The following is a 44,495-nucleotide window of genomic DNA, read 5'->3' on the forward strand; positions in this document are numbered from 1 at the left end:
GTCTTCGCCGTCAACGCGTACTGCCCGATCACCGACCTCGGCAACGCCGATGCGGCCTACGAGTGGCTGTACAACGTCCTCGCCACCCGCGACACCACCGGCTCGAACCCCTCGCCCGAGGACGCCACCGCGATAGCGGCCGGATTCCCGGAGTACGAGAAGAGCCTCGGACTGCGCAACCCCGACGGCACCCGGCTCACCGCCGCCACCCTGCTCGACACCATCAAGGAGGAGGTCGTCCGCTCCGCCGAGACCTACCTGAAGGCGGATCCCGCCCACACGATCCCGCCGCTGGGCGGCACCTTCGAGATCACCTCCGGCGGCCCCGGAGGCCCTCCCACCACCAAGTCGTACGTCAACGACTGGATCGACGTCGACGACGCCACCGACACGGTGCGCTCCGTCGACATGGTGAGGTACCTCGCCTTCGTCGCCACCCAGGCCACGCTCAAGACGACCCCCGCCTTCGACGCCGTGGGCGTCAACGGGAACACCACCAGCGGCACCGAGACCGACCTCTTCGGCCCCCCGACCCAGAAGTACATGAACTACACCGAGTACAGCTGGAACCACAACGACGTCGCCGGCGACGGCAGCGGCCTCGACGACACCGGGCTGACCTGGGACCAGTACACCAGCAGGAGGAGCACCACCGTCGACGACCAGGTCCACCTGATCAACCCGATGGACTTCGTCGGCACCAGCGCCGACACCGCGCCGAACTGGTACGTCCGCCACGGCACCCGCGACCGCGACACCGCGTTCACCGTCTCGGTCAACCTGGACCGGGCACTCGCCGCGGACAAGCAGGTCAAGGACCTGAACTACCAGCTCGCCTGGAACCAGCCGCACGCCGGCAACTACGACGTGCCCGAGGCCATGGCCTGGATCGCCAAGGTCGTCCGCAACGCCGGCGACCCGCTCGCCTCCGGCCGCCGCGGATAGCCGACGCCCTGGCACACCGTGGTGCCGGTGAGCCCGACCGCGCGGCCACGCACCTCCGGCAGACCGTGCACGACGCACCTGCCGTGGATGCGGGGCCCGCGGTCGCGTCCCGCACCGGCGGAGCCTCGTTCTCCGAAGAGAACCTCCGACAGCCGGACGAGGCACCGGACCGGTAAGGGCCGCGCACCTGCGGACGAAAGGTACCGCCGCGCCGTCCTCACCCTGGGAGCGGCAACACTGAAGAAACTCAGTGTCCCTCCTCCGCCCCCGTGGTGGCGCACGTACCGCGCCTGGCGTCGCCGGACACCCCGCCCGGCGCTTTCCCGTCGCGCGCCACCGCACCGGTGGGGGCGAAGACGGCGATGACGCCGCTTGGCGTCAAACGATCCCTTACCGGTGGCCATAAGAAGCTCACAGCCGTCGCGCCAAGTGATCTACAGTGCAAGGGACTTGACGATGATCAGGCCGGATCATGGCAACTGTTGTGCCGAGTCGCACGCCGGCCGCGGAAGGAGTCCCATGCCTCCCGTACGCCCCACGCGCCGATCACTCATGGCCGGTGGCCTCGGAGTCGTTGCTGCCGCCGCCGTTCCTCTCCCGGTGTCCGCGCCCGCCGCCGCGGCCGGCCTCCTCCCCATCCTGTTGGCCGGGCCGACCGGGCCCGCCCCGGTGGGCGCCGTGGAACTGCACCTGGTCGACCGGTCGCGGACCGAGTCCGCGTCGGGCACGAGCCGGCCGCGCGAGCTGATGGTGACCGTGCACTACCCGGCCGCCGACGTGCGCGGTCACGCGCTGCTGCCGTGGCTGCCGCCGGGGGCCGAGCGGGCGCTGAAGGCTCGCTTCCAGGGGGCCGTGGACGCGTACGCGATGCCGTGGACGCACAGCGCGCAGGGCGCGCCGGCCAGGCCGGGCCGCCGGCCGGTCCTGCTGTACTCGCCCGGCTACACCTCGGACCGCACGTTCAACAGCCTCGTCGTCGAGGACCTGGTGTCCTGGGGGTACGTCGTGGTCACGGTGGACCACCCGTACGACTCGGGCGAGGTCGAGTTCCCGGACGGCCGGGTCGTGACCCGGCCCGATCCCGACCCGGTCGACCGGCCGGCGGCGGTCGCGGTGCGCGCCGCCGACCTGCGGTTCGTCCTCGACCAGCTGGCGGTGCTGCATCGGGGCGACAACCCCGACGCGGGACGCCGCCCGCTTCCCCGCGGACTCCGCGGGACCCTGGACCTGGGACGGACCGGCGCCTTCGGGCACTCCCGGGGCGGCGCCGCGACGGCCGCCGTCATGGACCTGGACGAACGGGTACGGGCCGGCATCGACCTGGACGGCGCCCTGTACGGGCCGGTGGTCGAACGCGGTCTCGACCGGCCGTTCCTGCTGATGGACACGGCCGTCCACGACGGCCTCGGCCAGGACACCACCTGGCCGCCGTTCTGGGACAACCTGCGCGGCTGGCGCCGCTGCCTGCGGCTCGCGGACGCCGACCACAACGCGTACACCGACATCGTGGCCATCGCACCCCAGGTGCCCGAGCCGGTGAGACAGGGGCTGCAGGCCGGCACGATCCCCGCCGACCGCGCGGTGGCGGCCGTACGGGCCACGGTCCGGGCCTTCTTCGACCTCCAGCTGCGCGGGCGCCCCGACACCGGAGGCCTGTTGTGGGGGGCCTCCCCGCGCCACCCGGAGATCGGGTACATCGCCGGGTAGCGAATTCGGACGGGCTGCCAGCGGCCACGCCGTGCGGGTCACCCGCAGAGGCTGTCCACCGCGCCGACAGCGCGACATGCGGATGATGCGGAACCGTTCCTTGCGGGTGCTTCGGCCTGCTCACTTGGTCCTGTTGGTCCTGTTGGTCCTGTGGGCTTTCGTGCGGGCCGGGCGGTGGGACCCGGTGCCGGTCCCGACGAGGGGGGCGCTGAAGGTGAGCCGGTCCACGATCGCCGCGTGGAGCCGTGGGTCGGTGAAGGTCGTGGGCCGGCCCGTGAGCGAGATCGACACCGAGGTCGGATGCCGTCTGCTCCAGCACTTCGACCACGGCTGGTCAGCGGCTGTTCTCCGGGTGGTGGACGCTGAGGTCGCCGTAGGCCGACAGAACGCCGGCCAGGTCACCGGGTCGGTGCCGCAGGGTGGTGTCCAGGAAGGCGAGAGTGGTGGTGGCGACGACGTGCGGGCTCTCGGTGCGGCCCAGGGAGCCGACTGCCGAGGGCACAGGCGGCAGGTACAGGGGAGCGTCCATGAAGGTGAGGTGGGCGGCGCCGGGGATGGTGAGCCGGTAGCTCGTCGCGGTGCCGAGCCCGAGGGCCTCGGTGAGGCGGGGGAGGTAACGCGGGTCGGTTCCGGGGGTGATGGCCTGGGTGAGGGCGAGCGTCGGCTGGTGGAGGGAGGGGGAGGCGGGGCCGTGGGGGTAGCCGTCCAGATCGATGACGGCGTCGAACCGGCGGTCCTGCCGGGCTGCCTGCAGAGCGGCGGCACCCCCCATGGAGTGGCCGGCGACCGCGACCCGACCGGTGTCCAGGCGTCCGGTCAGCGGACCGGTGATCTCACCTCGGCCCGGACGGTCCAGCTGGGTGAGGACGAAGCTGAGGTCGGCGGCCCGGACAGCCGTCCAGCCGACCGCCAGCTCGTCGTCCTTGCCCCGGTCTCCGGTGGAGGCGATCCTGGTGTGGATCGTTCGGCCGTCGGCGAGGACGACGGCGGCGGAGTCGTACGGGTGGTCGAGGGCGGCGACCACGTAGCCGTGGCTGGCCAGTTCCTCCGCCCAGGCGGTGTTCTGGGTACGCACTCCGCCCGACCCGGGAGAGAACAGCACGACCGGGAACCGTCCGCCCCCACCGGCCACCGGGGCGTCGACGACCGAGCGGGTGCGGGCGCGCGGGACGCCGTCGACCAGGAAGCCGGGCAAGCCGGCCTCGCGGGCGAGGGCATCGCAAACGGTGCGCGCCTCGTGTTCCGTGCGCCCGAGGTACCGGGCCCGCGGCGCGCCTGCGGGACTCCTCTGCGCGGGATACCAGAGCTGCACCACGACCGTGCGCCGGTCGTGCGGATCCGCGGTGAAGCTCTCGGGGCGGCGCGGGTCGGTCCACTGCACCACGAGGGTGCCGACCGCGAAACGGCCCGACGGCTCGGGGAACACGGGGACGGGAAAGGCCCAGGCGGCCACCGGACCCGCGGCGATCAGGCCGACGCAGGCCACCGACCCCGGCAACGCCAGCCACCATCGGGCCCGCCGCGCCGGCCGGCCGGTACGGCGTCGCAGCAGGGGGGAGAGGGCGAACGGCAACGCGACGGCAGCGCCTGCCAGTACCGGCAGCATCTGCCAGCGGATCCCCACCCCGCTCAGCACGGTCGCGGACAGCACGAGAACCGCCCCCGCCGCGATCGTGACGCGTGGGCGGACAGCGGGGGGAAGCCAGCGCGCCACCACCAGAGCGACGGCACCCGACAACACCAGGAATTCCAGAGGGGACATGTACAGCCCCGCGATGATCTCGGTCACCCGGCCATCCTCGGGGCGGGGCACGCGATGCCGCATCGGTCCCGGATCGCCGTCGTGTGCACCCGGAGTCGCAATCGAGCACGCCGGGTGAACGGCCGCTCTGCGACCGTGGAAGGTAGCGGGACTCCTCCTGCGGTCGTACTTCGGCGTGGTGCCGTCAGACGGTGGACTCATGTGCTTCGCGGGTCCGCGGCCTACCGTGACAGGGCCGCGGTGCACACCGGGAGCGCGGGGTGCGGGTTCCTCGTGCCCGACCCGGTTCCGGCTGTCCGCGGTGGTGGCCCGGCCGGGGCCACCAGGATGCCGAACCGACAGGGACGTGCGATGACCGAGGCGGCCGCAGAGCCCGGCAGCGCCCACTCGGCGCGCCACCGGGACCGCGCGCGGCGGGCGAGGACAGCCGTGCGGCTGACGGGGTACGCCGGCCTGGCCTCCGTGCGAGCGGCGCGACCGGTGAGAGCCGCCCGGCGCTGGAGCCGCCGGCTGCCGCCCATGGTGGGGGACGCGCTGTTGCCGGTGCTGCTCCTGCTCAACATCATGACCACGCGCGCGCCGCGAGAGCTCCCGGTGGCCGTGGTGCTCACCGCCGCCCTCGCGCTGCCCCTGGTGTGGCGGCGCCGGGCCCCGCTCACGGTGTTCGGTGCCGTGGCAGCCGCGGCCTTCGTCCAGTGGCTGATGGACGTCCCCCTGCCGGCGGACGTCGCCTTGCTGGTGGCTCTCTACACGGCGGCCGCGAACTCGGGCCGGCGCGGCACGCTTGTCGCCGGTGCCGTCGTGGAGGGCGGGGCCTTGCTGGCCTGCCTGCGCTGGGCGACGGGAGGCGCGTTCCTGACCCCCTTCGTCGCGGTGACCGCGATGGTCGTCGCCGCCGCCGTCCTGGGTGTGAACGTGCGGACCACGCGCGCCTACCTCGCGGCCCTGGAGGAACGGGCCGCACGCCTGCAGCAACAACAGGACCAGCAGGCGCGACTGGCCGTCGCCGAGGAGAGGACACGGATCACCCGGGAGATGCACGACATCGTCACCCACAACCTGTCCGTCATGGTCGCGCTCGCCGACGCCGCCGTCTACGCGCAGCACCGGTCGCCCGACAAGGCCACCACCGCGATGCTCCAGATCTCGGAGACGGGCCGGCAGGCCCTGACCGACATGCGGCGCTCGTTGGGCATCCTGCGGACCGGCGAACCGGACGCGGAGCGCCACCCGTTGCCCGGCATCGCACAACTGCAGACCCTCGCCGACCAGATGTGCGCCGCGGGGCTGCCGACCCGTGTCGAAGTCCGAGGCGGCCACATCCACGTACCCGCCACTGCGCAACTGACCGTCTACCGCCTGGTACAGGAAGCCTTGACCAACACCCTCAAGCACACACCCGCCGGCACGCACGCGAAGGTCCGGATACGGTGCTCGACCGAGACCGTCACCGTGGACGTCACCGACAACGGCCCCTGCCCGCCACCGCCCGACGCCGCACCATCCGGCCACGGCATCCCCGGCATGCGCGAGCGCTCGGCCGCCTACGGGGGGAAGCTGCAGGCCGGACCGCTTCCGGGCGGTGGCTGGCGAGTCCGTACCCGCCTCTTCCTCGGCAGCAGCGGAGCGGCGTCCGCATGACGATCCGCATCCTGATCGCCGATGACGAAGCGCTGCTCCGCATGGCCTTCAGCACGGTCCTGGAGGCTCAGCCCGACATGGCACCGGTCGGTGAAGCCGCGGACGGCGTCCAGGCCGTACGCCTCGCCCGGGAGCTGCGTCCCGATGTCGTCCTCATGGACGTCCGGATGTCCGGGACGGACGGGATCGAGGCGACCCGGCAGGTCATCCGGATCTCCCCGCAGAGCAGAGTGCTGATCCTCACCACCTTCGACCTGGATGAATACGCCTTTGCCGGGCTCAGCGCCGGGGCCTCGGGCTTCCTGCTGAAAAACACCAGGCCCGAGGAATTGCTCACCGCGATACGCAGCGTGGCCGCGGGCGACGCGGTGGTCTCCCCGCGGATCACCCGCCGCCTGCTGGACAACCTCCGCCCGCACATCCCCGACGGCGACAGCGCCGGCCGCGACGAGCGGCTGGACCGGCTCAGCGCCCGTGAGCGCGAGGTGCTCATCCAGGTGGGCCGCGGCCTGTCCAACACCGAGATCGCGGCCACCCTGTACCTCGCGGAGGCGACCGTGAAGTCCCATCTGGGGCGCATCCTGCAGAAGCTCGAACTCCGCGACCGGACACAGGCCGTGATCTTCGCCTACGAAAGCCGCCTCATCCACCCGGCATGACGCCGCCACAGCGTCGGACCTCAGCCCTGACGGCCCCTCCCTCGAGGCCGGCCGCATGTCAGGTGCGGGTTCTGCCCGGGAACCAGACCGAGCGACTCCGGTGCCGCTCCGAGCGCTTGGTGAGAAGATCCAGACATCGTCCTCATGGTCTCCCCGGCTCGACGGCGGGCCTACCCGGTCACGGCCGCTTCATCGCCCCGCCCGGCCAGGCGCACCAGGCCCTTTGTAGGGTTCGTGCCATGGCAGTTTTCCGGTGAGGGCTCGTTCGGGAGCAGCGTGGTGAACCGACGGATCAACCTGGCACTCGTCCTGGCCCTGGGCGGCCTGCTGGGCGCCTGCGGCACGGCTCCGACACAGGCGCACCGCCCGGCGCCGGCCGGGGAGAAGCCCTTCTGGCAGGCCGAGTTCGACGGAGCTGCGGGAACCCGCCCGTCGGAGAGGTCCTGGAACACCGAGACCGGGAACCGGGGGGCCGAGGGGTGGGGCAACAACGAGTTGCAGTACTACACGGACGACGCGGCCAACTCCGCCCTCGACGGTGCGGGGCACCTCCGGATCTCGGTGCGTCCGGCTCCGCCAGGGGCCGAACTCCCGTGCTTCACCGAGGAGTCCTGCCCCTGGACGTCGGCCCGCCTGACCACGGAGGGAAAGGTCGCACTGACCCGCGGACGGGTGGAGGTCCGCGCGAAGATGCCCACGGGCACGGGGCTGCTGCCCGCGATCTGGATGCTGGGCGACAACGGGGTCGAATGGCCCGGGCAGGGTGAGATCGACATCTGCGAGGTGGTCGGCGGAGAACCGCGGACGGTGTACGGCACCGCCCACGGGCCGACCTACTACAACGAGAACGGGATCGGCGAAGCCGCCACCCTGACCGCCGACGCCTCGGCGGCCTTCCACACCTACGCCGTCGACAAGCAGGCGCACCGCATCACCTGGTCCGTCGACGGAAAGCCGTACTTCACCCTGACTCCGTCGAAGCTCCCCTCACCGCGCGACTGGGTCTTCGAACAGGACATGCACCTGCTGCTCGACGTCGCCGTCGGAGGCGACTGGCCGGGCCCGCCCGACGCCTCGACGCCGTTCCCCGCGACGATGACCGTCGACTACGTCCGTCTCTACGGCGAGGGCCACGCCTGAGAGGCCGGGGCCCGCAGTGCCGGATCGCGGGGAGCGCGCGGGTCCGCCGCAGGGCTCCGGTCAGGAGCCGGGGCCGTCACGAGACGACGGCGTCGTGGACCGTGTCCCTGATCTCCAGGAGCTGGTCGACTCCGCTGATCGCGCAGAGCCGCTGGACCTGCGGGGACGGCGCGACCAGGCGCAGCGTGCCCGCCTGGTGGGTGAGGATCAACAGATTCAGGAAGGTCGAGTCCGCGAAGGTGACGCCGGAGGCGTCCAGGACCACCTTGGGATGCTCTCTGGCCGCATCCTTCAGCGCGTCCGCCAAGGACGTGATCGAGTCCATGTCGTAGGCGCCGCGAGCAGTGATCACGCAGGCCCCGCGCCGTTCGTACTGCAGCACGTCGGTCGGCTGTGAGGCACGCCCGGTGGTCTGTTCCGGCGGCGGCGCTTCGCCGGTGTCGCTCATGAGGGTCGGCATGACGGCCTCGTCCCACGGCACCTTCGGGCTCCTCCCTGTGGCTCTCCCTCGCGGGAGAACGCGTCATCTGTTGCACGAAAAGTATGTCATGTAACCGGCTTCCGGCAACACTGGTCCTCTAAAATGCAGGACATGGTTGGAGTGCCGGAATCACACACGGGATGGACGTTCATCACCAGTCACGCGCGCGTCCTGGCGGCCATCGCCGACGACCCGAACGTCCGCATCCGTGACATCGCCGCCCACTGTCGGCTCACCGAGCGCGCCGTCGCGCGGATCATCTCCGATCTCGAGCAGGACGGTTACCTCTCCCGCACCCGCGAGGGGCGCACGAACACCTACCGCATCGAGCCGGGCAAGGTGCTGCGCCACCCGGCCGAAGCCGGCCTCCCCGTGGCCTCCCTGCTCTCCCTGCTCGTGCAGGACGAGACCGAACGCACCAGGACACCGGCCGCCCACCACTGACACGCGACAAGCATCGGCACGCAAGTGCGATGCGCCGGTTCGGTGTCAGTGGTGGGTTGCGCTCCGGCCCTGGCGCGCTCGACGCGCTGGAGAAGGCCACCGGCGCGGTGCCGGCCCGCGGGCTCAGGCGAGGGCGGCGACCAGCAGGGTGAAGGCGGCGATGATGACGGCGACGCGGACGTAGTGGTAGCGCTCCCAGCGGTGCAGCTGCTCCTTCCAGTCGGCGGGCCGGTTCTCCGGGGTCCAGGCCTTATTCCGGTTGTTGATCGGGACGAGCAACAGCATCGACATGACCACGCTGACGATCAGCAGTCCGGCGGCGGCGACGACGAGTCCGGCGCCGGGGTGCTGCCATCCGGCGACGGCCCAGACCGCGCTGAGGACGAGCGAGCCGATGTACCAGAACGGCATCAGGGCGCCGAGCATCCGGCCGCCGTGGGCGTGGCCGAGCTGGCCGCTGTCCTCGGGGAGCGCGTCCAGGATCCGGTTCATGAGGAAGGCGACGGAGAACTCCACCCCCACCATCAGGCCGACGACGACGGTGGTGACGACCTCGAGCGTGTTGAACATGGCGATCCCTCCGTGAACTAGCGTTGCTAGCAGATAAGGCAACGCTAGTACTGCTGCCGCTCGATTGTCTAGCAGTGCTAGGATCGATGCATGTCCGTACAGGAACGCAAGCAGCGCGAACGGGCGGAGCGCGAGCGCCTCATCGTGGCGACGGCCCGCGAACTCGCCGAGCAGCAGGGCTGGGACGCGGTCACCACCCGCCGGCTCGCCGAGCGCATCGAATACAGTCAGCCCGTCCTCTACAGCCACTTCCGCGGCAAGCGCGAGATCATCGGCGCCGTCGCCCTTCAGGGGGCCGCCGAACTGGCCACGGAGGTGCGGGCCGCGACCTCCGCCGCGGACGGCCCGCGCGCCCGGGTCGCCGCCCTGGCCCGCGCCTACCTCGACTTCGCCGCACGCAACCCGGCGGTCTACGACGCCTTGTTCCAGCTCGACGGCGGCCTGGCGTACGCGCGGGAGGACACCCCCGAGCCGCTGAAGGACGCCTTCGCCGCCCTGCTGGAGACTCTCGACGAGGTCGCCGGCGACGGCGTCCAGCCGGGGCTGTTCACCGAGGTGTTCTGGGCGGCCCTGCACGGTCTGGCGACCCTGACCCGCGCGGGCCGCCTGCTGCCCGAGGACGCCGAGCCGAGGGTGGAGCTGCTGGTGGACCGGCTCGCCGTGATCTGACACACCGTCCCGGCGGACGCGCGGCCGGGGTCTGCGAGCCCCGCTGCCTGCCTGCGGCATCGCTTCCGCGCCGGGCGAGCCGCTGCTGCAGCCGCGCGAGGGCCGCTGCCCGGATCCCGGGGAACGCGGCCGTCATGGCCGTGCCCTGCCCGGAGCGCGGAGGTATCCGTCCGTCCGCGTACACGGCGAGCTGAGCGCGGCAACCGTCGTTCCCCGGACTTCGCCGTGTCTCGTGAGACACGGCGGCGGGGAGGTGCCGGCTCGCTTCGGGGACGGACGGGACGGGCGTTCGTCGCCGTCCTCCTCGTCCGTCCAGCGGATGGTCCTGACGGCCCGCAGGTCGGCCGCGGAAGGGCCGTCAGCCGATCTGTTCGGCCAGGGCGAGGATGATGCCCGAGGGGCCGCGGAGGTAGCAGAGGCGGTAGATGTCCTTGTACCGCGCTACCTCGCCGATGAGTTCGGCGCCATGGGGGCGCAGGCGGGCGATGGTGTCGTCGATGTCGTCGACGGCGAACATGACCCGGTGCAGGCCCAGCGTGTTCGGCGGCGGGTCGTACGATCCGCCGCCGATCGCCGCGGGGGTGTGGTACTGCGCGAGCTCCAGCTTGCCGTGGCCGTCCGGGGTCCGCATCATCGCGATGTCGCTGCGGACTCCGTCGAGTCCGACGGCCTGGTCCGCGAAGAGGCCCTCGATCTGCGCCTTGCCTTCGACCTCCAGGCCCAGTTCGGTGAAGAAGGCGACGGCGGCGTCCAGGTCTTCGACGACGATGCCGACGTTGTCCATCCGCTGAAGCGTCATGACGGTTCTCCCTCTGCGTTGCGCGGCACCTTGAGGCCACCGGTATACCGAGGACGGAGCCGGCGGACCAGTTCGACATCCCGGCCGGCGCCCCCGCCACCGCCCGGATCGCACCACCAGCGCACCAGGACCCCGACGGCCTCGTCAGCCGGCGGCTCAACACCGTCGGCGCCGAGGACGCGCAGGGCTGCGAAGACGACATCACGGGCTGCGAGAGCTGACGCCGCGTCAAGCGGAGGAGCCGCGATCCCAGCCCGTCCGCGCGTCGGTGGCGAAGGCGCGCACCGCGGCGTCCGGATCGGCCGGCAGCAGCGCCGGCGCCTCACGACGAGACGGGGAGGGGCACATCAGGAAGACCAGTCGTCATGCCGGGCGGGACGACATCTGCCGACAGGACGTCCTCGGACACGTCCGGCCGTACGATTCCTTGATCACGCCTGGGCGTGCCGGCCGAGGGGCACGGGTAGGAGAAAGCGCAAGGAAGGAGGAGCGCCGATGAGTGAACGTCCGGACCGCGAGTGGCTGGCGATGACGCCGGCGGACTTCGACCGCGACGTCCCGCTGCGTCTCGACGTGAGGACGGGACCCACCCCTGTGCCGGCCGAACCCGACGAATGCGGCACGGCCCCCCTCTTCGGCAAGGAGCCGCCCGCCCGGCAACCGGCCCCGCGCGCCAGAGGCCGGACCGCCCCCGTGGAACAGGACGAGCTGTTCTGACCGAGCGGACACAGCGGCCGTCACCCGCTCACGCACGGACACCGGCCGCGAACGCGGACAGGACCGACGCGGTGAGCCCGTGCCTCCGAGCGCTGCCTGATCGTTGTCGGCGGGCTCCCGGCCGACGCCGTCTGATGGCGTGCTCGCCTCGACGGCGGATCCTGCTGTACGCCGAGGGTGCCCTGACGGCGACTGTGCTGATGCCGACCGGGCCTGCCTGCGTGCGGGGGTGGGCTCCTCCTGGCAGGAGGAGCCCACTTCGGGGGACGAGTGAGGGGTTACTCCGTGCGCAGGCCTTCCGGGCGCATCATCCGCAGCAGCGGCGGCAGGCTGAGCAACGTGACCACACCGACCACGGCCGCGCCCACGCCGGTCATGGTCAGGACGCTCGCCCAGTCCATGGCCACCGGTGTACGGGTCATCTTCAGCAGCACCGAGCCGAGGGTGACGCCCGCCGTCGTGGCCAGTACGAGGCCGAGTCCGACCGGGAGGGCCGTCTGCCACAGCACCGACAGGCTCAGCGTGCGGCGCCGGGTGCCGAAGGCGACCAGCGCGGAGAGCAGCTTCCTGCGCTCGCGCAACTGCTCCAGCTGGGAGACCAGCAGACTCGCGCCGATCAGTGCCAGCACGAAGGCGGAGCCGACGGACAAGCCGGTGCGGATGGAGGCGTACTTGGCGTTCTCCTGGGTCGCCGACCAGCTGTAGGCGCCTGCCAGGGGGTCGATCCGGGCGACGACGTTGCGTACGTACTCCCGTGAGTCCGGCACCGACGGGTCCAGACGCAGGTAGACCCCGTCCGAGAACAACGCGGGCGCGGCCTTGGCGGGCAGGGCGGCGGGGGTGACCAGCAGACCGTTGGCGTCCTGCAGCGAGTCCTTGCGCGCGTCCACCCCCCGCACGTTCGCCGGAACGGTCCAGGGCACCTCGATGCCGCGTTCGGCGTCGTCGTACGACGGGTCGATGTAGAGCTGCCGACCGGGCTTCACCACGGCGATCTCGTCGGCGTTGCCGGGGGAGGCGTAGTGGCTCCTCGTCCGCGTGATGAACACGTCGCCGTCCTTGCAGGAGGGAAGCGTGGCGAGTTCGCGCAGGGCGGTGCAGTCACCCACGGTCAGGCCGTTGCTGTTCCGCGGGTCGCGACGCGCGTCCCCGTACTGGGAGACGGCCAGGGCCACTGCGGCCCGTACCCCCTTGGTGCCGGTGAATTCGCGCTCGACACCGGACAGCGGCTTGCGGTCGCTGAAGTCGACCTGCATCTGGACCCGGCCGGGGTCCTTGCCGGTGGCCTTGGTGTACTGGCTCTGCGTCCCCGTGAACAGCATCTGCAGGGAGATGGCTCCGGCCACGGCGACGGCGATGCCGTTGACCATGCGTGCGGCGGTTCCGCTGCTCAGCTGCAGCCGCCGTACCGCGAGCTGCCAGGACAGCGCGCCCTTGCCCAGGCGGACGACGACCGCCTCCACGACCCAGGGGAGCAGCGCGGTGATGCCGATCAGCAGCAGCACGCCGCCGATGACGAGGTACTGGTTGAAGTCGCCGTTCTCGCGGCCCTTGCCGATCATCGGGTAGAGCATCGCGAGGCCGGCCAGCGGCGGCAGCAGCCGCCACCACAGCCGGCGGCGGCGCTGCTCGGCCGCGCGCACGACGCCGAGCGGTTCCACCACCACGCCGCGCATCGCGAGCAGCGTGACGAGTACGGCGGCGACCGGGATCGCCACCGCGACCAGCGCGGCGAGCACGGGGGAGGGATCGAGGTAGCTGGGCCAGACGCTCACGCCCAGCACCTCGGCGGAGCCCAGCGTCTGACGGCCGAGGAGGAAGAAGCCGGTGCCGACGACCAGACCGAGCAGGGCTCCGGCGAGTGCTTCGCCCGCCGCGATCCGCCGGGTCGTGTGGCGGTCCGAGCCGACCAGGCGCAGCGCGGCCGGCCGGCGGTCGCGGCGCTCGCCGCCGAAGCGGACGGCGGCGGCGATGAACACGGCGACCGGGGTCAGCAGCACCACGAACACGACCAGGACCATGAGCAGCAGCACCGGGTCGGTCTTCTCGGGTGTCGCGTCCGGGTTGCCGTACTCGGTCAGCCGGTGCACCGGGGAGAAGTCCGTGAGTCTCAGCCCCGAGGCGCCCGCGTAGTAAGCCAGTTCGTGGGAGCCGATGAGCCCGCTCTCGCCGATCGTGCCGGTGATCCTGTAGGGCAGCCGCTCCCGCAGCAGTTCGGCGCCGTCCGAGGCGAGCAGGTCCTTGAGGGCGGGGGAGACCACCATCTCGCCCTTGCCCGGGAAGCTGTCGACCCCTGGGGGCAGCGGCGCCCGTCTGCCCTCGGGCTCGACGAGCCGGCCGCGGACGTCGTCGTCGTGCCAGGTGGTGTCGGTGGCGGCGATCAGGAAGGTGTTGTCGGCCTTCGGCGGGGCCTTGTCGGAGTACGTGTGGTCGAAGCGGGCGTCCTCCACCTTGTGGCGGGCGGCGAACACGTTGGGCAGGGCGGTGCACAGCAGGAGCAGTGCCACGCCGAGGCCGACGCCGACGGCGGTGAGCGTCATCCGGACCCAGCCCTCGCGTCCGCCGGTGACGGCGAAACGGGCCCCCAGGGCCAGGTCCCTGCCCCACTGGCGAGGACTCATACGGCGCGCTCCATGTCCCGGGACCTGCCGTCGCGCACGACGATCTTGCGGTCGGAGTACGCGGCCACCCGCGCCTCGTGCGTGACGAGGACGACGGCGGCGTTGGCGGAGCGGGCCGCTTCGGTGAGCAGTTCCATGACGCGCTCGCCGTTGAGCGAGTCGAGCGCGCCGGTCGGCTCGTCGGCGAACAGCACCCGCGGGCCGGTGACCAGCGCCCGGGCCACGGCGACCCGTTGGCCCTGGCCGCCGGAGACCTCGCCGGGCCGCTTCCTGCGGACGTCGTCGACCTCCAGGCGCTCCATCCAGCCGAGTGCGGCCCGCTCGGCCTCCTTGCGGGAGGAGCCGTTCAACCGCAGCGGCAGGGCGACGTTCTCCACACAGGTCAACTCGGGCACCAACTGACCGAACTGGAACACGAACCCGAACTCGGAGCGCCTGAGCGCGCTGCGCTCGGTGTCGCTCATGGTGGTCAGCTCACGCCCGTTGTACGTGATCGAACCGGAGTCGGGCGGCACGATCCCCGCGAGGCAGTGCAGCAGCGTGGACTTGCCGGACCCGGAGGGGCCCATGACGGCGACGACCTCGCCGGGGTGGAGGGAGAACCCGGCGCCGTCCAGCGCGTGGGTCGGATCGTACGCCTTGCGCAGGTCGTGCGCGCTGAGCAGGGAACCCGGGGGAGGGGACATGGTCATCGGGTCACAGCCTCACGGAGTCTGTCGAGTCGGGCGGCGGTCAGCTCCAACCAGCGCAGGTCGGCTTCCAGGTGGAACAGGGCGTGGTCGCAGACCAGCTGATCCGCCAGGTCGCCCTTGCGCTTGCGGTCGGTGAGGATGCGCATGCTGCGCAGGTGCTCGGAGCGCTGGGTGTCGAGGATCTCGGCGGCGTCGCGCCGGGTGAGCAGGGCGAGGACGACCTTGGTGTAGAGGGTCGACTGGAGGTGCTCCTCCGGCTTCTCCGGGGTCGCCAGCCACCGCTGTACGTCGGTGATGCCGGCGTCGGTGATCGCGTAGCGCTTGCGCTCGGGACCGCCGCCCGCCTCGATGCCGTCGACCTCGACGAGCCCGTTCTTCAGCAGCCGGGACATCGTCGAGTAGACCTGGCCGTAGTGCAGCGGCCGGTCGTGACCGAACTTCTCGTCGAAGGCCCGCTTGAGGTCGTAGCCGTGGCGCGGGCCGGTCTCCAGGAGCCCTAAAAGGGTGTGACCGGTGGACATGACCCGCGCTATACACATCGTGTATACGCGGTGTGTGTACACGGAGTGTGCGGTTCGTGGCAGGAGGTGCGACGGCGCAGGTGGGGAAGCCGGGAATTCCGCTCGTCACGGTTCGAAGACAGGTAGTCGGCTTGTCGTCCGACCTTGTCTTCGTGGGGGCGGGGAGGGAACAGGCGGTCTTCGGATCCGTCAGGTGCTCCGCTGTGTGCCAGGACTGCGGTGCGGAGTCGGAGTGCTGGGGAGTCCAGGCCCTGACGGGCGGCCGGTTGCGATGGGACGTCGAGTCGTCCTGTTCCGCCTGCGGATTCTCCGTAGCCGTGTGCGGTGGCGAGGTCCCGGCTGAACGGCGGGACCAGATGCTCTCGGAGCAGGGACCCGCGAGACTGCGGGTGAGCAGTCCGCTTGCCGACGAGAGCGGTGGCGGTGACCGTCGGCCTGAGCGTGCTGCTGCACGGTGCCTCGGCCGTCGCCCTCGCCGACCGGTGCGGCCATCGGCACGAGAAGACCACGGCCACGGGTCGGAAGCTGCGTGAGGGAACTCCCGCTCCCGGATCCACACGGGTCGCCGTGCGCCGGGAACGGGAGCGAGCGATGCGTCAGGACGGCGGCTGGAGCACCGCGTCGATGACGTAGATGGTGGCGTTCGCGGCCTTGATGTTGCCGCAGACGATGTTCGCCTTGCCGTTGACCTTGAAGTTGCTGCCCGAGCCCGACGTGGTCAGTTTGCTGCCCTCCACCGTCTTGAAGGAGCCCTTGGGCAACTGGTTCGGGGTGATCTGCTGGTCCACGACGTGGTACGTCAGCACCTTCTTCAGCTGCCCCTCATTGCTGAGCAGCGAGGAGAGCTGCGACACCGTGATCTTCTGGAACGCCTGGTTGTTGGGAGCGAAGAGCGTGATGCCGGGTTTCCCGTCGAGCGTGCTGCCCAGCTTCGCCCTGACCGCGGCGGAGACCAGCTGGCTGAGCTGCGGGTGCGCGGCCGCGGCCTCGACGACCTTGTCCTTGGCCGTGCTGGCCTTCTGGGAGAGCCCCGAGCAGCCGGAACCGAACGTTCCCGACGGGCTGGGAGACGGGGCCTGTGCGTGGCTCTGCGACGCCAGGCCTCCGAGCACGAGCGGGATGGTGACCAGAACTGCCCCGGTGGCCCTTGCTGTCCGCATGCGGGTGAACCTCATCGCAACCTTCCTCCCGTGGAGGCGTGAACACGCGAAGGTCTTGACTGCGGAAGCCCTGGCTTCCGCCGGGCGGGGCGGGGCGGTTGCTGCGCCACGGCCTTGGGCCCTCATCACCCGGCCACTCAGCGAGCATATCCAGCAGGTGTCGGCGACCGCATCTCGAAGCCGGACGCGGTGACCTTCCGCCCCGCCGGCCTCGGGCCGGCGGGCTCGCCGGGGTGACGCAACACGGCCGGCGGGCCGCCAGGACGGGGCGGGTGACCGGCGGGATCCCCTCGCCGTCGGGTGCGGGACCCACCGCCTCGAGCGCCACCGGGCCGTGGCCACGAGTCACGGCAAGCCCGCCGTCCGCCACGAGGCGAGCGTGCCGGTCGCAGTCCTCGACGAGCGGTGGTGGCCGACGAGTCCGTGCCCGCCGGGTGTCTGGCAGTCACATCGGGTCCCTACCGCGTGCTCCGCGTTGTCCCGGTCTTCCCCGGATGCGGCGGCCCGCTTACGCTCGGACCGTTTCGGTGCGAAGTGATCTGCTTGCCCCCGGCGCAGTGAGGCGGCTTCCATGCCCGGATGGACGGACCTGGCGTACACCACGGCCGGCGGTGTCGTCGGCGCCACGGTGACCAACTACCTCTCCATGAACCAGCAACGCCGGCAACTGCGAGCGGCGGTCATGCAACAGCTCCTCCGCGTCGCAGCGGTGCGCGACAGGGTGTGCGACATCGTGCCGAGCCGGAGGGGGAGTCCGCCGCGGCACTCGGCCGGGGCGCCACGGATGCTCGCCACGGCGCGCTTCGGCGTCACGGCGGTCCTGGAGGACGGCCGTGACGCCGAGCACGCCCAGCGGGAAGCGGTCTCGGATCTCGTGGTGGCCGCGCTCTCGGCCGGCGTACCCCGCAGGGTCCTCGACTTCGCCGGGGGCGGCGAGGAACGTGCCCTGCAGTGCGAGGTCATCAAAGTGATCGATCTCCGCCTGGGCGGTGTCCTGGGCGAGTCGCTCGAAGAACTCATGACGCAGTGTGAGGAATACCGGCAGGCGACAGCCCAATACCTGCTCCGGGCCCTGTGGCACCCGTGGCGGACGCGGTGGGGGACGCGCGTGCGCCTTCGCGCGTTGCGCCAGGACGCCGCCGCACTCCGTCGCGGACAAGAAGCGGCGATGTCCGTCCTGGCCCAGCCGGAACACGTCGAAGCCCTCACCGGGCGACTCGGCGGCCGCCCTACGGATCACGACGCACCACGCGTCGACACCCCGGGACCCGCAGCGTAGAAAGTGCCGCGCGGCGTCGATCGGATCCGTTGCGCAACGTCATGACAGACACTTCCGCAACGGCCCCCGGATCCGGCGGAGTTCCGGCGTCCCGTTCTTCCCCGTCCCGTCCACGGGTGCGGAAAGGTCGGCCGCCGCTCCGGCGTACGGCGGTACGCGGACCGGCCGGAAGCGGCGGACGACGAGCTCGCCTCCTGCCTCGACGCCGCCCCGCGCGCGGCTTCCGGGGGACTGCACCGCTGAGCCCCGTGCTGCCCGTTCGCCCTGGACGGGCAGTGCGCCCGTCGAGGCGCCGAGCGGTCTGCGGCCAGGAGGCGGCGCCGGCCTGATCGCCCCGGCGGGCCGGCAGGCCGGAGGCGGTGACGGCCGTGGTGCGGCGGACCAGGTCGGTGAAGTCCAGGCGCATGGCCGCCAGCGCCGGGTCGGAGGCGTAGACCGCCAGCATCGCCTCCGCGGGGCGACTGCACTGCCAGGCCGTCATGGCCATCAGCAGGGTCGACTCCGCCAGGGCGGAGGATGCTCCACCTCGCCGGCCTCGCCGCCCGGCACGGATGGCCGCTGCCGTCGGTCGGCGCGCACCCCGGCTGCACCCGCACCAACCTGATGACCTCCGACCCCACCCTGAACGGCGGCCGGCCCGGCCTGCTCGAATCGCTGCTGTACAAGATCGTGCCGTCCCAGGTACCCGAACAGGGCGCGGAACCCCTGCTGTACGCGGCCACCAGCCCCGACGCCGTACCCGGCGGCTACTACGGCCCGCGCTGGTCCCTGGTCGGCCCGACCAGGGCGACCTCCTTGCCGCGCAGCGCACAGGACGAGACCGTCGCGGCGCGTCTGTGGACCGAGGCCGAACACCTCAGGGGCGTCTCCCTTCCCCTTCGGGACGTCTGAGCGCCCGGACGGGAGGCCCCCGCGACGGGAAGCGGCCACCGGGTCCGCGGCGACGGGATGACGCAGGGGATCGAACCGGAACGGCTGACCGTCCCGGAACCTCACCTGCCGTATCGTTCCTCCCCCTCCAGGAGGGCGCGGAAGCTGCGCGGGGGCCGGCCGGTGAGGCGCTGGACGGTGTCGGGTGCCTGCTCGTCGCTCACTGCCCGGGAAGGCGTGCCGCCCTCGGTTTCCCGTCGCTGAGCCGTGTCCCGGCTCGTTCCGGGGGCGTGCCGACGTGACGGCCGGGAGCGGCCGTCGGGCCGACGCGTCTCGCAGGGCGGCTTTTACCCGTTGTCCCAGGGGGCACACGGTCGGTGAGACCCCACGGAGGTACCGAGATGAGCGCCGGAGAACGGGCCAAGGCGAAGGCCGAACAGATCGTCGGAAAGACCGTGCGGAAGGCGGCCCACGCGGCGCACAGGGAAACCCTCGCAGCGAAGGGCGCCGCCCTGGAAGCACGGGGCAGGGCGCGGGGCGCGAAGGAACAGGCCAAGGGTTCCTTCAAGCACTGAGCGCTTTGCCGAAGGCTTGAACGGCCCCAGGAACGCCGAAGGCCCGGGAAGAGGGAAGTGAGCTCTTGCCGGGCCTTCGGCGAGCGAGGTCTGCCGGGGACGGTGTCGCCGTTCCCGGCAGAGCCCCGCCGTCGCTGTCAGGCGGTGTGCAGACTCAGGCCGTAGCGGGCGAGGATCTCGTTGATCGGCTGGAACCACGTCTCACCGCCGGTGGAGCAGTTGCCCCACCCGCCCGAGGTCACGCCCTGCGCCTGGTCCCCGCTGATGAACGAGCCGCCGGAGTCACCGCCCTCGGCGCAGACGCTGGTCTTCGTCATCTGGTGCACCGCGCCCTGGCTGTAGTTGACCGTCTCGTTCTTCGCCAGGACGGTGCCGCAGCGCCAGTGGGTCGTGGAGCCGGAGCGGCAGATCGACGAGCCCACGGGCGCCTCCGCCGAGCCGCGCACCAGGCGGTCCGGGATCGCTCCCCAGCCGAGGACCACCGGCACGGTCCACCAGCCGCTGTGGATGCTGACGTAGGCGTAGTCGTCACCGGGAAACGACGAGCCCTGGAAGGTGCCCATGGCGGAGCCGTCCCAGCCGCGCACGGCCGCTCCGGCCTGCCCGCAGTGGCCGGCGGTGACGAAGCCGCCGTGTACGGAGAACCCGATCGAGCAGCGGACGTTGCCGGTGTAGTACGGGTCTCCGCCGACCGTCCCCGCCGCGTACGTGCGTGGAGCCTCGGTCGTCTGCTCGACGGTGACGGGGCCGCTGCGGCGGGCCCGCTCGACGAAGGCCCGGACGGCGGGGGCGGCCCGCTCGGCGCGCACGACCGTGACCACGACCGCGTTGGCCCCGGGGTCGACGTGCCAGCCGGCGACACCGGCCGGGGCGGGGAGCGCGTCCAGCTGCGACTTGGCCCTGTCGAGGACCTCCGCGCTGTGCCGCACGAGGCGGGTGTCGGCGCCCAGTGCGCGCACCTCGGGTGCTCTGGAGCGGTCGGTGAGGGCGACGACGAGCCGCCCCGTGGCGGGCTCGAACCACGAGCCGCCGTAGGCGTGTCCGGCGGTGGTCCGGGCCGCCTTCTCGATGTCCGCGGCGGCCCGTTCGGCGCGCAGTCGCTTCTCGGCCTGCGGCGCGCTCAGGCCGAGGTCCCGCTGCAAGGCGTCGAGCAGTCCGGGCGAGACGGAGGCGGCGGCCTCGGTGCGGGGGGTCGAGGGGGCGGCGTTCGCGGCGCCGGCGTGGGCGGTGCCGAGTCCGGCGGCGAGCAGCAGGGCAGCTACGGCGGCGCGCAGGACGGCGGTGCGTTTCACGGGGGCCTCCTGGTGGGGGTGAAGGCATGAGAGCGCTCTCAGGGCGCCGTCCGAAGGCTAGGGCCATTCACTTGGCAGGTCCATACCAATAACCGGCCGTCCGTCGTCCGCCGTCCCGGGATCCGCTCCCACGGCCGCGACAGACGGGGAGACGGCGGCGGGTGACGACCCGTCCGGAGCTCACGGCCCGTGCGTACGCCTCGCTCGCGGAAACGCGACCGTCTTCCCTGCCCGACGCTCGAAGAGGGCTCGGCGGCGCGATCTCTCGGATGTGGGACAGGGGGTGAGGGACGGCGGACCCAGGAGGCGGTCGTCGCTCGTCGACGGCGGTTTCCGGGGCGCGGGTTCACCGTCGTGCGGAGGGAGGGACCGGGGTGGGGTGCTGCCCGGGGTGCTGCCGCGCGAGGGGTGACGCCGTCTCGGTTTCGTGAGTGGGTGCCCGCCGGAGGGGGGCACCGGCGTGCTCGGGGGCGTGGTTCCTCAGGAGCGGCGCCGGTCGTCGACGCACTGGTCATGACTGCTGGACGCGGCCGGCTGCGAAAGCACCCGGTCCGGGGCCGCCTCACCGCTGGAGATCCGGCAGCGACACGCACAAGGACGCGCCCTCGCGGCGTGGACATCGAACGTCCCACACCACGGGGAAAGTTCACGCTCCGCGCTTTCGCCCGTCAGGACACGTCCGAGTGAGGCGAACACGGTGCTGTCGGCCCGGCCCGCCGTACCGGTGACCTGCAGGGCGCCGATCGGCCGACCTCGAAGCGGATCGCCGGGCGGCCGCCGTCGTCCTGGTGCTCCTCCGGGGAACTCCGGTGCGTACGAGGCGGTTTCCGGCCGCGGCGCCGGCCGGCGGATCAGTCGGGGTCGTCGAACATGGCCAGCAGTGCCTGCTCGTCCGTCTCCGGCGCGGGCTGCTCCGGCTGCGGGATCTGCTCGGCCCAGACCGTCTTGCCCTGCGGCATGTAGCGGGCGCCCCAGCTCTTGGTGAACTGCGCCACCAGGAACAGGCCGCGTCCGCCCTCCTCGGTCGTGGCCGCCCGGCGGATGCGCGGAGAGGTGTTGCTGCGGTCGGAGACCTCGCAGATCAGTGAGTCGTCGCGCAGCAACCGCAGGCCCACCGGCCCCCGGCCGCCATAGCGCACGGCGTTGGTGACCAGCTCGCTGACCACCAGCCCGGTGTTGAAGTCCAGCTCCGACATGCCCCACTCGGCGAGCTGAGCACGGGTCAGCGCCCTGGCCCGGGCGACGACCGAGGAGTCGGACGGAAACTCCCAGGACGCCACCCGGTCCTCGGGCAGCGCGTGCACACGGGCCAGGAGGAGGGCGACGTCGTCCTGCGGGCCGTCGGGCGGGAGGGTGTCCGCGACCCGGTCGCAGATGTCCTCCAGCGCCGGACCGGCGAGGTTCAACGAGGCCAGCAGTCGCCCGGTGCGAGCGTCGGTGTCCCCGTAGCCGCGGCCTTCCTTGAGCAGGCCGTCGGTGTACATCGTCAGCACGCTGCCCGCGGGCAGGTCGACGGTGGCGGACTCGTACGGCTGGAGCCCGCCGAGGCCGAGCGGCGGACCGGCCGGCAGGTCGATCAGCCGCGCCCTCCCGTCCGGCGTCAGCAGAGCGGGCGGCGGATGACCGGCCCGTGCGGCGGTGCAGCGGCAGGACACCGGGTCGTACACCGCGTACAGGCAGGTCGTCCCGGTCGCGGGGTCCTGTTCGTCGGCCGATTCGTCGGAGGTGCGGCTGACCAGTTCGTCCAGATGGGCCAGCACCTCTTCGGGCAGCAGGTCCAGCCCGGCCAGCGTGCGCACCGCCGTGCGCAGCCGGCCCATGGTCGCCGCCGCCTGCAGACCGGTTCCGGGCACGTCCCCGACGAGCAGCGCCACGCGCAGCCCGGACAGCGGGATCGCGTCGAACCAGTCCCCGCCCACACCTGCCTCGGTGTCCGCGGGCAGATACCGGGAGGCGAGGTCGACGGCGCTGAGCCGGGGCAGGGCGTGCGGCAGCAGGCTGTGCTGCAGGGTGAGGGAGGCGTGGTGCTCCCGGCGGTAGTGGCGGGCGTTGTCCACGCTGATCGCGGCACGGGCCGCCAGCTCGGCCGCCAGCGTCAGGTCGTCCTGCTCGTACGGCCTCGTCCTGCCGCGGCGGTAGAACCCTGCCAGGCCCAGGACGGAGCCCCGCGTGCGCAGGGGAGCGCCCAGGTAGGAGTGCACGCCCTCGCCCAGCAGGCCGACGGGGTGCGCCCGGTCCGCCGGGTGCCCGGCCAGGGCGGCGGTCACCACCGAGTCCGTGACCGGCTGCCCGGTCTCCAGGCACCGGGCCTGGGGTGTACCGGCGGGGTGGACGGCCGGTTCGTCCACGCCCCCGACCGGGGTGTCGCGGGAGTCCTCGCCCGCCCAGGCGGCCACCCGGCGCAGTGCCGCGTCGGGGCCCAGCCATCGGGGGGGGTGGCTCTTCGCCCGCCAGGACGCTCTCCAACAGATCGACGACGACCAGGTCGGCGAAACGGGGCACGGCGATCTCCGCCAGCTGCTCGGCCGTACGCCACATGTCCAGGGTGGTGCCGAGCCGGCTGCCCGCCTCGTTCAGCAGGGACAGCCGCCCACGCGCCTCGGCGGCGAGTCGGCCGACACCCGGCTCGCCCACCAGCAGCAGCCACGCGTCGGTGGGGTCGGCGGCGTGCGGTCGCTCCGTCGTACCGGGCGGGTTCGCCCCCGCCACCTCGGTGGGACGGTGCAGAAGCGGCACGCGCCGGCCGCCGGGGGCGGTCGCGGTGAGCGGGCCCGTCGTCCCGGTGCCGCGGGCGTCCTCGAAGCTGACCTCGATCGCCGCGCCCTCCGCGTCGCCGTGGTGCAGCTCTCGGCGGCGCAGCATGGCCACACGGCTGCCCGAGAGCGGCACGTCGGCGAACGTCTCACCGGTCGAGGAGATCAGTTCGACGGCACGCTCCAGCAGCATCAACCGCTCCTGCGGGGCCAGCCGGGGCGCCGGTCCGCCGAGCCGGGACAGCTCTCCCGAGCCGAGGTCCAGCTCGGTCCGTCCGCCGCGCTCCCTGGCCCGGCGGAAGGTGCGCATCAGCTCGAGTTCACGGGTCGTGCCCAGTTCCAGCAGACGTTCCCCGATGCGTTCGGTGGCGTCCTGCAGAGCCAGCGCCATGCCGGGGGCGGCGAGCACGCGGGGCACGGAAAGGTTGACCGCGCCCCGCACGGTACCGCCCACGGGGTCGCGCACCGGCGCGGCCATGCACGTCAGCTCCTTGAGGTCGTGCAAGAAGTGTTCGTGACCGACGACCACGAACGGCGCCCTGGTGCTCAGCACCATGCTGACGCTGCTGGTCCCCATGAATCGCTCATCGACGTTGGCGCCCGGCACCAGGGAGGCGGCGTCCATCAGCTTCAGCCCCGCCGGGTCGCCCCACCGAACGAGGATGTTCGCCTGTGAGTCGGCCAGCGCCACGGTCACGGGCACGCTCGAGAACCGTTCGCACAGCCGGTCCAGCACGGGCGTGGCGGCTCGGATCAGCCGGGAGTCGGGATCCAGGTCGCTTTCGATCGGCAGAGCCGCCCGCTCGCGGTCGATGCCGAGCGACTGCGAGCGCTGCCAGGAGGCGAGGATCTCAGGACGTACTCCGGGAACCAGCGGCGTCCGGTCGTCTCGACCGCCGCCCGGAGGAGTCGGATAAAGCGCCACGGAACCAGGATAATCGGGTGATTGGTGCATGTGTCTCGCAGGACAGGTGGGGCAGGGGCATCCGGCGACGTCGGCCCGGTGGTTCCCGGGAGAGCGGCACGCACCGCGGCGGGAACCCGAGCGCGACGTCGATGACGTGGGAAGCGCCGTGCTTCCGGGGGAGGGGCGGGCGATCTTCGTACCGATTCGTGACGGCGGTCCACCTCGCCGGGAGGCGTACATGTGTGGTCATGGAAGGAGGGGCTACCCGCACCTGCAAGCCTCCGTCACGGCCGGGGGCGGCGCCGAGGTGACCACGCGAAGAAGGACGGCAAGGGGGTAGGTCGGGATGACCGTGGGGACACAGCAGGGTGGCGGGGGCGGTTCCAGCGGCCTCTACGACGTTCTGGAGCTCATTCTCGACCGCGGGCTGGTGATCGACGCGTTCGTGCGGGTCTCCCTCGTCGGGATAGAGATACTCAAGATCGACATACGGATCGTGGTGGCCAGCGTCGACACCTACCTCCGCTTCGCCGAGGCGTGCAACCGCCTCGATCTCGAGGCGGGACCGCGCAAGCCGGCCGGGCTCACGGAGCTCACGGGGCGGCTCACGGAGTCCGGCGCCCGCGGCAAGACCAAGGGAGCCCTGTCCGGCGCCGCGGAGGCGATCTCCGACGCCTTCCAGCAAGCGCGGAAGGAGGGCCGGAGGTCTTAGAGCCCGCAACGGGCGGAGCATCTGTTCGGTGCGGCTGGGCATCCGGCGCGAAGAAGGGGGCGAGCGGGTCGAACGAAGCCTCGCCAGGGCCTCCTGCCGCCAGGTGCTCCGCCTCGGCCGCATGCGTGTCGGCGAGGACTGTTGCCGACTCCGTGGGGGACGGCATCGTCATGCCGTCGGCATGACCACCGGCGGGCGGCCTTGCCGGCGGCGGTCGGACATCGTCGTGCGTCGTGGTCGGCGCTTCCGCCGCACCCCCTGCTCGCCGCACCCTGAGCTCGCCCCGGTCCGGTCGCCCTCGTGCACGGCTCCCGTGGTCGCCGGTCGACTTTGTCCTGCACGTGGAAGAAGTCGTACCTGGATGGTGCGCAAGTTCTTCCCAGCCCGGTGAATCGCTGCTAGCTTCCTCCCCGAAAGCCGGACGACCACAGCCGACGGAGGCATGGCGCCCGGGTCCCCAGCCGCAGGCGAGGGAAGGGGAGGGGTTCGTGCGACGGATGACTGCTCGGCCTGAGAACGCGCATCAGGCGCGGCTGCTTCGTCTGCTGCGTGACAGCGGGGCCAACTCCCGTGCCCAGCTCGGCGATCTGGTGGACCTGTCGCGTTCGAAGCTGGCTGTCGAGGTGGACCGGCTGCTGGAGACGGGGCTGGTGGTCGCGGACGGGCTCGCCCCCTCACGGGGCGGTCGGCGTTCGCACAACATCCGCCTCGCACCGGCGCTGCGTTTCCTCGGTGTCGACATCGGTGCCACGTCGATCGATGTGGCCGTGACGAACGCGGAGTTGGAGGTCCTGGGGCATCTGAATCATCCGATGGACGTCCGGGAAGGGCCCGTTGCGGTCTTCGAGCAGGTGCTGTCGATGGCTGCCAAGCTGAAGGCTTCCGGTGTCGCGGAGGGCTTCGACGGCGCCGGGATCGGTGTCCCGGGACCGGTCCGCTTCCCGGAGGGGGTGCCGGTCGCGCCTCCCATCATGCCGGGCTGGGACGGCTTCCCGGTGCGGGAGGCGCTCAGCCAGGAACTGGGCTGCCCGGTCATGGTCGACAACGACGTGAACCTGATGGCGGTGGGGGAGCAGCACGCGGGTGTGGCCCGTTCCGTGGGTGACTTCCTGTGCATCAAGATCGGGACCGGGATCGGCTGCGGGATCGTGGTCGGTGGCCAGGTCTACCGCGGGACGACGGGCAGCGCCGGCGACATCGGCCATATTCAGGTGGAACCGGGAGGCCGTGCGTGCGCGTGCGGCAACCACGGTTGTCTGGAGGCGCATTTCAGCGGTGCCGCGTTGGCCGGTGACGCGGAGGAGGCCGCGCGTGCGGGCCGTTCGGTGGAGCTCGCCGCTCGGCTGGAGACCGCCGGGCGCCTGACGGCCGCGGACGTGTCGGCCGCCGCCGCAGCGGGCGACACGGTGGCCCTGGAGCTGATCCGGGAGGGCGGGAAGCGTCTGGGGCAGGTCATCGCCGGGCTCGTCAGTTTCTTCAATCCGGGGCTGGTGGTGATCGGCGGTGGTGTCACGGGGCTCGGGCACACGCTGCTGGCCAGTGTCCGGACCCAGGTGTACCGGCAGTCGTTGCCGCTGGCCACGGGCAACCTGCCGATCGTACTGGGGGAGTTGGGGCCGACCGCCGGGGTCATCGGCGCGGCCCGGCTCATCAGCGATCACCTGTTCTCACCGGCCTGACCGCGGCCGGCACCCGCCGGGCGCATTCCACCACGGGCGTCACGACGATCCCTGACGCCAGAAGCCGACAGATCCACCACAGCCACCACAGGGCCACCACCACCACAGTCACCACAGAGTCACCGCAGCCACCACGAGCCACCGCAGCACCGCCGTACCACCGCACGACGCTGCGACGGCCGGCTCCGCCCCAGCCCTGGTCGCGGGCCGATCCGCCCCGCCTGCCCTGCCCACCCCCGCCCCGGCACAGACGACGCCAGGACCTTCCCACCGCTGCCCATGTAACCGATCCACCCTGTCCAGCCCTGCCCGCCCACGGCCGGCACCTGCCGAGGGGATTCCTCATGGCACCACCACCTCTGCTCACCATGTCGGGCATCACCAAGTCGTTCCCGGGCGTCCGTGCCCTGGCCGGTGTGGACCTCGAGGTCCAGGCCGGTGAAGTCCACTGCCTCCTCGGTCAGAACGGTGCCGGGAAGTCCACGCTGATCAAAGTGCTCGCCGGAGCCCACCAGCCCGACGACGGTGAGATCACCTGGCGAGGCGAGCCCGTGACCCTGAGGTCGCCGGTCGCCGCCATGCGTCTGGGCATCGCCACCATCTACCAGGAACTCGACCTGATCGAGGGGCTGTCCGTCGCGGAGAACGTCTTCCTCGGGCACGAACCCACGTCCGCCGGGTTCGTCGTGCGCGGCTCCGCCGCCCGTACGGCGACCGCGGAACTGCTCGAACGCCTCGGGCACCCGGAGATCGACCCCGCGCGGCTGGTCGGCGACCTGTCCGCGGCGCAGCAGCAGATCGTCTCGATGGCCCGTGCGCTTTCCCACGAGGTGCGGCTGATCGTGATGGACGAGCCGTCGGCGGCGCTCGACCCCGACGAGGTCGACAACCTCTTCAGGATCGTGGGCGATCTGACGGCCGACGGTGTCGCCGTCGTCTACATCTCCCACCGTCTCGAGGAGATCCGGCGCATCGGCGACCGGGTGACGGTGCTGAAGGACGGCCGGGCCGTCGCCGGCGGTCTGCCCGCCGAGACCACTCCGACCAAGGAGATCGTGGCCCTGATGACCGGGCGGAACGTCGAGTACGTCTTCCCCGAGCGCCCCCGGGCGGGGTTCGCCGCGGAGAGGGAACCGGTGCTCACGGTCCAAGGGCTGGCCCGGCGGGGCGAGTTCGCGCCCGTCGACCTGGAGTTGCGGCCCGGTGAGATCGTGGGTCTGGCCGGGCTCGTCGGGTCCGGGCGCAGCGAGATCCTGGAGACGATCTACGGGGCCCGCAAGGCCGACGGCGGCCGTGTCCTCGTCGAGGGGACCCCCCTGCCTCCCGGCAGCGTCCGCGCCGCCGTCCGCGCCGGCATCGGCCTCGCTCCGGAGGAACGCAAGGCGCAGGGCCTGCTGATGCTGGAGTCCGTCAGCAGCAACGTGTCGATCTCCACCCTGTCCCGGTTCGCCCGCGCGGGCTGGCTGGACCGGCGTGCCGAGCGCGCCGCGGCGCACCGGGCGGTTCGGGAGCTGTCCCTGCGGCCGGACAATCCCGATGCCGCGATCAGGACGCTGTCCGGCGGCAACCAGCAGAAGGCGGTGCTCGCACGCTGGCTGTTGCGCGGTTGCAAGGTGCTGCTGCTGGACGAGCCGACCCGCGGCGTCGACATCGGCGCCCGGGCCGAGCTCTACGCAGTGATCCGCCGGCTCGCCGACGAGGGCCTGGCCGTACTCCTCGTCTCCAGTGAGGTGCCCGAAGTGCTGGGTCTCGCCGACCGGGTGCTGGTGCTCCGCGAAGGCAGCGTCGTGCACACGGCGGACGCCCGGGAGCTCGACGAGCACCGTGTACTCGATCTCGTGATGGAAGGGAGCCCGACGTCATGACGCAGCCGGCCGCCGCGGCGCACAAGGAAGCGCCGAAATCCGCCGCCGAGTCCGCGACGGACAAGAAGGGTGCGCGCCGACCGCTCGGACTGCGGTGGGACGTGCGCAGCCTGTCGTTGCTCGGCGTCCTCGCCGCACTCGTCGCGGTCGGTGGGATCACCGCGCCGGACGAGTTCCTCGCGACGAGCAATCTGCAGCTCGTCCTCACCCAGGCGTCCGTGATCGGTGTCGTCACCGTCGGCATGACGTTCGTCATCACCAGCGGCGGTATCGACCTGTCGGTCGGCGCGATCGTGGCACTCGCCTCGGTGTGGGCGACGACCGTGGCCACGCAGGAGTTCGGCTTCGCGGGCATCCTCTTCACCGCCGTGATCGTCGGTGTGGGCTGTGGCCTCGTGAACGGCCTGCTGATCGCCTACGGCAGGATGGTGCCGTTCATCGCGACGCTGGCCATGCTCGCCTCCGCGCGGGGGCTGGCGTTGCAGATCACGGACGGCAGGACCCAGATCGTGACCGTCCAATCGGTGCTCGACCTCGGTGTCCGGGACGCCTACGTCCTCGGCGTCCCGCCCCTGGTCCTGGTCTTCGCCGCGGTCACCGTCATCGGCTGGCTGCTCCTCAACCGCACCACCTTCGGCCGCCGCACCGTCGCGGTCGGCGGCAACGCGGAAGCGGCTCGGCTCGCCGGCATCGACGTCCGCCGCCAGCGCCTGTACCTGTACCTGCTGTCCGGCCTGTGCTGCGGTATCGCCGCGTTCATGCTGATCGTGCTCGCCGGCTCGGGGCAGAACACCAACGGCAACCTCTACGAGCTGGACGCCATCGCCGCGGCCATCATCGGCGGCACCCTGCTCAGCGGCGGCCGCGGCACCATCGTCGGCTCCGTCCTGGGTGTCCTGGTCTTCACCACGATCACCAACATCTTCGCCCTCAACAACCTCGAGACCGCTGTCCAGCAGATCGCGAAGGGCGCCATCATCGTCGCCGCCGTCCTGGTCCAGCACCGCTCGCTGCGCGGCGGCGACGCCTGACGCGGCACGGCACACCGTCGGCGCGGGTCCTGACCCCGCCGTCCGGCACCCCCCACATCCTTCACCTCACGCACACCGCCCAGTCGAAGGGTCGATCCGCCATGGCAAGAATCCCGGCCACCAGCCGCAGAGCACTGCTGTTCGGCACCGCAGCCGCTTCCGCCGGCGCGCTGCTGACGGCGTGCACCAGCAACGAGCCCAGCAAGCAGGAACAGGCCACGAACAACGCCCCGGCCGCGGACGACAAGCCGGGCAAGGCCGTCACCATCGGCTTCGCCGGCCCCCAGGCCGACCACGGCTGGCTGAACGCCATCAACCAGAACGCCAAGTCGCGCGCGGAGAAGTACTCCGACGTCACGCTGGAGATCACCGAGGGCTCCAACGACACCGCCCAGCAGATCGGCCAGATCCAGACCCTGATCAACAAGAAGGTCGACGTCCTGGTGATCCTGCCGGCCGACGGCAAGGCGCTCACCCAGGTCGGTCTGCAGGCCATGAAGGCGGGCATCCCCGTCGTCAACCTGGACCGCATCTTCGCCTCCCCGCAGGCGTACCGCTGCTGGATCGGCGGCGACAACTACGGCATGGGCTTCAACGCCGGCCACTACATCGGCGAGCAGCTCAAGGACAAGCCGAACGCCAAGGTCGTCGAACTCGCCGGACTCGACAACCTCGAACTGACCAAGCAGCGCACCCAGGGCTTCGACGACGCCCTGAAGAACTACCCCAACATCAGGAAGGTGGCCCGCCAGGCGGCCGACTTCACGGTGGAGTCCGGCCAGGCCAAGACCGCACAACTGCTGCAGGCACAGTCGCAGTTCGACGCGCTGTGGAACCACGACGACGACCAGGGCGTGGGCGCGCTGCGCGCCATCGAACAGGCCGGCCGGGACGACTTCCTGATGGTCGGGGGAGCGGGCGCCAAGTCCGCGATGGACGCCATCAAGGCCGACAACGGCGTTCTCAAGGCGACCGTCCTGTACCCGCCGACGATGGCCGCCTCCGCCATCGACCTCGCCCGCGCCCTCGGCCAGGGCAAGGGCGTCGGCGGCCTCGCCGAGTTCGAGATCCCGTCCTCGCTGACCCTCTACTCGGCCGTGGTCACCAAGGACAACGTCGACCAGTACCTGCCGACCGGCTTCATCTGACCGGTCCGGGCCCCGGGCCCCACCAGCACAGCGATGAGTCAGTGACACTCCGACGAGGAGGAATCCGCATGGAACAGAGGGACAGTCGGGCCGCGCCGCCGGCACTCGGCGTGGGCATGGTCGGCTACGCGTTCATGGGCGCCGCGCACTCGCAAGGATGGCGCACCGTGGGGCGCGTGTTCGACCTGCCGCTGCGGCCGGTCCTCGCCGCGATCGCCGGCCGCGACGCGCACGCCGTGCAGGCGGCGGCCGACAAGCACGGCTGGGCCACGGCGGAGACCGACTGGCGCGCCCTCGTGGCCCGCGACGACGTGCAGCTCGTCGACATCTGCACACCGGGCGACAGCCATGCGGAGATCGCGATCGCGGCACTGGAGGCCGGCAAGCACGTGCTGTGCGAGAAGCCCCTGGCCAATTCGGTGGCCGAGGCGGAGGCCATGGTCGCGGCGGCCGAAGCGGCCCGCGCACGCGGGCAGCTGGCGATGGTGGGCTTCAACTACCGGCGCGTGCCCGCCCTCGCCCACGCACGCCGGCTGATCGCCGACGGCCGGCTCGGCGCGCTGCGCCACGTACGGGTCACCTACCTCCAGGACTGGCTGGTCGACCCCGACTTCCCGCTGACCTGGCGGCTGCAGCGCGAGCACGCGGGGTCGGGGGCGCTGGGCGACCTGGGCGCGCACATCGTCGATCTCGCCCAGTACCTGGCGGGTGAGGTGCTGGTCGGGGTCTCCGCCCAGACGGAGACCTTCGTCGGGGAGCGCCCCCGCCTCGACGGCGCCTCCTCCGGCCTGACCGCTTCCGGCGGCGCCGGGCGCGGGCCGGTCACGGTCGACGACGCGGCCGTCTTCACCGGCCGGCTCTCCTCGGGTGCGCTCGCCACGTTCGAGGCGACCCGCATGGCGCCGGGACGCAAGAACGCCCTGCGGCTGGAGGTCAACGGCGAGTTCGGCTCACTCGCCTTCGACCTCGAGCGGCTCAACGAACTGTCCTTCCACGACCACCGGGAACCGGCCACCACGGCCGGGTTCCGCAGGATCGTCGTCACCGAGGCCGAGCACCCGTACCTGGAGGCCTGGTGGCCGCCGGGCCACGCCCTCGGCTACGAGCACACCTTCACCCACCAGGCCCGCGACCTGGTCCTGGCCATCGCGTCCGGCACCGACCCGGTGCCGTCGTTCGCCGACGGTCTGCAGGTGCAGCGGGTGCTCGCCGCGGTGGAGGAGAGCGCGCAGAAGAACGCCGTCTACACCCCCGTCCAGGCAGTCCAGGCCGAAGTCCGGTAGAGACCCGGCAGGAACCCCGATCGGAGGCGCCATGCCACGCCCGTTCACCCTGTTCACCGGTCAGTGGGCCGACCTGCCGCTGGAGGAGGTCTGCCGGCTGGCCCGCGACTTCGGCTACGACGGCCTCGAACTCGCCTGCTGGGGCGACCACTTCGAGGTCGACAAGGCCCTGGCCGACCCGTCCTACCTGGCCGGCCGGCACGCCCTGCTGGACAAGTACGGCCTCACCTGCTGGGCGATCTCCAACCATCTCGTCGGCCAGGCCGTCTGCGACAACCCCATCGACGAACGGCACCAGGGCATCCTGCCCGCCCGCATCTGGGGCGACGGGGAGCCGGAAGGCGTACGCCGGCGTGCCGCGGCCGAGATCGAGGACACGGCGCGTGCCGCGGCCGCCTTCGGCGTCGACACGGTCGTCGGTTTCACCGGATCGTCGATCTGGCATCTGGTGGCGATGTTCCCACCGGTACCGGAGCGGATGATCGAGCGCGGCTACGAGGACTTCGCGGAGCGCTGGAACCCGATCCTCGACGTGTTCGACGCCGAGGGCGTCCGTTTCGCCCACGAGGTCCATCCGAGCGAGATCGCCTACGACTACTGGACCACCCGGCGCGCCCTGGACGCGGTGGACAACCGGCCGGCCTTCGGGCTCAACTTCGACCCCAGCCACTTCGTCTGGCAGGACCTGGACCCGGTCGGCTTCCTCTATGACTTCCGGGACCGGATCTACCACGTCGACTGCAAGGAGGCCCGCAAGCGTCTGGACGGGCGCAACGGGCGCCTCGGCTCCCATCTGCCCTGGGGCGACCCGCGGCGCGGCTGGGACTTCGTCTCCGCCGGGCACGGTGACGTCCCCTGGGAGGACGTGTTCCGGATGCTGCGCTCGATCGGCTACGACGGTCCCATCTCCGTGGAGTGGGAGGACGCGGGCATGGACCGCCTCGTCGGTGCGCCGCAGGCGCTCGCCGATCTCAAGCGGTTCGACTTCGACCCGCCCTCCGCGTCCTTCGACGCCGCCTTCGGAGGCGGCGACAAGTAGGAGGGGGCACCGCGGGAGTCCCGCCCCCGGGGGGGGCTCCCGCGACCGACCCCGCGGCCGGCTGGACCGGTGCCCGGCGGTGAGAAGGCCGCCGGGCCGGTCCGGGCTGCCCGGACGCGCCTTTGTCCTGAGTCGGGAGGAAGTTTCGACTTCTTCGTGCACAAGGGCTTTCCGCGGAGGACGAACGCGGCTACGGTCCCCTCTCGTGCACAGCCACCGCACAGGGGTCCGCCGCTGACGGCGCGTTCCGGTCGCACGGTTCCCCACTCGTCCGGCCGGCCCACGGAGGACATCCGTACCCAGCACACGAGCAAGCGCCCCCAGGAATCCCGCACTCGTCACCGGCGGCCCTCACGCCGCCCACTCGCTGGCCGTGACCCCGCCGACCACGGAGCCGCCCTCCTCGGTCGCGGCCGGAACCCGCCCACATGCCGGCGGCGGGAGGGAAGGCCCCGAGCCCCCGCCCACCGTCCTCCAACCACATCGGACCATCGACATGGCAGGGAGGCAGCCCGTGAACAACGACGGGAACGCATCGGAGCCCCGGACCGGCGGGCGGACCGCACGCACGGGTGTCTGGTTCGTCGGAGCACGCGGATCGGTGGCCACCACCGCCGTCGCCGGATGCGCGGCGGTCGCCGCCGGACTGCATCCGCCGACCGGCATGGTCACCGAGACACCGCCGTTCCACGGCACCGGCCTCACGCCCTTGACCGCACTCGTCTTCGGCGGCCACGACACCGTCGACTGCCCGCTGCCCAAGCGGGCCGAACACCTCACCGACGCACGCGTCCTGCCGCACGGGCTCGCCTCCGCCGTGCACGCCGAACTGCGGGCCGCCGACGAGGAGATACGGCCCGGCGGCCCGTTCCCGGGCGACACCCGCAGCGACGAGGAACTCATCACGGACTTCACCGCCGACCTCACCTCGTTCCGCGCGCGCAACGCACTGGCACGGGTGGTCGTCGTCAACGTCTCCTCCACGGAACCGCTGCCCGCTCCCGACGCCGTACGACTGCCGCCCAGCTCCCTCTACGCGGCGGCCGCCCTGCGGGCCGGCTGCCCCTACGTCAACTTCACGCCCTCCACCGGACTGCGCACCCCGGCCCTCTCGGACGCCGCCACGGCCGGCGGACTTCCCCACGCGGGCCGTGACGGCAAGACCGGCCAGACGCTGCTCCGGGCCGTGCTCGCCCCGATGTTCCTCCAACGCGCCCTGGACGTACGGGCCTGGTCCGGCACCAACCTGCTGGGCGGCGGCGACGGGGCGGCGCTGGCCGACCCGGGGGCGGCCGCGGCGAAGAACGCCGGCAAGGAGCGCGTCCTGACCGAGACCCTCGGGCACACGCCGCAGGGCGAGGTGCACATCGACGACGTGCCGGCGCTCGGCGACTGGAAGACCGCCTGGGACCACATCGTCTTCGAGGGCTTCCTCGGCTCGCGGATGATCCTCCAGACCATCTGGCAGGGCTGCGACTCGGCCCTGGCCGCACCGCTCGTCCTGGACCTGGCCCGCCTGGTCGCCCGCGCCCACGAGGCGGGCCTGTCCGGCCCGCTCCCGGAACTGGGCTTCTACTTCAAGGACCCGGACGGGGGGCCGGCGGGCCTCTCGGAGCAGTTCACCGCGCTGCTGGCGTTCGCCGACCGCCTGCGGGAGGCGAAGTGACCGGCGCCCCTGCGTCCCGCCTCGTCCCACCCGCACCGGTCCGCGTCCCGCACCCCGCCCGGACCGGGAACGGGCAGCGCCCCGCGGGAACCGCACCGGGGCGCGGGCGACGGGCGCGGCTGCGGGACTGGGCCGAACTGCTCCGCGTCTCCGCCCTGTTCACCGTGCCCGGTGACGCCCTCGCCGGTGCCGCGGCCGCCGGGCTGCGGCCCAACCGGGGCACGGCGTACGCCGTGGGCGCCTCGCTCTGTCTCTACGAGGCGGGCATGGCGCTCAACGACTGGGCCGACCGCGACGAGGACGCCGTCGACCGCCCCCAGCGTCCCCTCCCCTCCGGCCGCGTCTCCCCGACAGCGGCGCTGAGTGCGGCCGGAGTCCTGACCGCGGCGGGCCTGACGCTCGCCGCCCGCGCCGGCCGCCCCGCACTCGCGGCGGCGACCGCCCTGGCCGCCACGGTCTGGGCCTACGACCTCCGGTTGAAGCACACCCCCGCGGCCCCGGCGGCGATGGCCGCGGCCCGCGCCCTGGACCTCCTGCTCGGCACCACGGCAACCGTGTCGGCGCCCACCGCGGTGCGCTCCCGCCGAACCGCCGCCGGCGCCGCACCGTCCGCGCGCGCTCGTGGCCCGCTGCCCCGCCGGAGCGACGCCACAGCGCCGTCCGGCCCCGACCCGGCCGCTCCCGCCGCCGGCCCGGCGCTCACCGGCTCCGAACCCGTCGGCGCGGTGCCCACCGGCCCGGGCGCCGGCACGCCGCGAGGCGGGCCTCCCACCACGCCCGGTCCCGCCCTGCGCACCGCGGCCCCCGCCGCCGCCGCGCTGGCCGCCCACACCTACGCCGTCACCGCCGTCTCGCGGCACGAGGCGCACGGCGGTGCGACGCTCACCCCCCTCGCCGCGTGCGGAGCGGCGACCGCGCTCGGCCTGCTGCTGGCACGGACACGCACGACGGCGGGGCTCCTCCCGGCGCTGTCGGCCGCCGCGTACGTCCGTACCGCCGCCGTCCCCTGCCTGCACGCCGCCCTCAACCCGTCCCCGCCCCTCACCCGGCGCGCCGTCGGCGGCGGAATCCGCGCCATGATCCCGCTCCAGGCCGCGCTCGCCGCCCGGTCCGGGGCGGGCGCCACCGCTCTCGCCGTGCTGGGGCTCGCCCCCCTGGCCCGCACGCTCGCACGAAAGGTGAGCCCCACGTGAACGGCCCGCAGCGACTCCGCCTCGGCTACGGCACCAACGGCCTCACCGACCTCCGTCTCGACGACGCCCTCGGCCTGCTCGCGGACCTGGGCTACGACGGCGTCGGGCTCACGCTCGACCACATGCACCTCGACCCGCTCGCCCCCGACCTCACCGCCCGTACCGCCCGGGTCTCCCGCCGGCTCGGCGCGCTCGGCCTCACCGCGACCGTCGAGACCGGCGCCCGTTACGTGCTCGACCCGCACCGCAAGCACGGTCCGTCGCTGCTCGACCCGGACCCCGACGGCCGTGCCGCCCGCACCCGGCTGTTGATCACGGCGGTCAGGGTCGCGGCGGACCTCGGGGCGCACGCCGTGCACTGCTTCAGCGGCATCACGCCGCCCGGCACGGACGACGACACCGCATGGCGGCGACTGGAGGAGGCGCTCCTGCCCGTGCTCGACGCGGCAGCCGCCGCCGGTGTGCCGCTCGCGATCGAGCCCGAGCCGGGCCACCTCCTCGCCACCCTCGCCGACTTCCACCACCTGCGCACCCTGCTCGGCAACCCCTCCCCCCTCGGCCTGACCCTCGACATCGGCCACTGCCAGTGCCTGGAGCCGGACCCGCCCGACGAGTGCGTCCGTGCGGCCGCGCCGTGGCTGCGGCACGTGCAGATCGAGGACATGCGCCGCGGGGTGCACGAGCACCTGCCGTTCGGCGACGGCGAGATCGACTTCCCGCCCGTGCTGGACGCGCTCGCCGCCACCGGCTACCAGGGCCTCACCGTCGTCGAACTGCCCCGCCACTCCCACGCGGGGCCGCAACTGGCCCGCTCCTCCATCGAGTTCCTCCGGACCACAGCGGCCACGGCCAGGAAGGAAGCGCCGGCACCATGACGCAACCCCCTCCCCGAACCCGCGAGGACGTCGCCGCCCGGCTGCCCGACGACACCGCGCGCGCCTGGTTCGACGAGGCACTGGCCGACGCCGCGTCCGCGGCGAAGGCACCCCCGACACCCACCTCCCCGTACCTCGCCCAGAGCTGGGAGCTGCGGTTCGCCGCCGCCGGGCGGCACTGCGGCCACGACAACGCGGACGCCGTCCGCACGCTGCTGCTGGTCGAGGCCCGGGCGGGGGTCGAGACCCTGACCCGGCTCTACCGGCACGGCAGTGCCGCCGAACGCCGTGCCGTGCTCCAGGCGCTCCCGGCCCTGGTCCGGGGACCGCACGCCGTACACCTCGTCGAGGACGCCCTGCGCACCCATGACACCAGCCTCCTCTCCGCCGCCGTCGGCCCCTACGGCGCCGCCCACCTCGACCCGCACGCCTGGCGTCACGCCGTCCTGAAGTGCCTGTTCACCGGCGTCCCCCTCGGCGCGGTCGCGCGCCTGGCGCAGCGGGCGGCCGGTGACGGCGAACTGGCCCGCATGCTCGGCGACTACGCCGCCGAGCGAACCGCCGCCGGCCGGGACGTCCCCCACGACCTCGGTCGCCTGCTCGCCCTGACGGGCGAGAAGCCCAAGGAGCTGTGATGCGCATCTTCGACCCCCACATCCACATGACGTCACGCACCACCGACGACTACGAGGCCATGTACACAGCCGGTGTGCGCGCCGTCGTCGAGCCCTCCTTCTGGCTCGGCCAGCCCCGCACCTCCCCGGCCGGCTTCTTCGACTACTTCGACTCCCTCCTCGGCTGGGAACCCTTCCGCGCCGCCCAGTACGGCATCGCCCACCACTGCACCATCGCCCTCAATCCCAAAGAGGCCAACGACCCCCGCTGCACACCGGTCCTGGACGCCCTGCCCCGCTACCTCGTCAAGGACGGCGTCGTCGCCGTCGGCGAGATCGGCTACGACTCCATGACACCGGCCGAGGACACCGCGCTGGCCGCCCAGCTCCAGCTCGCCGCCGACCACTGCCTGCCCGCCCTCGTCCACACGCCCCACCGCGACAAGCTCACCGGTCTGCGCCGCACCGTCGACGTCGTCCGCGAGTCGCACCTGCCCGTGGAGCACGTCCTCCTCGACCACCTCAACGAGACGACCGTCAGGGACGCGAAGGACAGCGGCTGCTGGCTCGGCTTCTCCGTCTACCCGGACACCAAGATGGACGAGGACCGCGTGGTCACGATCCTGAGGACGTACGGAACGGACAAGGTCCTCGTCAACTCGGCCGCCGACTGGGGGAAGAGCGACCCGCTGAAGACCCGCAAGGTGGCCGACGCCATGCTCGCGGCCGGCTTCGGCGAGGACGACGTCGACCAGGTGCTGTGGCGCAACCCGGTCGCCTTCTACGGACTGAGCGGCCGTCTCCGGCTCGACGTCCCGAAGCCGGAGGAGCTGCACGAGGGCAACTCCATCCTGCGCGGCGGGGAATGAGAGGAGCGGCTGATGCGCTTCCGGCACCCCGACGGCTCCACCGTCCACCTCGCCTACTGCACCAACGTCCACCCCGCGGAGACCCTCGAGGGCGTCCTCGTCCAACTGCGCGACCACTGCGAGCCGGTCCGCAGGTCCCTGGGACGCGACCGGCTCGGCATCGGCCTGTGGCTCGCCAAGGACGCGGCACGCGCGCTGACCACCGACCCGGCGGCGCTGCGCGGACTACGGGCCGAGCTGGACCGGCGCGGCCTCGAAGTCGTCACCCTGAACGGGTTCCCCTACGAGGGGTTCGGCGCGCAGGAGGTCAAGTACCGCGTCTACAAGCCCGACTGGGCCGACACCGAACGCCTCGCGTACACCACCGACCTGGCCCGGCTCCTGACGGCGCTGCTGCCGGACGACGTCACCGAGGGGACGATCTCCACCCTTCCGTTCGCCTGGCGGACCGACTTCGACGAGCACGCCGCCGCCACCGCCGGTGCGGCGCTGACCACCCTGGGGGAGCGGCTCGACGTGCTGGAGGAGCTGACCGGCAAATCGATCCGGATCGCCCTCGAACCGGAGCCCGGCTGCACGGTGGAGACGACCGCGGACGCGATCGGACCGCTCACCGCCCTGCCCGGCGACCGTGTCGGAGTGTGCGTCGACACCTGCCATCTCGCCACCTCCTTCGAGGACCCGGAAACGGCGCTGGCCGCACTCGACGCCGCCGGTGTCGGCGTCCCCAAGGCGCAGCTGTCGGCCGCCCTGCACGCCGAGGAACCCCGTCGGCCCGAGGTCCGCGACGCCCTCGCGGCCTTCGCCGAACCGCGCTTCCTGCACCAGACCCGCACCCTCACGGCGGCCGGACTGCACGGCACCGACGACCTCGGCGAGGCGCTGGCCGGCGACGCCCTGCCCGACGGCGCACCCTGGCGCGCCCACTTCCACGTCCCCCTGCACGCCCCGCCCGCCGCCCCGCTCACCTCCACCCTGCACGTGCTCCAGGACGCCCTGGCCCTGCTGGTGGGGGGCGCCGCGCCCCGCACCCGCCACCTCGAGGTCGAGACCTACACCTGGCAGGCCCTCCCGCCCGAGCTGCGCCCCCGCACCAGGACCCAGCTCGTCGACGGCATCGCCGCCGAACTCGGCCTCGCCCGCGACCTGCTCACCGACCTCGGCCTGAAGGAACTGCCGTGAAGGACGCGAAGGAACTGCCATGAGCGACAAGCACCCCGCCCCGCTCCTCGTCCTGGACGTCGTCGGCCTCACCCCCCGGCTCCTCGACCACATGCCCCGCCTCAAGGCGCTGGCGGCCTCCGGCTCGCAGGCGAACCTGTCCACCGTGCTGCCGGCCGTCACCTGCACCGCGCAGTCCACCTTCCTCACCGGCACCACGCCCGCGGAGCACGGCATCGTCGGCAACGGCTGGTACTTCCGCGAACTCGGCGACGTCCTGCTGTGGCGCCAGCACAACGGCCTCGTCGCCGGCGACAGGCTCTGGGACGCCGCCCGCCGGGCCCACCCCGGCTACACGGTCGCCAACATCTGCTGGTGGTACGCCATGGGCGCCGACACCGACATCACCGTCACGCCCCGCCCCGTCTACTACGCCGACGGCCGCAAGGAACCCGACTGCTACACCCGCCCGCCGGCCCTGCACGACGAACTCACCGACGAGCTGGGCACCTTCCCCCTCTTCCACTTCTGGGGACCGGGCGCGGACATCGTCTCCAGCAAGTGGATCGCCGACGCCACCCGGCACATCATGCGCACCCGGCACCCCGACCTGACCCTGTGCTACCTGCCCCACCTCGACTACGACCTGCAGCGCTACGGCCCCGACGACCCCCGCTCCCACCGCGCCGCCGCCGAACTCGACGCCGTCATCGGTCCGTTGCTCGACGACGCCCGCGACGAGGGCCGCACGGTCGTCGCCCTGTCCGAGTACGGCATCACCCCCGTCAGCCGGCCCGTCGACATCAACCGCGCCCTGCGGCGCGCCGGCCTGCTGGAGGTCCACACCCAGGACGGCATGGAGTACCTGGATCCGATGGCGTCCCGCGCCTTCGCCGTCGCCGACCACCAGATCGCCCACGTCTACGTCCGCCGGTCCGAGGACCTCGACGCCACCCGCGAGGCGCTGAAGGACCTGCCGGGCATCGACGAGATCCTCGACGACGACGGCAAGAAGGCGAACGGGCTCGACCACCCGCGCTCCGGGGAACTGGTCGCGGTCGCCGAACCGGACGCCTGGTTCACGTACTACTACTGGCTCGACGACGCCCGCGCCCCCGACTTCGCCCAGCTCGTCGAGATCCACCGCAAGCCCGGCTACGACCCCGTCGAGCTGTTCATGGATCCCGAAGACCCCTACGTACGGCTCAGGGCGGCCAAGGCGGTGGCCCGCAAGAAGCTCGGCATGCGCTACCGCATGGCGGTCGTGCCCCTCGACCCCTCGCCCGTCCGCGGCAGCCACGGCCGCCTCCCCACGAGCGACGAAGAAGGTCCGCTCGTCCTGTGCTCCACCCCCCGCGCAGTATCCGGCCGCGTCGCGGCCACCGATGTGAAGTCCCTCCTGCTGCGGCTCGCCGGCCTCTCCTGAGGCGGCTGCCGTCAGGCACCCGCAGCACCGCGACGACGAAAGCGAGAATCACTGTGACCGCGTTCAACGACGAATCCGTCACCGGCGACGCACTGCGCCGCGCGCTCGGCGTCAACCGCCGTCGTTTCCTCAGCACCTGCACGGCCGCCGCGGCCGTGGCGATCGCCGCCCCGGTCTTCGGCGCCTCGCCCGCGCTGGCGCGGGACGGAGCCGAACCCGCCGTCGAGGACCGGGGCCGCTCCGCCCTGGTCCCGCCGCACAAGCGCGGCATCATCCTCTACACCGTCCGGGACGCGGTCGGCCGCGACCCCCTCACCACCGACCTGCCCTCGGGCTTCCGCGAGGTGTTCCGGCAGTTGTCGCGCTTCGGCTACCGCCAGGTGGAGTTCGCCGGCTACGGCCAGCACGCCAACGCCCCCGGCGGCGCGAACCTGGGGACCGTCCAGGGCGCGAAGCTGCTGCGCTCCTGGCTCGACGAGTACGGCCTGCGGGCGCAGGGCAGCCACGGCTTCATCCCGGCGTCCTGGCCGCTGACACCGTCCGACCTGGACACCTTCAAGCTGAACCTGGAGATCGCCAACATCCTCGGCATGGAGCACATGGGAACCGGTGGCGACCCCACCGGCACCCCCTACCGGGCCGACTGGGACGTCGCCGCCGAGAAGTGGAACACCCTGGGCGCCATCGCCCGCCGCGAGGGCGTCAAGCTGTACACCCACAACCACGACAGCGCCTACGACTTCCTGCTCGACGGGGGGCCGCTCGACGCCCAGGGCCGGCCGACGCGCAGCTCCGGCATCCGGAAGCTGGAGTACTTCCTGGAGGTGACGGACCGCAAGAGCGTCCACCTGGAGCTGGACGTCTTCTGGGCGCACGTGGCCCAGTACAAGTTCCACACGTACACCGCGCACGACGGCACGCAGCGCGAGAAGGTCTTCGACCCCGCCGGTCTCGTGGCCCGCAACACCCACCGCTTCCCGCTCTTCCACGCGAAGGACGGCGTGGTCAACCTCCAGAGCGGCCTGGGCTACGACATGGTGCCGTTCGGCACCGGGGACATCGACTACCGCAGGTTCTTCACCCGGGTGGGGGCGAAGAACTACCACAACCCGATGGTCGAGCAGGACAACGCGCCCAGCACGACCGACCCCGCCCAGTCCCTGCAGTTCGCCCGGATCGGCTACGACAACCTCGCGGCCCTGCGCGCGCGCCACTGACACGGCGTCAGCCGCCTGACCCGCCCGGTGCCCCGGCGTCGGCGGGTCGGGCGGGCATGCCCGAAAACACCCGAAACCCTCAGGACGGACTTTCCCCGAGAAGGTTGAAACTTTGTCCTTGACGAGTGGAAAGTGGGCGCTCTAGCGTCCAACTCACTCGCTTCGCACGGTATTTGACTCGTTTTCGCTCTGCCGCGGCCCAGCCGGGGGCCGAACCCCGGGCTCTCGCAGCCGCCGACCAGACCAGAGGAGTTCTGAGTGCGCAACAGACGGATCGTCACCCTCGTGGGGGCGGCGGCGCTGGCCGGGGCCGTCGGGTTCCTGCCTCCGTCCGCAGCCCGAGCCACCGCATCGGACCCCGCACCGCCGGCCAAGGCGGACTTCCAGAAGGTCACCCTCAACGACCGTCCGGGCGAGCCCATGGCCCTCGCCGTCCTGCCCGACCGGCGGGTGCTGCACACGGCCCGCACGGGAGAGGTCCGGATCCACGACCCCAAGAGCGGCGTGAACTTCCTCGCCGCGGACATGAAGAAGAGTCCCGCCGGGCTCTACCAGCACGACGAGGAAGGCGTGCAGGGCATCGCCGTCGACCCCGGCTTCGCCAAGAACCGCTGGGTCTACCTCTACTACTCGCCCCGCCTCGACACCCCCATGGACGACCCGGCCACTGCGGGCGTCAACGAAGGGGACGCGCCCGAGTTCGGCACGGCCGAGGACTTCGCCCGGTACAAGGGCGTCACGCGGCTGTCCCGGTTCAAGCTCGCGGGCAACAAGCTCGACTTCGGCACCGAGCAGAAGATCCTCGACGTCCCGGCCGACCGCGGCATCTGCTGCCACGTCGGCGGCAAGATCGACTTCGACCACAAGGGCAACCTGTTCCTGTCGACCGGTGACGACTCCAACCCGTTCGCCTCGGACGGCTACGCCCCGCTCGACGACCGCCCCGACCGCAACCCGGTCTACGACGCGCGGCGCACCTCGGGCAACACCGACGACCTGCGCGGCAAGGTCCTGCGCATCAAGGTCAAGCGCAACGGCGGCTACGTGATACCGGACGGCAACCTCTTCGCGCCGGGCACCCCGAAGACCCGTCCCGAGATCTACGCCATGGGTCTGCGCAACCCGTTCCGCTTCGCGGTGGACGACAGGACCGGCGAGGTCTACGTCGGCGACTACTCACCCGACGCCAACCAGGCGAACCCCGACCGCGGCCCCGGCGGCCACGGCCGCTGGATGGTCATCGACCGCCCCGCCAACTACGGCTGGCCGTTCTGCGTGACCCAGGACATGCCGTACCAGGACTACGACTTCGCCACGAAGAAGTCGAGCGGCGCCTTCGACTGCGCCAAGCCGGTCAACGACTCGCGGCACAACACCGGCCTCGGCACGCTGCCGCCGGTCACGGACGCGGAGATCGTCTACAACTACGGGGCCTCCGAGGAGTTCCCGGAGCTCGGCACGGGCGGCATCGGCCCCATGGGCGGCCCGGCGTACCGCTACGACAAGCGGAACAGGGCCGAGAACCGTTGGCCCGAGTACTTCGACGGCAAGCCGCTCTTCTACGAGTGGACCCGCGACCAGATGAAGGCTATCACCCTCGGCAAGGGGAACGAGGTCAAGAGGATCGAGGACGCGATCCCCTCGATCACGACGGACGGCCCGATCGACGCCGAGTTCGGCCCGGACGGCGCGCTGTACGTCCTCGAGTACGGCACCGGGTACTTCGCGGAGCTGCCCGAGGCCCAGCTCTCGCGCATCGACTTCACGCGCGGCAACCGCACCCCGGAGCCCAAGGTCGCCGCGGACGTGGTCAACGGGACCAGTCCGCTGACGGTCCGGTTCTCCAGCGCCGGCACGAAGGACGCCGACGGCGACGCCCTCCGCTACGCCTGGGACTTCGACGCCGACGGCACCGTGGACTCCAGGGAGGCGAACCCCGAGCACACCTTCACCGAGAACGCCGTCTACGACGCCACGCTGAAGGTCACCGACAGCACCGGACGCTCGGCCTCCGCGTCGGTCCCCGTCGTGGTCGGCAACAAGGCGCCCGTCGTCTCGCTCACGACCGACCCGGCTCCGCACGGCGGCACGGCGTTCCACTGGGGTGACACGGTCACCTGGAACGTCACCGTCACCGACGACCAGCCGGTGGACTGCTCTAAGGTCACCGTCACGTTCATCCTCGGCCACGACTCGCACGGCCATCCGCTCTCCTCGAGCAACGGCTGCTCCGGATCGTTCGTGACGTTCGTGGACGGCGGCCACTCCGGTGCGGACAACTTGAAGGCGGTCTTCAACGCCACCTACAACGACTCTCCCCCGGACGGCCTGCCGTCCCTCTCGGGCAGCGCCGAGGTCGCCCTGACGCCGGCCGACTGACCGGCGGCGCGGACACAGAGGCGGGGGGCGCCCCCCCCCCCCCCCCCCGGGGGGGGGGCCCCGCCCCCCCCCCCCCGCCCCCCCCCCCCCCCCCCGCCCCCCCCCCCCCCGGGGGGGGGGGGCGCCGGGGCGCG

Annotated in this window: 40 protein-coding genes (1 of these 40 cut by a window edge); 28 read left to right on the plus strand and 12 right to left on the minus strand. The window is 72.2% G+C overall.

The genetic code is table 11. From position 1 onward, the window contains the following. Positions 1-945 carry the 3' portion of a subtype B tannase gene (locus ACH4F6_RS15705; RefSeq protein ID WP_397960692.1) on the plus strand. 795 nt of this gene lie to the left of the window's left edge, so the window shows 945 of its 1,740 coding nt (coding positions 796-1,740); the start codon falls outside the window, past its left edge; it ends in the stop codon at positions 943-945. 600 nt (positions 946-1,545) lie between these two features. Next, positions 1,546-2,652: an alpha/beta hydrolase family protein gene (locus ACH4F6_RS15710; protein WP_397960693.1), complete on the plus strand. Its 1,107-nt coding sequence runs from the start codon at positions 1,546-1,548 to the stop codon at positions 2,650-2,652. Positions 2,653-2,772: 120 nt separating this feature from the next. Here ACH4F6_RS15710 and ACH4F6_RS15715 read toward each other — a convergent pair whose 3' ends face one another. Continuing rightward, positions 2,773-2,943 carry a hypothetical protein gene (locus ACH4F6_RS15715; RefSeq protein ID WP_397960694.1) on the minus strand — a complete coding sequence of 57 codons (171 nt, stop codon included), beginning with the start codon at positions 2,941-2,943 and terminating at the stop codon, positions 2,773-2,775. Positions 2,944-2,986: 43 nt separating this feature from the next. After that, positions 2,987-4,477: an alpha/beta hydrolase family protein gene (locus ACH4F6_RS15720; protein ID WP_397960695.1), complete on the minus strand. Its 1,491-nt coding sequence runs from the start codon at positions 4,475-4,477 to the stop codon at positions 2,987-2,989. Between the two features lie 288 nt (positions 4,478-4,765). On the opposite strand from ACH4F6_RS15720, the gene ACH4F6_RS15725 reads away from it, so the two are divergent. From ACH4F6_RS15725 to ACH4F6_RS15735, 3 genes are all read left to right on the plus strand, one after another. Continuing rightward, positions 4,766-6,055: a sensor histidine kinase gene (locus ACH4F6_RS15725; RefSeq protein ID WP_397960696.1), complete on the plus strand. Its 1,290-nt coding sequence runs from the start codon at positions 4,766-4,768 to the stop codon at positions 6,053-6,055. Beyond that, a complete protein-coding gene (locus tag ACH4F6_RS15730; RefSeq protein WP_397960697.1) occupies positions 6,052-6,714 on the plus strand; it encodes a response regulator in 663 nt (220 codons plus the stop codon). Before ACH4F6_RS15725 ends, ACH4F6_RS15730 begins: the two co-directional genes overlap by 4 nt. A gap of 279 nt (positions 6,715-6,993) precedes the next feature. Then, positions 6,994-7,854 carry a family 16 glycosylhydrolase gene (locus tag ACH4F6_RS15735; protein WP_397960698.1) on the plus strand — a complete coding sequence of 287 codons (861 nt, stop codon included), beginning with the start codon at positions 6,994-6,996 and terminating at the stop codon, positions 7,852-7,854. Between the two features lie 76 nt (positions 7,855-7,930). Here ACH4F6_RS15735 and ACH4F6_RS15740 read toward each other — a convergent pair whose 3' ends face one another. After that, entirely contained in the window at positions 7,931-8,335 is a 405-nt protein-coding gene (locus ACH4F6_RS15740; RefSeq protein ID WP_397960699.1) for an STAS domain-containing protein, read from the minus strand. Positions 8,336-8,446: 111 nt separating this feature from the next. On the opposite strand from ACH4F6_RS15740, the gene ACH4F6_RS15745 reads away from it, so the two are divergent. Beyond that, positions 8,447-8,779, plus strand: coding sequence for a helix-turn-helix transcriptional regulator (locus ACH4F6_RS15745; protein ID WP_397960700.1), 333 nt, complete (start codon positions 8,447-8,449; stop codon positions 8,777-8,779). 123 nt (positions 8,780-8,902) lie between these two features. Here the strand turns inward: ACH4F6_RS15745 and ACH4F6_RS15750 are convergent, their stop codons facing one another. Continuing rightward, positions 8,903-9,349, minus strand: a complete 447-nt coding sequence (locus ACH4F6_RS15750) for an anthrone oxygenase family protein (RefSeq protein ID WP_397960701.1) — start codon at positions 9,347-9,349, stop codon at positions 8,903-8,905. A gap of 90 nt (positions 9,350-9,439) precedes the next feature. On the opposite strand from ACH4F6_RS15750, the gene ACH4F6_RS15755 reads away from it, so the two are divergent. Continuing rightward, a complete protein-coding gene (locus ACH4F6_RS15755) occupies positions 9,440-10,018 on the plus strand; it encodes a TetR/AcrR family transcriptional regulator (protein ID WP_397960702.1) in 579 nt (192 codons plus the stop codon). Between the two features lie 358 nt (positions 10,019-10,376). Here ACH4F6_RS15755 and ACH4F6_RS15760 read toward each other — a convergent pair whose 3' ends face one another. Beyond that, positions 10,377-10,817: a VOC family protein gene (locus ACH4F6_RS15760; protein WP_397960703.1), complete on the minus strand. Its 441-nt coding sequence runs from the start codon at positions 10,815-10,817 to the stop codon at positions 10,377-10,379. Between the two features lie 495 nt (positions 10,818-11,312). On the opposite strand from ACH4F6_RS15760, the gene ACH4F6_RS15765 reads away from it, so the two are divergent. Further along, positions 11,313-11,534: a hypothetical protein gene (locus tag ACH4F6_RS15765; RefSeq protein ID WP_397960704.1), complete on the plus strand. Its 222-nt coding sequence runs from the start codon at positions 11,313-11,315 to the stop codon at positions 11,532-11,534. 278 nt (positions 11,535-11,812) lie between these two features. Here the strand turns inward: ACH4F6_RS15765 and ACH4F6_RS15770 are convergent, their stop codons facing one another. The 4 genes from ACH4F6_RS15770 to ACH4F6_RS15785 form a co-directional block, all read right to left on the minus strand. Continuing rightward, positions 11,813-14,155, minus strand: a complete 2,343-nt coding sequence (locus ACH4F6_RS15770) for an ABC transporter permease (protein ID WP_397960705.1) — start codon at positions 14,153-14,155, stop codon at positions 11,813-11,815. Beyond that, entirely contained in the window at positions 14,152-14,841 is a 690-nt protein-coding gene (locus ACH4F6_RS15775; RefSeq protein ID WP_397960743.1) for an ABC transporter ATP-binding protein, read from the minus strand. The genes ACH4F6_RS15770 and ACH4F6_RS15775 overlap by 4 nt, the downstream gene beginning before the upstream one ends. Before the next feature lie 2 nt (positions 14,842-14,843). Then, positions 14,844-15,368 carry a PadR family transcriptional regulator gene (locus ACH4F6_RS15780; RefSeq protein ID WP_397960706.1) on the minus strand — a complete coding sequence of 175 codons (525 nt, stop codon included), beginning with the start codon at positions 15,366-15,368 and terminating at the stop codon, positions 14,844-14,846. Between the two features lie 596 nt (positions 15,369-15,964). After that, the gene (locus ACH4F6_RS15785) at positions 15,965-16,528 is read right to left on the minus strand and encodes a fasciclin domain-containing protein (protein ID WP_397960707.1); all 564 of its coding nucleotides are present in this window, start codon (positions 16,526-16,528) and stop codon (positions 15,965-15,967) included. Between the two features lie 571 nt (positions 16,529-17,099). Here ACH4F6_RS15785 and ACH4F6_RS15790 point away from each other — a divergent pair. Continuing rightward, positions 17,100-17,807, plus strand: a complete 708-nt coding sequence (locus tag ACH4F6_RS15790; protein WP_397960708.1) for a hypothetical protein — start codon at positions 17,100-17,102, stop codon at positions 17,805-17,807. Here ACH4F6_RS15790 and ACH4F6_RS15795 read toward each other — a convergent pair. Further along, entirely contained in the window at positions 17,758-18,294 is a 537-nt protein-coding gene (locus ACH4F6_RS15795; protein WP_397960709.1) for a hypothetical protein, read from the minus strand. The genes ACH4F6_RS15790 and ACH4F6_RS15795 overlap by 50 nt on opposite strands. Before the next feature lie 29 nt (positions 18,295-18,323). Here ACH4F6_RS15795 and ACH4F6_RS15800 point away from each other — a divergent pair, with 29 nt between their 5' ends. Together ACH4F6_RS15800 and ACH4F6_RS15805 are read left to right on the plus strand one after the other, a co-directional pair. Beyond that, positions 18,324-18,698, plus strand: coding sequence for a hypothetical protein (locus ACH4F6_RS15800; protein ID WP_397960710.1), 375 nt, complete (start codon positions 18,324-18,326; stop codon positions 18,696-18,698). Between the two features lie 380 nt (positions 18,699-19,078). After that, a complete protein-coding gene (locus ACH4F6_RS15805) occupies positions 19,079-19,252 on the plus strand; it encodes a hypothetical protein (protein WP_397960711.1) in 174 nt (57 codons plus the stop codon). 137 nt (positions 19,253-19,389) lie between these two features. Here the strand turns inward: ACH4F6_RS15805 and ACH4F6_RS15810 are convergent, their stop codons facing one another. Both ACH4F6_RS15810 and ACH4F6_RS15815 read right to left on the minus strand, forming a co-directional pair. Next, positions 19,390-20,544 carry a S1 family peptidase gene (locus ACH4F6_RS15810; RefSeq protein WP_397960712.1) on the minus strand — a complete coding sequence of 385 codons (1,155 nt, stop codon included), beginning with the start codon at positions 20,542-20,544 and terminating at the stop codon, positions 19,390-19,392. 851 nt (positions 20,545-21,395) lie between these two features. Beyond that, the gene (locus ACH4F6_RS15815) at positions 21,396-22,940 is read right to left on the minus strand and encodes a SpoIIE family protein phosphatase (protein ID WP_397960713.1); all 1,545 of its coding nucleotides are present in this window, start codon (positions 22,938-22,940) and stop codon (positions 21,396-21,398) included. 325 nt (positions 22,941-23,265) lie between these two features. Here ACH4F6_RS15815 and ACH4F6_RS15820 point away from each other — a divergent pair, with 325 nt between their 5' ends. From ACH4F6_RS15820 to ACH4F6_RS15900, 17 genes are all read left to right on the plus strand, one after another. After that, the gene (locus ACH4F6_RS15820; RefSeq protein WP_397960714.1) at positions 23,266-23,973 is read left to right on the plus strand and encodes a hypothetical protein; all 708 of its coding nucleotides are present in this window, start codon (positions 23,266-23,268) and stop codon (positions 23,971-23,973) included. 577 nt (positions 23,974-24,550) lie between these two features. Continuing rightward, the gene (locus ACH4F6_RS15825; RefSeq protein ID WP_397960715.1) at positions 24,551-24,916 is read left to right on the plus strand and encodes a gas vesicle structural protein GvpA; all 366 of its coding nucleotides are present in this window, start codon (positions 24,551-24,553) and stop codon (positions 24,914-24,916) included. A 497-nt stretch (positions 24,917-25,413) separates the two neighbouring features. Then, positions 25,414-26,595: an ROK family protein gene (locus tag ACH4F6_RS15830; protein WP_397960744.1), complete on the plus strand. Its 1,182-nt coding sequence runs from the start codon at positions 25,414-25,416 to the stop codon at positions 26,593-26,595. Between the two features lie 344 nt (positions 26,596-26,939). Next, positions 26,940-28,460 (plus strand): sugar ABC transporter ATP-binding protein, encoded by a 1,521-nt coding sequence (locus tag ACH4F6_RS15835; protein ID WP_397960716.1) that lies wholly within the window; start codon positions 26,940-26,942, stop codon positions 28,458-28,460. After that, on the plus strand, positions 28,457-29,491 hold the full coding sequence (locus ACH4F6_RS15840; protein WP_397960717.1) for an ABC transporter permease: 1,035 nt from the start codon (positions 28,457-28,459) through the stop codon (positions 29,489-29,491). The genes ACH4F6_RS15835 and ACH4F6_RS15840 overlap by 4 nt, the downstream gene beginning before the upstream one ends. A 101-nt stretch (positions 29,492-29,592) precedes the next feature. Beyond that, positions 29,593-30,639, plus strand: coding sequence for a substrate-binding domain-containing protein (locus ACH4F6_RS15845; RefSeq protein WP_397960719.1), 1,047 nt, complete (start codon positions 29,593-29,595; stop codon positions 30,637-30,639). Positions 30,640-30,707: 68 nt separating this feature from the next. Further along, complete coding sequence (locus ACH4F6_RS15850) at positions 30,708-31,922, plus strand: Gfo/Idh/MocA family protein (protein WP_397960720.1); 1,215 nt, start codon at positions 30,708-30,710, stop codon at positions 31,920-31,922. A 31-nt stretch (positions 31,923-31,953) separates the two neighbouring features. Further along, positions 31,954-32,961 carry a sugar phosphate isomerase/epimerase family protein gene (locus tag ACH4F6_RS15855; protein WP_397960721.1) on the plus strand — a complete coding sequence of 336 codons (1,008 nt, stop codon included), beginning with the start codon at positions 31,954-31,956 and terminating at the stop codon, positions 32,959-32,961. Between the two features lie 496 nt (positions 32,962-33,457). After that, positions 33,458-34,627 carry an inositol-3-phosphate synthase gene (locus ACH4F6_RS15860; RefSeq protein ID WP_397960722.1) on the plus strand — a complete coding sequence of 390 codons (1,170 nt, stop codon included), beginning with the start codon at positions 33,458-33,460 and terminating at the stop codon, positions 34,625-34,627. After that, entirely contained in the window at positions 34,624-35,820 is a 1,197-nt protein-coding gene (locus ACH4F6_RS15865; protein WP_397960723.1) for an SCO3242 family prenyltransferase, read from the plus strand. The genes ACH4F6_RS15860 and ACH4F6_RS15865 overlap by 4 nt, the downstream gene beginning before the upstream one ends. Continuing rightward, positions 35,817-36,695, plus strand: coding sequence for a sugar phosphate isomerase/epimerase family protein (locus ACH4F6_RS15870; protein ID WP_397960724.1), 879 nt, complete (start codon positions 35,817-35,819; stop codon positions 36,693-36,695). The genes ACH4F6_RS15865 and ACH4F6_RS15870 overlap by 4 nt, the downstream gene beginning before the upstream one ends. Next, positions 36,692-37,330, plus strand: coding sequence for an EboA domain-containing protein (locus tag ACH4F6_RS15875; protein WP_397960725.1), 639 nt, complete (start codon positions 36,692-36,694; stop codon positions 37,328-37,330). The genes ACH4F6_RS15870 and ACH4F6_RS15875 overlap by 4 nt, the downstream gene beginning before the upstream one ends. After that, positions 37,330-38,178 carry a TatD family hydrolase gene (locus ACH4F6_RS15880; protein ID WP_397960726.1) on the plus strand — a complete coding sequence of 283 codons (849 nt, stop codon included), beginning with the start codon at positions 37,330-37,332 and terminating at the stop codon, positions 38,176-38,178. Before ACH4F6_RS15875 ends, ACH4F6_RS15880 begins: the two co-directional genes overlap by 1 nt. Before the next feature lie 12 nt (positions 38,179-38,190). Continuing rightward, positions 38,191-39,360, plus strand: coding sequence for a metabolite traffic protein EboE (gene eboE, locus ACH4F6_RS15885; protein WP_397960727.1), 1,170 nt, complete (start codon positions 38,191-38,193; stop codon positions 39,358-39,360). 19 nt (positions 39,361-39,379) lie between these two features. Next, entirely contained in the window at positions 39,380-40,765 is a 1,386-nt protein-coding gene (locus tag ACH4F6_RS15890) for a nucleotide pyrophosphatase/phosphodiesterase family protein (RefSeq protein WP_397960728.1), read from the plus strand. A 53-nt stretch (positions 40,766-40,818) separates the two neighbouring features. Further along, positions 40,819-41,982 (plus strand): sugar phosphate isomerase/epimerase family protein, encoded by a 1,164-nt coding sequence (locus tag ACH4F6_RS15895; protein WP_397960730.1) that lies wholly within the window; start codon positions 40,819-40,821, stop codon positions 41,980-41,982. A 258-nt stretch (positions 41,983-42,240) separates the two neighbouring features. Next, positions 42,241-44,361, plus strand: a complete 2,121-nt coding sequence (locus ACH4F6_RS15900; protein ID WP_397960731.1) for a PQQ-dependent sugar dehydrogenase — start codon at positions 42,241-42,243, stop codon at positions 44,359-44,361. The last annotated feature ends 134 nt before the right edge of the window (positions 44,362-44,495 follow it).

The sequence above is a fragment of the Streptomyces sp. NPDC017936 genome, assembly GCF_044328485.1.
GTDB lineage: Bacteria > Actinomycetota > Actinomycetes > Streptomycetales > Streptomycetaceae > Streptomyces.

Coding starts and splice junctions, on each gene's coding strand:
- ACH4F6_RS15720 (WP_397960695.1), bottom strand. CDS start 4,477: ATGCGGCATCGCGTGCCCCGCCCCGAGGATGGCCGGGTGACCGAGATC.
- ACH4F6_RS15725 (WP_397960696.1), top strand. CDS start 4,766: ATGACCGAGGCGGCCGCAGAGCCCGGCAGCGCCCACTCGGCGCGCCAC.
- ACH4F6_RS15730 (WP_397960697.1), top strand. CDS start 6,052: ATGACGATCCGCATCCTGATCGCCGATGACGAAGCGCTGCTCCGCATG.
- ACH4F6_RS15745 (WP_397960700.1), top strand. CDS start 8,447: ATGGTTGGAGTGCCGGAATCACACACGGGATGGACGTTCATCACCAGT.
- ACH4F6_RS15750 (WP_397960701.1), bottom strand. CDS start 9,349: ATGTTCAACACGCTCGAGGTCGTCACCACCGTCGTCGTCGGCCTGATG.
- ACH4F6_RS15755 (WP_397960702.1), top strand. CDS start 9,440: ATGTCCGTACAGGAACGCAAGCAGCGCGAACGGGCGGAGCGCGAGCGC.
- ACH4F6_RS15760 (WP_397960703.1), bottom strand. CDS start 10,817: ATGACGCTTCAGCGGATGGACAACGTCGGCATCGTCGTCGAAGACCTG.
- ACH4F6_RS15765 (WP_397960704.1), top strand. CDS start 11,313: ATGAGTGAACGTCCGGACCGCGAGTGGCTGGCGATGACGCCGGCGGAC.
- ACH4F6_RS15770 (WP_397960705.1), bottom strand. CDS start 14,155: ATGAGTCCTCGCCAGTGGGGCAGGGACCTGGCCCTGGGGGCCCGTTTC.
- ACH4F6_RS15775 (WP_397960743.1), bottom strand. CDS start 14,841: ATGTCCCCTCCCCCGGGTTCCCTGCTCAGCGCGCACGACCTGCGCAAG.
- ACH4F6_RS15780 (WP_397960706.1), bottom strand. CDS start 15,368: ATGTCCACCGGTCACACCCTTTTAGGGCTCCTGGAGACCGGCCCGCGC.
- ACH4F6_RS15785 (WP_397960707.1), bottom strand. CDS start 16,528: ATGCGGACAGCAAGGGCCACCGGGGCAGTTCTGGTCACCATCCCGCTC.
- ACH4F6_RS15790 (WP_397960708.1), top strand. CDS start 17,100: ATGCCCGGATGGACGGACCTGGCGTACACCACGGCCGGCGGTGTCGTC.
- ACH4F6_RS15795 (WP_397960709.1), bottom strand. CDS start 18,294: ATGGCCATGACGGCCTGGCAGTGCAGTCGCCCCGCGGAGGCGATGCTG.
- ACH4F6_RS15800 (WP_397960710.1), top strand. CDS start 18,324: ATGCTCCACCTCGCCGGCCTCGCCGCCCGGCACGGATGGCCGCTGCCG.
- ACH4F6_RS15805 (WP_397960711.1), top strand. CDS start 19,079: ATGAGCGCCGGAGAACGGGCCAAGGCGAAGGCCGAACAGATCGTCGGA.
- ACH4F6_RS15825 (WP_397960715.1), top strand. CDS start 24,551: ATGACCGTGGGGACACAGCAGGGTGGCGGGGGCGGTTCCAGCGGCCTC.
- ACH4F6_RS15830 (WP_397960744.1), top strand. CDS start 25,414: ATGACTGCTCGGCCTGAGAACGCGCATCAGGCGCGGCTGCTTCGTCTG.
- ACH4F6_RS15835 (WP_397960716.1), top strand. CDS start 26,940: ATGGCACCACCACCTCTGCTCACCATGTCGGGCATCACCAAGTCGTTC.
- ACH4F6_RS15840 (WP_397960717.1), top strand. CDS start 28,457: ATGACGCAGCCGGCCGCCGCGGCGCACAAGGAAGCGCCGAAATCCGCC.
- ACH4F6_RS15845 (WP_397960719.1), top strand. CDS start 29,593: ATGGCAAGAATCCCGGCCACCAGCCGCAGAGCACTGCTGTTCGGCACC.
- ACH4F6_RS15850 (WP_397960720.1), top strand. CDS start 30,708: ATGGAACAGAGGGACAGTCGGGCCGCGCCGCCGGCACTCGGCGTGGGC.
- ACH4F6_RS15855 (WP_397960721.1), top strand. CDS start 31,954: ATGCCACGCCCGTTCACCCTGTTCACCGGTCAGTGGGCCGACCTGCCG.
- ACH4F6_RS15860 (WP_397960722.1), top strand. CDS start 33,458: ATGGCAGGGAGGCAGCCCGTGAACAACGACGGGAACGCATCGGAGCCC.
- ACH4F6_RS15875 (WP_397960725.1), top strand. CDS start 36,692: ATGACGCAACCCCCTCCCCGAACCCGCGAGGACGTCGCCGCCCGGCTG.
- ACH4F6_RS15880 (WP_397960726.1), top strand. CDS start 37,330: ATGCGCATCTTCGACCCCCACATCCACATGACGTCACGCACCACCGAC.
- eboE (WP_397960727.1), top strand. CDS start 38,191: ATGCGCTTCCGGCACCCCGACGGCTCCACCGTCCACCTCGCCTACTGC.
- ACH4F6_RS15890 (WP_397960728.1), top strand. CDS start 39,380: ATGAGCGACAAGCACCCCGCCCCGCTCCTCGTCCTGGACGTCGTCGGC.